The organism is Streptomyces sp. NBC_00878, assembly GCF_026341515.1.
Classification (GTDB): Bacteria; Actinomycetota; Actinomycetes; order Streptomycetales; family Streptomycetaceae; genus Streptomyces.
In genome coordinates, this window is the sequence record NZ_JAPEOK010000001.1 from 632351 (window position 1) to 690021 (window position 57671).

Consider the following 57671-nt stretch of genomic DNA (forward strand, 5'->3'; position numbering starts at 1 on the left):
GGGCGTTCGGGAAGTGAACGCGGCGCCCTTGCGCATCTCCCTCCGGGAAGGGACGCCAGACGTTATGCGCAGAACCCGAGCCGCGGCCGCGAGCGCGGTCACCGTCTCCCTGCTGGCCGCCGTGACCGCCTGCGGCGGTGGCTCGTCGACGGAAGGCGGGTCCAACGACTCGCCGAAGACGCTCACCTACTGGGCCTCCAACCAGGGCCCGAGCATCGAGGCCGACAAGAAGATCCTCACGCCCGAGCTGAAGAAGTTCGAGCAGGAGACCGGCATCAAGGTCAAGTTGGAGGTCATCCCCTGGTCCGACCTCCTCAACCGCATTCTCGCCGCGACCACTTCGGGTCAGGGCCCGGACGTCCTCAACATCGGCAACACCTGGTCGGCCTCGCTCCAGGCGACGGGGGCTCTGCTGCCCTGGGACACCAAGAACTTCGACAAGATCGGCGGCAAGGACCGGTTCGTCGAGTCGGCGCTCGGCTCGGCGGGGGCGAGCAGTTCGGATCCGGCGGCGGTGCCGCTGTACTCGATGGCGTACGCGCTCTACTACAACAAGAAGATGTTCGCGGACGCGGGGATATCCGGACCGCCCGCCACCTGGGACGACCTGGTCGCCGACGGGAAGAAGATCTCCAAGGACGGCAAGTGGGCGCTGGCCGCCGAGGGTTCGAACCCGTCGGAGAACATCCACCACGTCTTCGTCCTCGGCAAGCAGCACGGCGCCGACTTCTTCGACGCCGACGGGAAGCCCGACTTCACCTCCGACGGAGCCGTCGCGGCGGTCAAGCAGTACGTCGATCTGATGGCCAAGGACAAGGTCGTCGCGCCCGGCAACGCCGAGTACGCGCAGAACCAGTCGCTGCAGGACTTCGCCAAGGACAAGACGGCGATGGTGCTGTGGCAGACCGCCGCGACCACGCTCAAGGCGCACGGCATGAGCGACGACGAGTGGGGGGTCGCGCCGGTGCCGGTCCAGTCCGGCAGCCCGGGGGCGGAGACCGCCGTGAACTCGATGGTGGCGGGCATCAACCTGGCCGTCTTCAAGAACACCGACAACATCGACGGCGCCACGAAGTTCGTGAAGTTCATGACGAGCGACGCCGAGCAGAAGACGCTCAACGAGACATACGGGTCCATCCCGCCGGTCAAGGCGGCCCAGGAGGACCCGGCGTTCAACACACCCGCGCTGAAGGTGATCAGGGACACGCTCGCCAAGAGCGCGGCCCCGCTGCCCCAGGTGCCCAACGAGTCGCAGTTCGAGACGGCGGTCGGCACGGCCGTGAAGGAGCTGTTCGCGGACGCCGCGGCCGGACGGCCGGTGACGACCGCCTCGGTCAAGGAGAAGCTCTCCGAGGCTCAGCAGCAGATGCCGAAGAAGTGAGCGTTCGATGACCGTGACCGCTGAACCCGCGGTCGGGGAGGAGGCGTTGCCCGGTGCGACGGGGCCGACCCCGCGCCGCCGCACCGGGCGCGTACGCCGTATCGCCCTGCCGTATCTGCTCCTGCTGCCCGCCCTGCTGCTCGAACTCCTCGTCCATCTGGTGCCGATGGTGATCGGCATCGTGATGAGCTTCAAGGAGCTCACGCAGTTCTACATCCGCGACTGGGGCGCCGCACCCTGGGCGGGGTTCGACAACTACAGCCTGTCCGTGGACTTCGACGCGCCCGTCGGCGCTGCGCTGCTCGACTCCTTCTTCGTCACCTGCGCCTTCACCGTGCTGTCCGTCGGCCTGTGCTGGCTGCTCGGCACGACGGCCGCGGTCTACATGCAGGAGACGTTCCGCGGCCGCGGCTTCCTGCGCGCGGTCTTCCTCATCCCGTACGCGCTTCCGGTGTACGCGGCCGTCATCACCTGGGCGTTCATGTTCCAGCACGACAACGGCCTGGTGAACCACGTGCTGCACGACCAACTGGGCCTCACCGACAGCCCGTCCTTCTGGCTGATCGGCGACAACAGTTTCATCGCGCTGCTCGTCGTGTCGGTGTGGAAGGGCTGGCCGTTCGCCTTCCTCATCGTGATGGCGGGCCTGCAGAACATCCCCAGGGACCTGTACGAGGCGGCGGCGATCGACGGGGCCGGGATGCTCCAGCAGCTCCGCCGCATCACGCTGCCTTCGCTGCGCCCGGTCAACCAGGTGCTGGTCCTGGTGCTCTTCCTGTGGACGTTCAACGACTTCAACACGCCGTACGTGCTGTTCGGCAAGGCGGCGCCGGAGGCCGCCGACCTGATCTCGATCCACATCTACCAGTCGTCGTTCGTGACATGGAACTTCGGGACGGGGTCGGCGATGTCCGTGCTGCTGTTGCTGTTCCTGCTGGTCGTGACGGGCGTCTACCTCGTCCTGACCTCGCGCGGACGGAGGTCCGCCGATGTCTAGCCAGTCACTGTCCAAGCAATCACTGTCCAAGCGGTCCCGGTCCCAACCGTCGCTGTCCGGGCAGTCGTTGTCGGCGCGGCGGTCGCCGATGGCCGCACCGCGCTCCTTCCTCTGGTCGCGCCGGATTTTCCTCACCCTGCTGACCGGCTTCGTCCTGCTGCCGGTGTACGTGATGCTGTCCAGCTCGCTGAAACCGCTGCAGGACGTGTCGGGGAAGTTCCGCTGGGTGCCCAGCGGGCTGACGGTCCGCCCGTACATCGACATCTGGTCGACCGTTCCGCTGGCGAAGTACTTCGTCAACTCGCTGATCGTGGCGGGCGCGGCGACGGTCTGCTCGGTGGTGATCGCGATCTTCGCCGCGTACGGGGTGAGCCGGTACCGCTTCCGCGGGAAGCGGCTGTTCACCGTGACCGTGCTGTCCACGCAGATGTTCCCCGGGATCCTCTTCCTGCTCCCGCTGTTCCTGATCTACGTGAACATCGGCAACGCCACCGGCATCGCGCTCTTCGGCTCGCGGATCGGCCTGATCCTCACGTATCTGACGTTCTCGCTGCCGTTCTCGATCTGGATGTTGATCGGTTACTTCGAGTCGGTGCCGCGGGATCTGGACGAGGCGGCGATGGTGGACGGCTGCGGGCCGCTCGGCGCGCTCTTCCGGGTCGTCGTGCCCGCCGCGATCCCCGGGATCGTCGCGGTCGCGGTGTACGCGTTCATGACCGCGTGGGGCGAGGTGCTGTTCGCGTCGGTGATGACCAACGACACCACCCGCACGCTCGCCGTCGGCCTCAAGGGTTATGCCACACAGAGCGACGTGTACTGGAACCAGGTCATGGCCGCCTCGCTCGTGGTGAGCGTCCCCGTGGTCGCCGGGTTCCTGCTGCTCCAGCGCTATCTGGTCGCCGGGCTCACCGCCGGGGCAGTGAAGTGACCGACTCCTCTCCGCTCTCCGACTCCGCCTCCAACTCCCCCTTCTCCGAAAGGACTTCTGTGACCATCGACCTCGCCGCACTCCCCCAGGACTTCGTGTGGGGGACGGCCACGTCGGCGTACCAGATCGAGGGTGCCGTCGCCGAGGACGGCCGCTCGCCCTCCATCTGGGACACGTTCTCGCACACGCCGGGGCAGGTGGACGGCGACGACCACGGGGATGTCGCCTGCGACCACTACCACCGGTGGCGCGAGGACATCGCCCTGATGAAGGAGCTGGGCACCAACGCGTACCGGCTGTCGGTCGCCTGGCCGCGCGTCGTGCCGGGCGGCGACGGCCCGGTGAACGCCAAGGGGCTCGACTTCTACGACGCGTTGGTCGACGGCCTGCTGGAGGCGGGGATCACGCCGTCGGTGACGCTCTACCACTGGGACCTGCCGCAGGTGCTCCAGGACCGGGGCGGCTGGCCCGAGCGCGACACGGCGTACCACCTGGCGGCGTACGCGACGGCCGTCGCCGAGCGGCTCGGTGACCGGGTCCGGCACTGGACGACCCTCAACGAGCCACTGTGCTCCGCGTGGATCGGCCATCTGGAGGGGAAAATGGCTCCGGGCTTCACGGACCTCACGGCAGCCGTCCGAGCCTCCTACCACCTTCTCCTCGGCCACGGCCTCGCCACGCAGGCGATCCGGGCCGCGGCCCCGGCCGCCCAGGTCGGCATCGTCAACAACCTCTCCAGCATCGAGCCCGCCACCGACCGCCCCGAGGACGTCGCGGCGGCCCGGCGCTTGGACGGCCACACCAACCGCTGGTGGCTCGACCCGGTCCACGGCCGCGGTTTCCCGGCGGACATGCGCGAGGTGTACGGAGTCGAACTCCCCGAGCGGGCGGGCGACTTGGCGACCATGGCCCAGCCCCTGGACTGGCTCGGCCTCAACTACTACTTCCCGTCCGTCGTCGCCGACGACCCCGGCGGCCCCGCCCCCTTCGCCCAGGCGGTCCGCCGGCCCGGCATCCCCCGCACGGCCATGGACTGGGAGATCGACGCGTCCGGCATCGAGAACCTGCTGCTGCGCCTCACCGACGACTACGGCGCCCGGCGGCTCTACGTCACCGAGAACGGCTCCGCCTACCCGGACGTCGTCCGCGCCGACGGCACGGTCGACGACCCCGAGCGCACCCTGTACCTGGAACAGCATCTGGCGGCCTGTGCGTCGGCCGCCCGCAAGGGGGCTCCCCTGGCGGGCTACTTCGCCTGGTCCCTGCTGGACAACTTCGAGTGGGCGTACGGCTACGACAAGCGTTTCGGTCTCGTGCACGTCGACTACCGGACGCAGCGGCGCACGGTGAAAGGCAGCGGGCGGCGGTACGCGGAAATCATCCGGGAGCACGGCGGGAGGGAGCGGAAGGCGGCCTGAGGCCTGAGAACTGGGGTCTTTGGACTTTGCTCTCCGGTCTCCGGTCTTCGGTCTTCGGTCTTCGGTCCGATGCTCACTGACCCAGCTCGTCCAGGGCCGCGGTGAGTTCGGGGGCGACGCGCTCCCTGACCCAGGCGACCTGCTCGTCCCCCGCGCCACGCGGGACGGTCTCGATGAGCATGATCAGGTAGAGATAGCTGCGGTAGAGGGCGAGGCGCTGACGGGCCGGGTGAGTGAACTCGGCCCGTCCGCCGGACTCCTGATAGCCCATCAGGAAGTCGGGGTCCTTCCTGATGTCACCGAGGAGCGCGAGGGAGACGAAGTCCGCGAGCGGGTCTCCCCAGAACATGCGCTCGCCGTCGGCCAGTCCGCCGATCCTGGGCTCGCCGCCGCCTTCCGGACGGTCGATCAGGATGTTCCCCGGCCACAGATCGAAGTGCACCAGGAGCGGGACCGTGACCTCGTCCAAGGCGTCGTACGCCGACTTGGCCGCGCGCGCCACCTCGTCCACCGGGCGGGGCAGCCACGCCTCGTACCGGCGGGCGTCCTCCAGGACGGCGTCGTACATGGCGGTGAAGGCCGTACGCCAGTCGGCGGACAGAGGGCCGAGGGCGCCGGACGGGTAGCCGAAGCCGGGCCCCTCCACCTGATGGAGGCGAGCCACCTGACGCCCCAACTCCCTGCGCAGTGCCGCCTGTTCGGTATCCGGGTAGGTGCCCCAGGCATCGCCCGGACAGGCCGTCATCAGGAGGTGACAGCCTTCGGACGCGTCCAGGGAGACGCTCACGACTCGCGGCGCGGGCACGTCGACCGTGGCGGCGGCACGGTAGAACTCGGCCTCCGCGGCGAGGAGTTCACGCTCGTGGCTCATGCCGGGGACGGTCGGCGGGGGCGGGACCTTCAGTACGTACCGGCTGCCGTCGGTGAGGCGGAGTTCTTCGACGGTGTTGTACGTGCCGCCGCTCAGCGGCCGGCAGTGGTCGAGGCTGCCGGGCGGAAACCCGGCCGCCTCCAGGACCCGCACGGCCCGCTCCCGCGACGTCCCGCCCTCCGACATCCCGCCCACCCCGTTTCGTCGTAGTCGTAAGTCGTACGGTCCCAGTAAAGGATCAGGGTACGGATGGACGTGGAAACCGGAGGTCAGCGAGTCGCCCGAGGTACAACGCCCCGTCCCCTTCCCCTCCGAACAAGCGGAGCGCATAGGCTCCGTCGCATGGAACAGAGCGAGATCATCCTGCGAGCCATCGGCGTCCTGACCGAGACCCAGGAGATGGTGCGCAGGCTCAACGAGGAAGTCGAGGTCGACATCGATGCCGGAGAGGCGCAGCTCGGCAGGCTGGTGACCGAGGTGTTCCCGTCGGTCGAGGTGCCCGGCGACGCGACTCCGGCGGAGGCGGGCCAGGCCGTCATCGACGCTCTGATGCCCGCGGCGATCTCCCTGGTGGGCGCCTTCGCCTTCCTGTTCTCGGAACTCGCCGAGGTCCACGACACGGGCCGGTCCGAGATCAAGAGCACCGATCTCCTTCGCACCCTCGCGCTCCGTCTGTCCAACTCGGACGCGCACGGGGACGACGACGCGGGCGACGACGCCTGACCATGCCCGGCGGTGTGCATCCCGAGTCCGCGGCGGTCCGGCGCGACCAGACCCTGCGTCAACGAGTCGACCGGCGGGCCGACTCGTCGGCCGCCGCGAGTCGTCCGGCGGGTGCCCCGAATCTGGCCAGGCAGTGCCACACCTTCTTCAGGTCCTGGGGGTCGTGACGGCCCGTGCGGGCGGCGTCGCCGATGATCCGCGGGTCGAGGTGCCCGTCCTCGGCGATCCGCGCCCCCAGTGCGACGTACCGGGGACCACGGAAGTCCGGATGGCGGCGCAACTCCTCGACGGAGAGCCGGTATCCGGGGTGCCACTCGACCGGGCAGGGCAGCCGTCGGGCCGCGGTCTCGACGGGGGTGCCGCGGTAGCAGGGGTCCAGGACCAGCGCCTCCATGTGCCTGTCCAGGGCGACCCGTCCGTGCACCTGTGCCTCGATGTAGTCGTCGAGGGCGTCCCGGTCGTCCGCCTCGGCCAGGCCGATGAGGGACATCCCGTCGGCGACCCCGAACGCCGTCGGGTCGACGGAGCTGTCCGGGTAGCAGAACGTGGTGCGCCGCAGCGCGTCCGGGGTCAGCCGGAAGTGGGCGGAGCCGAATCTCGGCGCGGCGCCGACCACTTGGTGCCGGAAGTTCAGCGCGCCGTACACCGGCCGCTCGTGCGGAGCCGCCGCATCGTACGCCCGGCCGAACATCCGGCTCTCCCAGCGCCAGCGGTCTCCGCCCGGATGGGCCGTCAGCCCACCATTGCTGGTGCCGGTGACGAACTGCGAGCAGTACGTGCCGTCCTCGGCCAGCGCCTCCAGGATCGGGCGCCCGCGCAGTAGCCGGTCCGGATGCAGATTCAGGGTCACCCGCAGCCCCGGGTCGACGGCGGGCCCTGACGACAGCGCCGCGACATGGCGCAGGGCCCGCCACCGCGGTGAGTGGATGTCCCCGAAATCCACTGGATCTCCCTCCACAAGACTTCGTACCCTAGGCCAAAACCTAGTATCCCTAGGTTTCGTCGGAGCCGGCCGGCGATCGGCGCCGGCCCACGACTCGCCAGGAGAACCCCTCACCATGAGACCACTCACCGAGCAGGACATCCGAACGTCTTTCATCAACTGCTCCAAGGGCGAGGCCAAGCGGCTGGCGATACCGCGCGACCTGGCGGAACGACCGTGGGACGACCTGGATTTCCTGGGCTGGCGAGATCCCGGCGCACCCGACCGCTCCTATCTGGTGACCGAGTGGGCCGGGCGGCTCGCGGGTGTGACCCTGCGCCTCCCCTCCCAGCAGCGGGGCTTCCTGCACCGCAGCATGTGCTCGGTGTGTCTGACGACCCACCCCGGCAACGGCGTCTCCCTGATGACGGCCCGCAAGGCGGGCGCGGCCGGCCGCGAGGGCAACTCGGTCGGCATCTACCTGTGCGCCGACCTCGCCTGTTCCCTGTACGTACGCGGCAAGAGGCTGCCCGATTCCGGGTCCCGCATCGAGGAGAGCCTCACCGTGGAGCAGCAGATCGCCCGTATGACCGGCCAGCTGTCGGCCTTCTTGGACAGGTTGTAGACATGCCATGGGTCCTGGCCCTCCCGGAGCCGAACAGCCATGGTCAACTCATTCTCGGCCATGTCAAACTGGCCACTCGGCCTGTGCCTCCTTGCCGTCGTCCCCGGTGAGCCGCGCCGTCCGGACGAGTTCGTTGCGGCTGTGAAACGGGAAGTGCCCAAGCATGCGAGATGTAAGTGAGGCGTGGGCCGCGGGCACTGCCCAGGTCGCGAAGTGGCGTCAGGAGCCCGTGGCCGTGCAGACGGTCCGCTCGGCCGCGGCCGCGACCATCGCGTACGTGGTCGCGCTGCGCTTCAGCCCGGAGGCCGCCCCTCTCACCGCTCCCCTGACCGCGCTCCTCGTCGTCCAGGTCACGCTCTACGCCACCCTCACCACCGGCATTCGCCGGGTGAACTCCGTGGTGGCGGGCGTGCTCATCGCCATCGGCTTCAGCGCGCTCGTGGGGCTGACCTGGTGGAGCCTGGGGCTGCTCATCCTCGCCTCACTGGCCGTCGGGCACCTCGTGCGGGTGAGCGAGTTCGTGCCCGAGGTGGCCATCAGCGCCATGCTGGTCCTCGGCGTCACCCGGGTCGGCGACACGGCCTGGGCGCGGATCCTGGAGACGGTGATCGGGGCCGTGGTCGGGTTCGGCTGCAATCTGCTGTTCGCTCCCCCGGTGTGGGTCGTCGCGGCCGGCGAGTCCATCGAGGATCTGGCCCGCCGGATGCGGCGGTTGCTGCTGCGCGTCGGCGAGGAGGCCGCCGGCCGCACCCCGGTGGCGGTCGCGGCGGCGCGGCTCCTCGAGGCGCGGGAGCTCGACCACGACATCGTCGACGTGGACGGGGCTCTCAAACAGGCCGAGGACAGCCTGCGGCTCAATCCGCGCGTACGGGAGGGTCTGCTGCACCGCGTCGTTCTGCGCACCGGGCTCGACACGTTGGAGATCTGCACGGTGGTACTGCGGGTTCTCGCGCGCACCCTCACGGACCTGGCCAAGGAGCGGGCGCCCGAGCCGTTGTTCGAGCCGGAGATCGGAGCGACCCTGGAGCAGTTGCTGGCCGAGGTCGGTGACGCCGTGGTCAGCTTCGCCGTGCTGGTCACCACCGACGTCAGCCGCAGCGCCGAGTCTGCGGAGTCCCGGCTCGCCTCCGAGCTCGCCGCCGCGACCGCCACCCGCGACAAGCTGGCCCAGCTCCTCCTGGAGGAGGTCCAGCGAGACGCCCGGCAGTGGCAGTTGCACGGCGCCGTCCTCACCGAGGTCACGCGGATGCTCGACGAACTCGACATGGAGCACCGCTCGCGCCGGCTCCTGGAGGAGCTGGACCGCTGCACGCGCGAGCAGCGCGAGCGCATGCCCCGTCTGGACCGCCTGCGCCGACGGCTGCGCTCCGCACGGCGGAACCGCCGCGCCCCCTCACGTCGTACTACGTGACGTAAGGACGACAAGGGAGTGCGGATGGCCGACGGAACCGTGCGGATCGACGGGAACTCACTGCTGTTGGCGGGCGGTGTGCGGGTTCGGTTCATCCGTACCCTGCGCCTGCCCGAGACGGGCACGCATCCGTTGCCCCCGGGGCTCGGCGAGTTCCCACTGCGGCGCGTGGAGGATTACCCGGACACGGTTCCCGCCGAGTGGCTGACGCGCGGCGGGGTGATGCTGCCGGTGTATCTGCGCGAGGCGATGTGGCTGAGTTTCGGCACTTCGGAACCGGCCGCTCTCCAGGTGGGCGTGGGCAAGGTGTGCGCGGTCTCCGGCAAACCGTGGACTCCCCGGCCGGCACGGGACCCGCAGAACTATGTGGTGCTGCCCCGTCAGCCGTGGCTCGACGGCATCAACTCCGGGAAGGGCACGGTCCGTCAGTTCGTGGCGGTCCCGCTCGGCCTTGGTGCCACGGTCGAGGGCCAGGTCACCGGCGAGGAGGTGTGGGGCGGCGTACAGCTGCAGTCGTTCCCGCTGAACGGCACCGCGCTGCAGACCTGGCGTCAGGAGCAGCGCCGGCTGGCGGAGGCGGCGGAGCGTCGCCGCAGGAGCGCCGAGGCGGGCGGTTACGGCGCGGCGATGCCCATGGCGCCCGGTTCCGCGCCCCAGTGGGGCGCTCCACCGCCGGCGAGCGCCGCACCGCGCGCCGCGGCGGCGATGGGTCTCGGCGTCGGCGGTTCGATGCGGCAGGAGGTCTACGCGGACGACCGCCCGTTGTCGGACTGGGCGACCACGGCGGCCGGCCGTGTCTTCGTCCACCTCGTGACGCCGCCCGAGTGGCGGCGCATCACGGGCGAGGCGCCCCCGCCGTCGCCCGTCGACCGCGCGGCCTACACCCGGGCCGGACTGCCCTGGTTCGACTACTACGACCAGGACGCCGCGGACCTCGACCCCACGGACGCGCTCGGCGCGGTCAAGCCGGTCGGCGACTGGCTCGGCGACGACCACACCCCCTGGCAGCCGCCGTCACACCAGCAGGTCAAGCCGCTGGGAGACGCGCCGGGCAAACCCGTCGCGGACGGCGACTGGTGACGAACCCGACTCCGGCCCGCGGACGGGGTGTTCGCGTCAGCCGTCGCTCTCCGTGCGCTGCCGCTGCAAGGTGCGCGGGCAGCTCGCGGTGCTCGCGGCCGTGAGCAGGACGTGCATGCGCTCGGTCAGCTGGCCGACGTTGTCGGCGGGCCGGTGGAAGGGCAGCCGTACGTCGCCGTGGCCGCGCGCACGCTCGATGCGCAGTGTCAGTCCGTGCCGGTCGACGGCGAGCGGCTGTACGCGCACGGCGCCGTGCAGGCTGTCCGGTTCGACGAGGCGGGTGAGCCGCTCGACCGCGTCCGGGTGGGCGTCGGCGAGGTGGGTCAGCAGCTGCGCCTCCGCGAGGGCCAGCGGGTCGGGCTCGGCGACGGCGAACTCGTCGAGGTCGACGACGACCGCCCCGCCGGGCTCACGCAGCACGGCGCGCGTGGTGTGGAACGCCAGGTATCCGTCCGCGGGCGCGAACCAGCCGGCCATCCAGAGCCGGGCGCGGATACGGTTCCGTACGGGAACGGGCGCGACGTCGGCGAACTCGAGGACGGCGGACGGCTCTCCGCGGGGCGCGCAGATCGCGGCCGTGGTGAGCGTGCTGTCGTCCGGCAGTGACAGCAGCACCCGGCCGTCCTCGGCGACGGTGTGCACGCCGATGAACTCCTCACGACCGCCCTCCGCGGTCACCGCGCAGGACCATGCCGCGGCGAGCACCGACCGGGCACGTTGTGCTGTGGCCGGCGCGGCCGTCCAGCTATGACGGTCACCCATCCCGAAACCTCCCTTAGGTAAGCCTTGCCTAACCTACCGAAGATCGGGGTGTACGCCAACCAGGCCGCGCCGGTCGTCACACCTTGGTGACGGGGAATTCACGCGGTGATGGCTCCCAACAGCGCCCGCGCGCACAGGTCCCGCACCTGCTCCCGGGACAAACCCGGTTCCTTGAGCCACTCCAGACAGGCCGCCGCCATGAAGGCCAGCCAGCCCCGCACGGCGATCCGCAGCGCCGGCAGGTCCTCCTCGGTCCACGCGGTCTCCGGGTCCGCCGCGAGCGCTTCCAGTATCTGCCGCTGCTGCGCGGCGAGCGTCTCGCGGTACACCTTGCGTACGGCCTGGTCCCCCGCCGCCTCCGCGCGGTGGAAGGCGCGGAAGCCGTGCGCGTGCTCCTGGACGTACTCCAGGAAGGTGTCGAGTCCGGCGTCGATCTGCTCGCGCACCGGCACCCCGGGCACGGCGGCGGTGACCCGCAGCATCCGCTTGCTCTCGCGCTCCACGACGGCCGCGAAGAAGTCCCGCTTGGTCGGGAAGTAGTGGTACAGCAACCCGCGTGAGACACCGGCGAGTTCGGCGACCTGCTCTATCCACACGTCGTCGTACGGGCTCTCCGAGAACAGCCGCGCCCCGACGCAGAGCAGTTGCTCACGGCGCTCGCCGGTGCTGAGCCGACGGCGCGTGCGCTCCCCCTCGTTGGCAGCCATGTCCGCACCTTACTTGACGTCGGTTCAACAGCGGGATCACACTGGCAGTCGTTGTTGAATCCGCGTACAACAAGCCCAACCGGCGCTCGGCACAAGGGAGATGGCGTGATGGCGGAGCCGACGAGGAGCGCGTTGCCGAAGGGGTTCCGAAGCGCCGAGCTGGGCTGGCCCGAACTGCGCCGCATCCCGCACCCGCCGCACCGCGTGCCGCTGCTGGGTGACGTCGTCGGCGTCAACCTCCGCACCCCGTTGCAGGATTCGCTGCGCGTCGGGCGGGAGCTCGGACCGATCTTCCGGCGCAGGGGGTTCGGCAAGGAGATCGTCTTCGTGTGGGGTGCGAAGCTCGCGGGCGAGCTGTCCGACGAGTCGCGGTTCGCCAAGCACGTGGGGCTCGGGGTGGCCAACCTCCGGCCGGTCGCCGGGGACGGCCTCTTCACCGCGTACAACCACGAGCCCAACTGGCAGCTGGCGCACGACGTGCTCGCGCCCGGCTTCAGCCGCGAGGCGATGGAGAGCTACCACGCGATGATGCTGGAGGTGACGGGTCGGCTGACGGACCGCTGGGACGGCGAGCGGGCGGCGGGCCGGGCCGTCGACGTGCCCGGCGACATGACCAAGCTGACGCTGGAGACGATCGCCCGCACCGGCTTCGGCCATGACTTCGGCTCCTTCGAGCGACCCCGGCCGCACCCCTTCGTCACGGCCATGGTGGGCACCCTGCTGTACGCACAGCGCCTCAATGTCGTCCCCGTGCCGCTGGCCCCGGTGCTCCTGCGTTCCGCCACGCGTCGCAACGAGGCCGACATGGCGTTCCTCAACCGCACGGTCGACGACGTGGTCGAGGCCCGTCTCCACGGGCCTGCCGGGGAAGGGGACCTGCTGGACCGGATGCTGGACACGGCCCACCCGGAGACGGGTGAGCGCCTCACCCCGGAGAACATCCGCCGCCAGGTCATCACCTTCCTGATCGCGGGGCACGAGACGACGTCCGGCGCGCTCTCCTTCGCGCTGCACTACCTCGCCCGCCACCCCGACATCGCCGCCCGCGCCCGCGCGGAGGTGGACCGTGTCTGGGGCGACGCGCCCGAACCGGCCTACGACCAGGTCGCCCGGCTCCGGTACGTACGGCGGGTGCTCGACGAATCGCTGCGCCTGTGGCCGACGGCGCCCGCGTACGCCCGCGAGGCCAGGGAGGACACGGTCCTCGGCGGTGTCCATCCGATGCGCCGGGGCGCGTGGGCACTGGTCCTGACCTCACTGCTGCACCGCGACGCCGAGGTATGGGGCCCGGACGCGGAGAGGTTCGACCCCGACCGCTTCGAGCCGGGAGCCGTACGGGCCCGGCCCGCGCACACGTTCAAGCCCTTCGGCACCGGTGCGCGGGCGTGCATCGGGCGGCAGTTCGCGCTGCACGAGGCGACCTTGGTCCTGGGGCTGCTGCTGCGCCGCTACGAACTGCGGCCGGATCCGGCGTACCGGCTGCGGGTGGCCGAACGGCTCACGCTGATGCCGGAGGGACTGACACTGCGTCTCGACCGCCGCTCCCCCGCGACGCCTGCGCATTCAGAGCGGTCGGAGCGGTCGGAGCGGTCGGAGCGGTCGGAGAACCCGGGGGCGTCGGGAGCGCCGGGGGTGGCCGAGACGTCCTCGGCTTCACGGTGTCCAGTGACCGGGGCGGGTGACTGACGCGGGAAGCCTGGTGCCGGGGCTGCCCTTCGCGGCGTTGAGCTGCGGCTGGGTGAGGAAGAGCGCGCCGGTCAGGTCGGCGTCCGTGAGATCGGTGTCCCGCAGGTCGGCGCCTATCAGATCCGCGCTCCGCAGATCGGCTCCCGTGAGATCGGCGGCGATGAGGTAGGCGCCGCGGAGGTTGGCGCCTCTCAGATCGGCGCCCTTGAGCCGGGCGCCCATGAGGTCGGCTCCCCGGCGCTCCTTCTTCCTGCCCCCGCCGAGGCCCGCACGCGCCAGCTCACTGGCGCGCAGCAGCAGGACGTTGACGTCCTGGCGGACCGACGGCACATCCAACTCGACTAGTTCTTCCGGGGTTTGGCGGGTGAGCGCCTCGGTCCGGTCGAGGGCGCGGCCCAGTTCGGGGTGGAGCGGGCGGGCCGCGGGCAGGTCCAACGCCTCGGTGAGGTACCGGAGAAGCTCGTGCAGCTGTCGTACGACCGGGAACACGTCGAACATGAGCCGGGCCCGCTCCTGGGAGCCCGAGCGCCAGTCCGCGCCCCCGAAGGTGAGCTGCGAGACCTTCTGGCCCGCGCCGAGGCAGTCGTAGACCGTGCAGCCGTTGAAGCCCCGCTGCCGCAGTTCCGCGTGGATGCCACAGCGGTTGTCCGTCCGGAGGTTGCGGCAGGGGCTACCGGCGGCCTTGTCCACCGCGAAGTCCGCCGAGGCGGCGAACGGCAGGGCGACACAGCACAGTCCGAAGCACTGGGCGCAGTCCGCCTTCAGTTCGGTAGGGGCGGGTGCTTCGGTGCCGGTTTCGTCTTGCATGTCCCCACCCTACGCAGCGCGCGATCGGACCGATCACCGGCGGCCGGGAGGACGGATCGTGAGCCCTCGTCGGACTCCTCGGGTTCGTCGGACTCATGGACTCATCGGGCTCATCGGACTCATCGGCTGAAGAGCTCGAAGGAGACCGCCGGTTTCCCGCCGAAGCGTTCGCCCGTGGTCTGCGCGTAACCGGTGAGGAAGGAGCGTACGTACGTCTCGGGGTCCTCGTGCGTCAACACCTCGATGTAGCTGCGGTGTTCGAGCAGGGAGAGCACCGCGCGTTCCATGCCCGGCGTCGCGTCCACGGCGTGGGTGGGGGTGCTTGAGCCCGCCACGGCGACCCAGCGCACGCCGTCCCAGGGTTCCAGGTCCAGCTCCGGGAAGATCCAGCGGTTGCCGGCGTCCGCGGCCGCGTCCAGCGTGGCCCGGCCCACGGCGACGTGGTCGGGGGTGTTCCAGGCGACCCCACCCCAGGTGTCGCGGTGGTTGAGGGTGATCACCAGTTCGGGCCGATGCCTGCGGATCGCCGCGGCGATGTCCCGCCTCAGGGCGGTGCCGTACTCGACCACGCCGTCCTTGTGGTCGAGGAACTCCACCTCGGTGACGCCGACGACCGCCGCACTGGCCCGCTGCTCGCGTTCGCGCAGCGGGGCGCACTCCTCCGGTGCCAGGGTGTCGATGCCGGCCTCACCGCGGGTCGCCAGGACGTACGCGACCTCCCGGCCGCCGTCCGTCCACGCGGCGATCGCGGCGGAGCAGCCGTATTCGAGATCGTCGGGGTGGGCGACGACGGCAAGACCACGTTTCCAGTCGTCGGGCATGGGGTGCAGCCGGGTCTGCTCGGTCATGGTCGCAGGATAGGCGACCCACCCGCGGCACGGCCCGAAAACGCGCTCTGTCCGCGGCCGGTCCCACTCGTGAACGCCCGGCACCCAGCTGAACCGAAACATGAACGTTCGATCGAGAAAATCGTGCACGTTCGGTCGATGGGAATGTGCACGTTCGCTTGACCGGAGCGTGCACGTTCGCCCGATAGATCTGCCGATAACAGAAGTCGTAACGTGACAGGAGAGCCGACGATCACCGCTCATCCACGGCAGATCGAACGGCACCGAACGCCCACCCCCACGAAACCAAAGGACGTTTTCGGTATGACAACACCAGATGGCACGATCGAGGTTTTCATCGAATGGCTCGCGGAAAACAAGGAGAAGCTGGCCGACGACATCCTCGCGGCGGTTTGGCGTGACGGTCTCCCGGACAGCCCCCTCAGTACGGATCCCGCGCTGGTGACGGTGGTGCGATCGGAGACGGCGCGACTTCTCACGCGTTTCGTGAAAGGGCTTCGGAGCGGACCGGCAGAGCCGGTCTGGTCGCCCGAGGCACGGCACGTCACCCGGCTCGCGGTACTGCACGAGACACCGTTGGACGCCCTCGTCGCCAGCTATCGGATCGCGCATGTGGTCATTCAGGATGCCTTCTTCAAAGCCGCGCAGGAGGTCGCGATCCCGACGCCCCGTTTACTGGACGCCTTACAGTTATGTTGCCGTCGGCTGTCCCATCAAATAACGTCGATCATCGATCTCGTGACGGACGAGTACGTGGACGCGGTGCAAGCAGGCTGCACGGACGAGAACACCACACGTCTTCAGCTGGTCCGGTCCATCCTGAACCAAACGAGCCCCTCCGCCGAATCGCCTTTCTACGATCTGCACACCGAACACGTCGCCGCCGTGGCCGGGGGCGCGGCGGCAAGGAAACTCACGGAATTCGCGCACGAACACGGGTCTGCCGCCATCTCCCTCTTCGCCGACCGCAGCATCGTGTGGGCGTGGTTCAACTCGGTGGACCCCGACCAGGTGCGTGAGGCCGTCCTGATAGGCACCCCGCGCGGCCAGTTGGGAACCGGTGGACCGGGCAAGGGAGTTCCGGGCTTCCGGCAGTCCCACCACGAGGCCCAGTCCGCGTACCGCGTGTGCGGGCGGACCGGGCGCCGCAGCGCGCATTTCACCGAGATCGCCCCCGAGGCGATAGGGCTGGCGGACCTGGACGTCGCACGCGGACTCGTCCACCGGCACCTCGGTCAACTGGTCGGCGGCGACGGCCGGCAGAGCACGCTGCGCAAGACCCTTGAGGTCTATCTCTCGTCGGGGCAGTCCGCCCGCTCCACCGCCCTCAAGCTGGGGCTCACGGAACGTACCGTCGCGAACAGGCTGCAGGCCGTGCGGGCGCTGCTCCCGGCGGCCACGGAACTGTCCTCGCTCGAACTCGCGCTCTCGCTGCGGCTGCGGCCCCTGGTGACGGACCGGTCGGCGTCGCCGTAGCCCACACTGCCGCCTTCCTGGAACGGGAAGATCGCGAGCGGATATTTCCCATTGCTGTCATTGTCCGCGCACGTCGCGTGATGGCAGGCTGGTCGATATCGGAGACCCGAATCAGGCGACAAGTATTCCGACCGTCATGCCCAGGATGTGAAACGGCGTACATGACCACTGCCTTGAGCTCGACGTTGTTCACCGGACCTGGAATTCCTCCTTTCGCCCACTGTCGGGTATTCGCCGCTCTCCGCGTGAGGTGAAGCCGCTTCCGCGGCGTGGATCGGCCACCGGGCACCGGCCACCGGGCACCCACCGCGTTCCCACGGGCTGGAACCGGTCGTCTCGAACGAGGCCGAGGAGGCCCACGAGGCCCACGAGGCCCACGAGGCCCACGGGCACATGAGCCGGTCTCCGGTCCCCCGTCGCCCCGTCCTGGCTTCCGTCATCCCCTGAGCGGCTGCCGCGCGCGGTCCCCGCTCGGACCAGAGGAGGATCATGACCACACGTCCCGCCCACGTGGCCGCCGTGCCCGGGCCCGCGACGTCTTCCCCCGACAGTCTGGCGCCGTTCGCACCCGGCGCCTCGCTCGCCTGGTCCGACGGGGCGGTCAGCGTCGTCGACCAGCGGGCGCTGCCGCACGAGACCCGGTGGCTGCGGCTGGAGACGGTGGACGAACTCGTGGACGCCATCCGCTCGCTCGCCGTGCGCGGCGCGCCCGCGATCGGACTGGCGGGAGCCCTGGGCGTGGCCCTGTCCGCGCACCGGCACACCACGCCCGACGGCTCCACCGACGAGGCCGCGGTCCGCGCCGACGCCGAGCGGATCGCCAAGGCACGGCCCACCGCGGTCAACCTGGCCTGGGCCGTCGCCCGGGTGGCCGAGCACATCCCCGAGGGACCCGACGCGGTGCTCCACGCGGCGCTGGCGGCGATCGACGAGGACATCGCCACCAACCGCGTGTGCGCCGTCGGCGCCGCCGACCTCGTCGAGGGGCTGCTGCCCGGCCGGCCGCTGCGCGTGCTCACGCACTGCAACACCGGCCGCCTGGCCACCGCGGCGGGCGGCACCGCCCTCGGCGCCATCATCGAACTCGCTGCCCGCGGCCGGATCGCCGAGGTGCTGGTGGACGAGACGCGCCCCCTGCTGCAGGGCGCCCGGCTCACCGCCTGGGAACTCCAGGAGGCAGGTGTGCCGTACCGGCTGTGCCCCGACTCGGCGGCCGCCGCCGCGATGTCACGCTCCCTGGTGGACTGTGTCCTGGTGGGCGCCGACCGCATCGCGGCGAACGGCGACACGGCCAACAAGATCGGCACCTACGCCCTGGCGGTGGCGGCCGCGCGCCACGGCATCCCGTTCGTCGTCGTGGCGCCGGAGTCCTCGTGGGACCCCGAACTGCCGGACGGCTCCGGGATCGTGGTCGAGGAGCGCGCGGCCGGCGAGGTCACCACGCTGGCCGGGGTCCGGATCGCCCCCGAGGGCGCGGGGGTGTTCAACCCGGCCTTCGACGTGACGCCGCACGAGCTGATCACCGCGGTCGTGTCCGAGGAGCGGGTGCTGCGCCCGACCGCCGCCGCACCGAAGGTTCCCACCCCTGACGGAGCGGTGCGGGAACTCCGGAAGCCCCCGTCCGAGGTCCTCGCCGGTCAGTCCCGCGACCTCTACCTCCGCGGTTGGATGCCCGGGACGTCCGGCAACCTCTCGGTCCGGCTGCCCGGCGCGGCGCCCCGCGCGCTCATCACCGGCAGCGGCCTGGACAAGGGGGACCTCGGCCCCGGGGACATGGTGCTGGTCGACGCCTTCACCGGGCAGGCCGCCGGACCGGCCGGTGACGGGCCGCGGCCCTCCGCGGAGACCGCCATCCACGCCGCCGTGTACCGGTCCGTCGCGGAGGCGGGCGCCGTCGTGCACGCGCACTCCCCGTACGCCACCGCCCTCGCCCGGCGTATCGGTGCCGAGGACCATCTCTCCTGGCTGCCGCTGCGGGACCTCGAACTCCTCAAGGGCCTGGGCCTCGCCGACCCCAGCCGCACCGATCTGCCCGTTTTCCCGAACTGGCCCGACGTCGCCCGCATCGCCGACGACGTGGCGGGTCATCTGGCCGGGTTCACCACGGCGCCGCCCGCGCTCCTCATAACGGACCACGGGATCACGGTCTGGGGCCGCGACCTGGCGCAGGCCCGCAACCGCCTGGAGTGCGTCGAGGCCATGTGTCATCTGCTCCTGCTCACCGGCGAGTCGGACCCGGTCCGCCTGGCCGTATGACGTCCCCCGGAAAGGAATGACCGCTGTGACCCTGCTCCAGATCATGCCCGAGGACGCGCCCGACAAGGTGCTGGTGCGGACCCGCGACGAGAAGGACATCATCCGCGAACTCGCCCCCCACCGCGTCACGTTACGGCGCTGGCCGCTGCGCACCGACGACACCCCGGCCCTGGACGACCAGGCACTGCTGGACCTCTACCGCGAGGAGATCGAGGAGGTGTGCGCCCAGGACTCGATGAAACTCGTCGATGTCGCCCGGCTGCACCCGGCCGACACCGAGGAGTGGCGTGAGCTGGCCGCGAAGGCCAGGGTGAAATTCCTGGAGGAGCACCGGCACAGCGAGGACGAGGTCCGCTTCTTCGCCCACGGACGCGGCCTGTTCACCCTGCATCTCGACGACCGCGTCTACGCCGTGCTGTGCGAGGCGGGCGATCTCCTGTCGGTGCCGGCCGGTGTCCGCCACTGGTTCGACATGGGCGCGCGCCCTGACTTCGCGGCCATCCGCTTCTTTCAGGAGGACGACGGCTGGGTGGGCGACTTCACCGGCACGGAGATCGCCGGCGGCTTCCCCGGGCTGGACGACCTCACGGGGCCCGGCCTGTGACCAGCGCCAGCCTGCGCACCGATACGGTGATCCTCGACATCGAGGGCACCACCGGATCCCTGACGCACGTACGGGAGGTGCTCTTCCCCTACGCCCGCGAACGCCTGGCGGACTGGTTCGACCACCACCGCGACGATCCACGGCTGGACGCCCTGGTGGCTGCCGTGCGGGAGGAGACGGAACGTCCGGAGCTGGACGCGGCGGGCGCGCTGACGGCGCTGGCCGCCTGGTCGGACGCGGATGTCAAGGCGGCCCCGCTCAAGACGGTCCAGGGATGGATCTGGGCCGAGGCCTACGCGAAGGGCGATCTGCGGGGACACGTGTACCCGGAGGTGCCCGCCGTGCTGCGCGGGTGGCGGGCGGACGGAATCCGTGTCTTCACCTATTCGTCGGGCTCGGCCGGGGCCCAGCTGGACTGGTTCCGTCACACGGCGTACGGCGACCTGACGGGACTGCTGGACGACCGGTTCGACCTGGAGAACGCGGGCCCCAAGAACGACCCCGGCTCCTACCGGCGGATCAGCCGCGTGATCGGCGACCCCGTGCCCGTCTTCCTCAGCGACACCGCGTACGAACTCGACGCGGCGACGGTCGCGGGCTGGACCGGCGTCGGCGTACGCAGGGACGGCGACCCCCGCGGGGCCGAGGTGCCCGGACACCTCACCGTGCCGTCCCTCGACCGGCTCCACCTGCGGGCGGCCCGCGCCACCGACCGCGCCCACGACGGGACCGTCAGAAAGGTGTTCCTCTCATGAACGCAGCACAGCGGTCCGCCGCCCCGGCCGAGATCGGGGTGATCGGCGGCACCGGCTTCTACGAACTGCTGTCGGACGCCACCGAGATCACCGTGGACACCCCCTTCGGCGCCCCGGCGGACACGCTGACCGTGGGCACGGTGGAGGGACGCCGGGTCGCCTTTCTGCCCCGGCACGGCCGCGGCCATGACCTGCCCCCGCACCGCATCAACTACCGGGCGAATCTCTGGGCGTTGCGCTCGGTCGGCGTCCGGCGGATTCTCGCCCCGTGCGCCGTCGGCTCGCTCCGCCGCGACCTCCCGCCCGGCAGTGTCGTCGTCCCCGACCAGGTGGTGGACCGTACGAGCGGCCGGGCAGGAACGTTCTTCGACGACACGGTCACGCATGTGTCCTTCGCGGACCCGTACTGCGACGCGGGCCGGTCGGCCGTCCTGAAGGCGGCCACCGACTGCCGGCTCGAATCGATCACCGACGGCGGAACGATGGTCGTCATCGAGGGCCCGCGCTTCTCCAGCCGCGCCGAGTCCCAGTGGTATGCGGCGGCGGGCTGGTCGCTGGTGAACATGACGGGCATGCCCGAGGCGGCCCTGGCCCGTGAACTCGGCCTGTGCTACACGTCGGTGGCCCTGGTCACCGATCTGGACGCGGGCATCGACGCCGAGGAGAGCGTGGCCGAGGAGGACGTCTACGCGGTCTTCGCCCAGAACGTCGAGCGGCTTCGTGGTCTCGTGCTGAGCACCGTGTCCCGGCTCCCCGAGGACCGCGACTGCCACTGTGCGCGGGAACTCGACGCGGTGGACGCGCTGTTCGCCCCGCCTTCCGCGTAACGCCGTGGATCCCGGGCCCTCGTCGTCTCGACGAGGACCCGGGATCCGTCGTGTCGCCGTAGGCGGACGCGGCCCGGACGGCGGGGTCAGACGAGCTGGCCGTGCGTATCCGGTGTGCGGTGCGTCGGCAGGGCCGAGGGCCGGTGCCAGTCGCGCCGGTAGTGGATCAACGGGGAGTCGCCGGTGAGCGTCACGTTCTCGAGCCGGCCGACGAGGATGCTGTGGTCACCGCCCGGCAGCAGCTGCTCGCGCGTGCAGAGGAACCGGGCCGACGCGCCGGGCACCCCGGGTACGCCTCTCTCCAGGGGGACGAGGCCGGCCTCCGCCTCGGCCCGCCCGTGGCGCGCGAAGGCGGTCGCCACGTCGGTCTGTTCGTCGGTGAGGACGTTGACCAGGAAGTGGCAGGCCGTGGCGAACACGTCGTGGGTGCTCCCGGTCCGGTTCATGCAGACGAGGAGCAGGGGCGGGTCCGCGGACAGGCTGCAGACCGCGCTCGCGGTGAATCCACGCGGTTCTCCGTTGTCCCCCATCGCGGTGACCACGGTGACCGGCGAGGCGAGATGGGCCATCGCCTCGCGGAACACCTCGGCGGACACGGCCGTCGCGGACGGCACGGACGGCACGGACGGCACGGACGGCACGTCGTCGTCGCCGCCGAGCAGAACGGTACGCATCCGTCCCGCGATGCCGCCCGCACCGCTGTCCGCCGGGGCGTGTGGTCCGCCCGTCACCGGCAGGCCGGTGACGGGGCCGCTGGTGAGCCCGGCCCACAGGCCCGCGTCCGGTTCCGGGTCGCCTGCCGCCCCGTCACCGGTGAACACCGTGACCGGGCAGCCGAGCAGCGGGGCCCGGCCCGCCTCGCGGTACCGGCTGTACCGCTCCCGGTCCGGGCCAATCCCCAGGGCCGCCAGGAACATGAGGTCGTGACGCGTGTGCTCCCCCGCGTTCCCGTCCTGACCGCGGTGGCCCCGCGACCGGGTTCCGGCGGAGACGAAGAGGTGCCGCGGGGACGGGTGCCCTCCCGCCACGAGGCGGCGCACCGCCTCGTACCCGATCAGAGCTCCCGTGCAACAGCCGTGGACGGCGTAGGAAGCGCCATCGAGGTGCCGCGCGATACGGGCGGCGACGTCGTCGACGGCCTCGTCGGACATCTCGTACGGCCTGTCGTGGTCCCGGTCGCCGGGGCCGGCCGGTTCGATCGTGACGACCTCGACCGCTGGGCCCAACGCGGTCGCCAGGGAGCGTAGGGAAGAGGCGGGCGCATCCCCGCAGGGAATGCAGAGGAGCTTCATAGGCACGTCCGAAGTGAGGTCGGGGACGACGGGCGATCACGCGCCCGTGGCCACGGGCGCGTGACCCGTCACGGCATCACGAGGGGCTCGCCGGAGATGAACCGGTCGAGCGGCTCGGCCATGGCGCTCCTGGCCGGCGGGTGGAATGCCAGGGCCCGGGCGGACGTGAAGAACGTCGTGCTCAGGCCACTGATCATGTAGGCCGTACCGCCGAGCAGTTCGGTGGCGTGGGCGGCCACCCGCTCGACGGTCCGCTGCGCGGAGTACCGCACGTACAACGCCCGGGCCACGCCCAGCGGATCGTCGCCGCCTGGTGTCGCCGCCCGGGCAACGGCCTCCAGGGAGGCCATGGTGGTCTCCAGGTCGCCGACGAGCTCCATCCGCTCGGCGGCGGTCCCCCGGCGCTGCCGGAGAACCGCCTCGACCAGACCGCTGGCCGCGCCGACGTAACTCGCCGACACCAGCAGCTCGAAGACGTGGAACACCGTCGCGAGCGCCGCGTTCAGCGACTGCGGGTCGCCCAGGGACGATATGTAGTCGTCCGGTACGTCGACGTCGGCCAGCACCACCTCGCACGTCTCGGAGCCGAGCAGCACCGGCGAGTCCCCGAGCGGCCGCACCTCGATGCCCTCGGTGTCGGCCGGGATGATCGCGAGAGCCATCTCCGTGGCGCCGGTGTCCGGGAACGTCAGCATGACGCTCGCGGTGAGGTAGTCCATCGACTTCGAGAGGCTGCACGGCTTCTTGGTGCCGTTGAGGCGCCACCCGTCGCCGTGCCGTTCCCCCTTCATCAGGGGTTCCAGGATGCTGGCGGCGGGCTTGCCCTCGCCGAACCCGGACGCGAGGTACAGGTTGTCCTTCGCGACCGCGCCGAGCAGCTCCTCGGTCGCGGGACACGGCGGCATGGCGATCACCGTGCACAGGTGCATGTTCGCCGCGAGCGACAACGACGGTGACCGTGCGCCCAGCACGCGCTGGACGTGCAGGGCGTCCACGAGGGTGGCGTCCAGACCGCCGAGTTCCTTGGGGACCATGAGCGCCGGTCCGCCGAACTCACGGAAGATGCCCAGTCCGGGAGACTTGTCGGACTCCAGCTCGGCCACCGGGACCTCGCGAAGCCTCTGGTCAAGACCGGGTAACAGCCTTTCGACCGTGGCCAGTTCGTCGACCATGAAGTTGATGGACACGTTTCGACCTCTCATTTCACATGGCATCGCCCGACGGTTCGTCGTCGATGAACTCCGTGATGCGCTCGACGAGCCAGTCGGGTTCGTCGAGCGAGACGAAGGCGCGTGAGTGCTCGGCGATCACGACCGAGCTGTGCGGGAAGCACGCGGCCAGCTTCTGGGCGTGGTCGAACGGGAAGAGGGGGTCCTTCCTCGACCACACGACGAGTACGCGTCCCCGGAAGCGGTGCAGCTCCTTGGCCACCGCTCTGGTGACCGAGGGCCGCAGACCTCGCAGCAGCTTGCCGAAGTCCCTCTGCACGCCTCGGTCGCCGGGCAGCGCGCCGATCAGTTCCGTGATGGCCGGGGTCGGTACCGAGCTGCGTGAGACGAGCAGCATCATCGCCCGCTTGACGAGGTCCAGGCGCAGGCTGAAGGACACGGCCTGGACGACGCCGGGCACGGCGGCCAGGAAGGGCAGCGGGGCCAGCAGTTTCGGGGGGCAGTTGTCGAAGGCGTCCGAGGGGAGGAGCACCAGGCGGTCGAACAGTTCGGGTTCACGCGCCACGGCGATCTGGGAGATCGCCCCGCCGGTGTCGCTGCCGACGAGCACGACGGGCGCCGACAGTGTCCGCGCGATCTCGATCACGCGTCCCGCCTGTGCCTCCAGGCTGCAGTCCGCGTCGGGTTCGAGCGGTGTGCGGTGCCCGCCGAGCGGCAGGTCCGGCATCACCATGCGGAACCGGTCGCGCAGACCCGCGACCAGCGGGTCCCACACATGCCCGTTGACCATCAGGCCGTGCACTAACAGCATGGTCGGACCCTGGCCGGCGTACCGTAACTCGATCGTTCCGCCGGAGGTCTTCACCCGAGCCGTCTCGTCCTGCATGTCGGACTCCTCTTCTTTCGTTCAGCCGTTCAACGTGAGCACCTCGATGTCGTAGACGAACGCCTTGTCGTCATGGGTGAGCGACGAACTGAGCGTGTCGTCACGGACCAGCCTGGTCCGTGCGCCTTCCGGCACCTGGTGCTTGGCCAGGAAGTTGCGGTAACACACGCGCCCGTCGGGCCGGCCGACGCGCGCGATGTGACGCATGATCTGGTCGAACCCCTCCTGGTCGATGCAGCTTGTCACATCGGACAACGAGAACTTGTCGAGTGATCCTTCAGGAGCGCGGGCCATGTAGTCGATGAGGTTCTCGGTGACGATCTCGACCTTCGTGTTCGCGGCGCGGATCGCCTCGTAGTTCTCCCGCAGCAGGTAGTGCGGCAGCGTCTCCCGGTCCGGATAGCGCCCGAGGAAGGTGAACGCGAGCCAGTGGTTGTCCTTCGCGAGGTGGTTCATGAAGGAGTGATGGACGCGTTCGAGGACATAGCCGCCCACGGAGTCCACGTCGATCGTGATGCGGTAGCCGGGGTCGTTCAGCACGATCTTCAGCACCCGCTCGGAGAACCCGTACCGGACGAGTGACCGCCACAGGAACCCGTCGATCCTCTTCAGGTAGACGGCCCGCTGCTCCTCCAGTGTCCGGGCCGAGAACAGGTCGCGCATGGCACGGCCGAACAGGATGCGCATCGACGGCGCGACGACTCGCCGGTAGAACTTCTCGTGCCGTCCCGCCATCACCAGGCCGCTCTCGACCTCGCCGCGATGCCGGGAGAAGTAGCGGAACGCGTTGTGGCTGATCTTCCCTTCGAGCTCCTCGAACAGCTGCCACCGGTCCGGGCACGGGTCGATGCCGAGGAAGGCGAGCAGCGCGTCGTACTCGAAGTGTCTGATCGCCGCCAGTTTCACTTCGAGGAGATAGTTCTGGCCGGGGGCGGTGTCCACCGACACGACCGAGCGCGGGCCGCCCGCGACCAGGCTCAGGGTGCGGCAGCCGCTGCCCGTGACGCTCAGCACGTCCTCGCCGGCCGAGACGCCCAGGGCCCGCATCTCCGAGTCCGAGTCCTCGTCGCACGTGCTGTACAGGATCCACTTCTCCGAACCGTTCGAGCTCATCGTCACCATTCCCCATTCGGGCTGATAGGACCGTTCGCCGACTCCTGGCACCTGACGCCCGGGCTGGTCATGTCACGAAGAACCCGTCGCCCGCCATGTCCGCCACGCTGAGGTCGAACGCCTTGCCGGTGACGGCCAGGTCGTCGTCGGTGTGGGCGGTGCTGAGCAGGAAGCTGTGCAACTCCGGCATGTACACCCCGTGTTGGCGCATGTAGTAGGCGAGCGCGATGGTGGCCTTGAAGTTGCTCCCCGCCATCCGGTCCCGGTAGATGCCCGCCGACCGGTGGCTGAAGTTGAGCGAGAAGATGGACCCGCGGGCGTTGACGCGGCAGGAGACGTCGCGTTTACGGGCGCTCTCCACGAACTCGGTGCGCAGCCACTGCGTCTTGGCCTCCAGCTCCTCGTACAGGTGCTGGTTGGCCCGCAGATGGGTGAGGACCGCGGTGCCCGCGCGGCAGGTCAGCGAGTTCCCGCTGAGCGTGCCGCCCGCGAACGCCTTCTGCTCGTAGTCCAGGAACGGGTCCTCGGAACTGCGGCACACCTCGACGAGTTCGGCTCGTCCCACCACCGCGCCGCAGGGCAGGCCGCCGCCGATGATCTTGCCCAGGCAGGTGAGGTCCGGTTCGACCCCGGCCATGTTCTGGGCGCCGCCGTACGCCACGCGGAAGCCCGTGACGACCTCGTCGAAGACCAGCGGGACGCCCGACTCGGTGCACACCTTCCGCAGGGCGGTCAGGAACTCCACGTCGAAGGTGGTCGTCGAGGACGGCATCGGCTCGACGATGACGCAGGCGAGCTCGTCGCTGCGCTCACGGAGTCGTTCGAGGCCGCCGATGTCCCCGTACTGGAGCACCAGGGTGTTCTGGACGACGTCCTCGTTCGAGCCGAGGGTGCCCGCGATCGGCTCGGGCGCGTGCTTGTCGCCGGTGAACCGGAACCACGAACTGACCATGCCCTGGTCCGAGAAGCCGTGGTAGTGGCCCTCGAACTTCACGACCGTCTTGCGCCTGCGGTACGCCCGGCACATCCGGACCGCCAGCATCACGGACTCGGTGCCGGAGTTGCACAGCAGCGCCCGCTGCGCGGAGGGGAACGCCTCGACGAGTATCTCGGCCAGTTCGACCTCGGGTTCGTTGCCGATGCCGTTGACCACGCCGGCCGCGATGCCCGAGCTGATCGCCTCGTTCACCACCGGGTGGGAGTAGCCGAGGATGTGCGGTCCGTACCCGCCGGAGAGGTCCACGTACTCGTTGCCGTCGAGGTCGCGGACCCGTCCGCCCTTCGCCTCCTTGACGAAGATGGGGTACGTGCTGGGGAAGAAGTAGCGGTGGATGTGGGTGGGCGCGACGAGCGAGGCGTTCGCCCGGTCCCGCATCTCCAGCGAGCTGGGGATCTGGTTCTTGAACTGTGCGTCGAACCGCTCCCGGACCTCCCTGCTCATGTAGGGGGAGTAACGGTCCGTGAACTTGCGGGCGTTGTCCCAGATGTCGATGTCCGGGTCGAGCTGGGTGGCGAATCCCTCGCAGGACAGGAAGACGAGTTCCACCTTGGTGAAGCTGGTGGTGTACCGGGCACCGTACTTCCGCAGGATGGCGCTGACGTCCTTGAAGTAGCTGATCGTCGACCAGCGGTTCGAGGCGGTGTCGAAGTGGTGCTCCAGGGCCGCCACCAGCTCCGCGTGGTACTCGTCCCAGTGCTCGCGGACCTTCTCGGTGCCGGTGACGAAGTGGGCGGTGAAACGCTCCACCGCGATGTCCCACTCCTTGCGGGTACACGCGTAGTAGAAGGAGGAGAGGCCCCACTTCTCGTCCTCGCTGAGCTCGACCGTGATCCCGTAGTCGAGCAGGATCAGCTCACCCTCTTCGGAGAAGAGGATGTTGCCCGGGTGCGGGTCGCCGTGGGACATGCCGTGCATGTACAGCATGGTGTAGATCGTGTCCTGGAGGCGCCGGGCCAGTTGCGCGGCCGGCAGGCGCACCTTGTGCGGTTCGTTCCCCCGGATACCCTCCATGAACTCCATGGTGAGCATGCGGGGTGTGACGAGGTCCGGTATCACCTGCGGCACCCGCACATAGGGGTGGCCCTTGAAGTTGCGGTGGACCGTCTTCTGCCGGGCGGCTTCCTGGAGCATGTCGGCCTGGGCACGGAACAGGTTCGCGACCTCGGTGAAGCGGCGGACGCCGTCGGACTCGGCGATGACCGGCACCATCTTCTCGGCCAGGCGGACTCCCCTGGCCATCAGGCGCAGGTTCTGTTCGATGTGCTCGGGCACGCCGTTCTTCACCAGCTTCACGGCGACCTTGCGGCCGTCCAGCAGCCGGGCCCGGTGGACCTGGGCGACCGAGCCGGTGGCCACCGGTTCGAGGTCGAACTCGCGGAAGACGCTGTTCATCGGGGCACGCAGCTCCCGCTCGACGACGGCACGCGTGGTGGCCGCGTCCATGTGGGGAGCGTCGTCCTGGAGCGTGCGCAGGGTGTCCACCCACTCGGCGGGCACCAGATCTGACCTGGTGGCGAGGAGTTGGCCCATCTTCATGTAGATCGGGCCGGCCTGGACGAGACAGTCCAGCAGCCGCTCGGCCTCCTCGGCCCTGTGGTCCTCGCGCGGGTTCCGCAGCCGTGAGGCGGAGTATCCGAAGAGGTGGCCCAGCATGTTGGTGACGGGCTTCATCGGGAAATTGGCCATGGTGTTTGAGTCCTCCCGGTCAGTACACGAACGAGAAGGCACTGAAGGACATGCCTGCGCTGCCGACCCAGCCGAGCGCGCGGTCGCCGCGCTTGAGACGTCCTTCGCCCACCGCGGTCGCGATCGCCGTCGGTACCGAGGCCGAGACGATGTTTCCGGTGTTCTGGAAGACGTGGAAGATCTTGTCGCCCAGGCCCACGCCGTCGGCCATCTCCTGCCAGAACCGCTTCGCGGAGGCGTGGGTGAACACCGCGGCCGTCTCCTCCTTCGGGGCGTCGAGCCGCTTGAAGACCTCGACGGCCTCGACCCGGGCGGTCTCGTGCAGTTCGAAACCGAACGAGGTGAAGCGGTGCACGCCGTTCTTGGCGATCTTCTCCGAGGGTCGGCTGAAGTCCGCGTAGCCGTCCAGGGGGATGTTGCACAGGTCGGCGAGGTCGGCCCGTGAGGAGAACTCGAAGGACCACGGTTCGGCCCCGTCCGCGGTCAGGATGGTCGCGGAGGCGGCCTCGCCGAGGGTGTACGCGGGGAAGCTCCAGTCGACCGCGTCCACGCTGGGCAGCGCGAACACTCCCGGGTAGACCGGCCCCGTCGGACGCATGTTGAACTCGGCGTTGACGAGCATCGCGGTACGGCAGGCGCCCGACGCGAGCAGGCCCTCGGCGATCTGCAGCGCCCTGGTCCAGCTCATGCACGCGTCGAGGACGTCGAAGCACTGGGCGCGCTTGATGCCGAGCGCGGCGGCGGCGTGGTACGACCCGCCGGGTTCGAGGAAGCCCCTGCCGATGCCGGTGTAGATGACGACGTCGATACTCTCCCGTGTCACCCCGGCCTCGTCGATCGCCTCCTCGGCGGCCCGGACCAGCAGGTCGATGGGGCGCTCCCCCTCGCCGGCCCAGAGGCGGCTGTCGGATCCGGAGTACGCGAGCCAGAAGCTGATCTTCCGCAGGGCCTCGTCGATGTCGCCCTCGAAGACGCCGGCGCTGTGCTCGCGGACGAGGTCGAGGATGTCGTCGTTGGTGACGCGGCGCGACGGCAGCGCGGCGGATACGGCGGCGATCCTCATCGGCCCGCTCCGGAGGTGAGGTCGGCGGCGGAGGTGGTCAGCCGTTCCACGACGAGCGTCGCCAGTTCCTCGATCGACCCGGCCTCCCAGATCCATTCGGGGGGCAGCCGCACGCCCGCCCAGTCCTCCAGGGTCTGGTGCAGTTCCAGCATGTGCACCGAGGAGAGCCCGTAGGCGGACAGCGGTTCCCGGGCGTCCACGGTCCCCGTTCCTTCCAGCACGCGTCCGGCGATCCAGCCCTCGATGTGCGCACGGCAGCTCTGGTGGAGGACCTGGGCCGCGGAGGTGAGAACCGGCCGCTCGGCCGGGGTTGACGTCTCGTCGGACGTCCTGTCGGACGTCCTGTCGGACGTCTTGTCGGACGTCTTGGCGCCGGAACGGACCGGAGCGGCCTCCACCCGGGCCCGGACATCGAGATGCCCCTCGATGAAGCCGGCCTTGCAACGGGTCCGCTGGATCTTGCCGCTGGTCGTCACGGGGACCGTTCCGGTCTCGGCGACCACGACGGTGACGGCGAGTTCGTGGCTCCGCCAGACGGCGTCGCGGATGGCGAGGGCGACGGCCTCGGGGGAACTCTCGTCACGCCGGGCGCATTCGGCGACCACGACGACACTCTCCTGAGCCCCTTCGGAGACGCCGAAGGCCGCACTGTGGCCGCGCCGGACGGCGGGGTGGCTGTCCTCGACGGTCCGTTCGATGTCCTGGGGGTAGTGATTGACCCCGTTGATGATCACGACGTCCTTGATGCGTCCGCAGATGTAGAGCTGCCCGTCGTGGAAGAACCCCAGATCTCCCGTCCTGAGGTGGGAGTCGGCGCCGTCGCCCCTGAGGCGTGCGCGGAAGGTCTCCGTGCTCTCCGCGGGGCGGCCCCAGTAGCCACGGGCGATGATGGGGCCGCTCACCCAGATCTCTCCGGCGTGGCCGTCGGGAAGGCGGTGCCCCGTCTTCGGGTCGACGATGGCGACGCGGGTGTCGGCCACGGTCGTGCCGCACGCGACGAGCGGGCGCACGGCCTTGTCGGCGGTCAGTTCCACCACCGGGCTCCCGGGAGTGACCGTGCCGAAGGTGCCCCAGGCCAGCGGCTCGCCCGGCGTCTTGTTCGTGACCTTCAGCGTGGCCTCCGCGAGACCGTACGAGGGACACAGCACGTCCGGCCGGAGGCCGTATTCCGCGAACATCCGCTCGAAGCGCTGCTGCGTGTCGAACTGCACCGGCTCCGCGCCGTTGCCCGCCGTGATCAGTGAACTCAGGTCGAGTCCGGCGCGTTCGTCCTCGGTGGTGCCCTCGACGCAGAGGTCGTAGGCGAAGTTCGGGGCCCCCGTGTGGGTACCGCGGTACCGCGAGATGGCCCGCAGCCATCGGATGGGCCTGCGGACGAAGGTGGTCGGTGCCAGCAGTACGCACTGGGCGCCGGCGAAGACCGGCAGCAGGACCGACCCGATCTGACCGTAGTCGTGGAAGTGGGGCAGCCACGAGACCCACCGGCTGTCGCCGTCGACCTGCCAGGAGAGCGCCGCCTCGGCGCACTGCCGTACCGCGTTGGTGTGGTCGACGATCACGCCCTTGGGGACGGACGTGGAGCCGGAGGTGTACTGGAGATAGGCGATCGTGTCCGCGGCGATGCCGTCGGTGTCCAGCGGGGTGACGCCGTCCAGCGGTGCGTCGGCGGCCGGCTGTGCGTCCGTGGGCAGCGGGGCGTCCGTGACCGGCGCTGCGTCCGTGGCCAGCCAGGGCAGGTTCGCCGACCGCGAGTCCGCGCCGAACAGCGACTTCCGCCTCGTCCCCCGCTCCGTGGTCAGCACGGCGGCTGCCGCGCAGTCCCGCGCGATCGCCTCGACCGTCGAAACGGTCCGGTGCTGCGGGACGTACAGGGGAACGGCGATGACCCGGGCGTACAGGCAGGCGTAGAACGCGACGACGTAGTCGAGGCCTGCCGGGTGGAGGAGCAGAACACGGTCGCCGGGGGAGACGGTCCGCAGCAGCCTGGCGGCCAGCGCGCGGGACCGGTCACGCAACTCCCCGTATGTCAGCGTGCCCACCACATCGAGATCGCCCTCGAGGAATGTGAACGCCAGTGCATTGGGGTCGTCGTCGGCACGCTTCTGCAGAATATGAACGAAATGTGTTTCCAGCGGGGGCTCCACTTGGTGTGACCTCATTCTGACGGTGACGAGCGGACATGCCTGTCGGCTGCAACCGGTGGAATCTCCAGGGCATTTGATGCCCGACCGGTGGGGGGAAGAAGAAAATCGGGCGGGAGTGGGGATGCTCCCGCGGCGGCGACGCGGTGGGCCCTTGTCCTCCAAGCGATAAAGGCCCTCAACAGGGTCGGCGCTTCGATCAACGAGCCTGCCATCGCCCGGCGTGTACGGGCAATGACAACATTCCGAAAGATCTCCGTGCGATCTTCACAATCAAGGAAAGCGCCCTGCTGAAACGCTGTTGGTGGCCGTTTTGAGAAGAACAGTTTCAAGCGCCGGCCTTCCTGTACCTGGAAAACGCACATCGGGTGTTTTCCGATTCCTGACCTTGTTCGCCCGTGCCTGCCGGTGTCAGGCTGCTTGTGCCTCGGGACGGTTCGTTTCCCCCCGGACCCGGCTTTCAGGAGCTGCCGTGGCTTCCACCGGCGACCCGGCCGGTGCGGTCCACGCGGTGAGCCCGTCCCCCGATCCCCAGGACCACGGAGTCAACTCGTATGACGTACCGATCCCCTCGTGCCGCGGTGCTCACCGGTCTCGGGTCCTGGCTTCCGCCCGACACGGTGACCAACGCGGACCTGGAAGCCACCCTCGACACGAACGACGCATGGATCCGCAGCCGTACCGGTATCGCGAACCGTCACCGCGTCTCGCCGGGTATGTCGACCTCGGACCTCGCCGTGGAGGCCGGCCTGCGGGCACTGAAGTCCGCACGCTCGGACCAGGCCGACGCCGTGGTGCTGGCCACCAGCACCCCCGACGAGCTGTGCCCCGCCACGGCGCCGGACGTCGCCTCCCGGATCGGTCTGCCGGGCGTGGCCGCCTTCGACGTCTCCGCGGTCTGCGCGGGCTTCGTCTACGGGCTGGCCACCGCCGCCGGCCTCATCGCCACGGGCGTCGCCGAACGGGTCCTGCTCATCGGGGCCGAGGCGTTCACCACCCTCGTCGACCCGGCCGACCGCACCACCGCCGCCATCTTCGGCGACGGCGCCGGAGCCGTCGTCCTACGGGCCGGCGACCCCGACGAGCCCGGTGCGCTCATCTCCCTCGTGCTCGGCAGCGACGGCGGCGGGAGCGAGCTCCTGACCGTCCCGGCGGGCGGTGCGCGCCGCCGCGAGCCGACCGAGCACCACTCCCGGTACCTCACCATGCAGGGGCGGGAGATCTTCCGCTTCGCCGTCCGGCACATGACGTCCGCCTGCCGTACGGCCGCCGAGCAGACCGGCTGGCCGCTCTCCGACATCGACCGTCTGGTGGCCCACCAGGCCAACGCGCGGATCAGCAACGCGCTCGGCGACGCGCTGGGCGTCCCGCCCGAGAGCCGCGCCTCGAACATCGAGCACGTGGGCAACACGGCCTCGGCCTCGATCCCCCTGCTGCTGGACGAGGACAACGCGTCCGGCGCCCTGACCGAGGGCCAGCGGGTGCTGATCACCGCGTTCGGCGGCGGTCTCGCCTGGGGTGCGGCCACCCTCGTGTGGCCGTCGCTCACCAGCGTCGCCTGACCCGGCGGCATCCCACCCGACACCCATCCGGCATCCCGCCCGGTTTCCCCCACACCGCGTTCAAGGAGCTGACATGAACGGGTACGACACGCTCAAGAAGATCATGATCGAGGACCTGAAGGTCTCCCCCGATCTCGTGAGTCCGGAAGCCTCCCTGGAGGATGTGGAGTTCGACTCCCTCACTCTGGTGGAGCTGACGGTCATCCTGGAGCGGGACCTCGGCGTGGACATCCAGGATCACGAGTTGAGCGACGCGGCCACCCTGGCCGACATGGGCCGCATCGTGGAGGACCGGGTCGCCCAGGTCCAGGCATGACGATCCGCACCGACACGGCCGTCACCGGTCTCGGGCTCGTCTCTCCGGCCGGAGTCGGAGTGCGGCGCAACTGGTCCGAGGTGTGCGAGGCCCGGGGCACCGCGGCGGCCGTCGATCCCGAACTGGAGGGCATGCCGGTTCCCCTGGCGTGCCGCGTGCCGGACTTCGACGCCGACGAGTTGCTGGGCGGACGGCGGGCCCACCGCCTGGACCGCTTCGTCCAGTTCGCCCTCGTCGCGGCACGCGAGGCCGTGGCCGACTCCGGCCTGGACCCGGCCACTTGGGACGGCGCACGGGTGGGGGTCGTGCTGGGCAACGCCGGAGCCGGCATCCACACCTATGAGGCGCAGCACCGGGTGATGCTCGACGAGAAGCCCCAGCGGGTGACGCCCCTGCTGCTCGCCATGTATCTGCCCAACATGCTGGCGGGGCAGGTGGCGATCGAGTTCGGGGCCACGGGTCCGAACCTCGTGGTGGCCACGGCGTGCGCCTCCGGGAGCACGGCCATAGCCACCGCGTGCGACCTGCTGGCCCTCGGGCGCTGTGACGTCGTCATCGCCGGTGGCAGCGAGGCGATGGTCACCCCGCTGGCGATGTCCGGATTCGCGAACATGGGGGCCCTCTCACGACGGATCGAGGACCCCGGGGGCGCTTCCCGGCCCTTCGACGCCGACCGCGACGGCTTCGTCGCGGGCGAGGGGGCGGGACTGCTCGTCCTGGAGCGCGCCGCGGACGCCCGTGCCCGCGGTGCGCGGGTCCGGGCCCGGATCGTCGGGCACGGCTCGACCGCGGACGCCCACCACATCACCGCGCCGCACCCGGACGGCCGGGGTCTGGAACAGGCGTTGCGGCTGGCGCTCGCCGACGCCGGAGCGAGCGCGCGAGACGTTTCGTACGTCAACGCGCACGGCACCTCGACTCCGCTGAACGACCTGGTGGAAGCCAGGACGCTGGGCCGGGTCCTGCCCGGCGGCCCGCTCGTCAGTTCCACGAAAGGAGTCACCGGTCATCTCCTGGGAGCGGCCGGGGCGATCGAGGCCGCCTACACCGTGCTCGCCATCGAGCACGGTCTGGTCCCGCCCACCGCCAACCTCCGCACACAGGACCCGGAGATCGACATCAACGTGGTGGGGACCCCGACCCCGCACGACATGGATCTGGCGCTCAGCAACTCCATGGGCTTCGGCGGCCAGAACGCGGTCCTGGCGCTGAGCCGGGCGTGACCGCGTCCGCACGTCGTCCCCGAACGGCGGCTGCCTCCCACCACCCACGTACGTCTCACAACCCTGCCCCGGCGGGGTTCGCGAACCCTTCATCAGTGAGGTCAGCCCATGACACAACCGGTCGCCTTCCCGCAGGACCGCACCTGTCCCTACCACCCGCCCGCCTACGAATCGCTGTCCCGCCCGCTGTCCCGTGTCACGCTCTACGACGGCCTTGAGGCATGGCTCGTCACCGGTCACGCGGCGGCCCGTGAACTCTTCGTCGACCGGCGGCTTTCGTCGCGCAGCGACCGGCCGGGCTTCCCGATTCCCAGCGCCCGCCTCGCCGGATTCCGCGAGGCCGTGCCGGCGCTGATCGGCGTCGACGACCCCGAGCACGGCACCCAGCGGCGGATGCTGATCCCGGGCTTCACCGCCAAGCGCACCGCGGCCCTGCGGCCACGGATCCAGGAGACGGTCGACCAACTCCTCGACGCCATGGAGGCGGAGGGCTCGCCCGCCGACCTGGTGAGTGCCTTCACGCTGCCCCTGCCGTCCATCGTGATCTCCGCGATGCTCGGTGTCCCGTACGCCGATCACGAGTTCTTCGAGGTCCAGTCGCGTCGGCTGCTGCGCAGTACCGAGGTCGCGGACGCGATGGACGCGCGCTTCCAACTGGAGGAGTACTTCGGCAAGTTGATCGACCGAAAGCAGCACGAACGCGGCCACGGCGGCGACGGCATTCTCGACGAGCTGGTCCACAACCAGCTGCGCGAGGGCAAGACGGACCGGGCCGAACTGATCGCGCTGGCGCTGGTCAACCTGGCCGGCGGGCACGAGACGACGGCGAACATGATCTCGCTCGCCACGTTCACGCTGCTCCAGCACCCCGAGCGACTGGCCGAGTTGCGTGCCGATCCCGCTCTGATGCCCACCGCGGTGGAGGAACTGCTGCGGTTCCTGTCCGTCTCCGACTGGCTGCTGCGGGTGGCGACCGAGGACATCGAGATCGCCGGTACGACGATCCGGGCGGGCGACGGTGTCGTCTTCTCGACCTCCGTCATCAACCGGGACGCCGACTCGTTCCCGAACCCGGACGTACTCGACTGGCACCGTTCGGCCCGCCACCATGTGGCGTTCGGATTCGGTATCCACCAGTGCATCGGCTCGAACCTGGCCCGCGCCGAGATGGAGATCGCCCTGCGGAGCCTCTTCTCCCGCTTCCCCGACCTGCGGCTGGCCCTGCCCGCCGACGAGATCGTCCTCAACCCCGGTGACACGGTCCAGGGAATGCTCGAACTCCCCGTCGCCTGGGAGCGCACAAGGAGCGAAGGAGACTCGGCAACGTGACACAGAGCGACATCGCCCGGCGGAGCTACGTCCATGGCCACGCTCCCGCGGAGCAGCAGCGTCTGATCGACCAGGCCGAACTGTGGCGGGACGGACTGATTCTGGAGGGTACGACGCTCAGGCCCGGCACTCGTCTGCTGGAGGTGGGGTGCGGGGCCGGCGCGGTCCTCGCGACTTTGGGGAACGCGTTTCCCGAGGTGCGGCTCTCCGGTGTGGACATCGAACCCGCCCAGATCGATTTCGCCCGCGGCTATCTCGCCGATCGCCAAGTGGCCGCCGATCTTCAGGTGGCCGACGCCCGGACCCTGCCGTACGAGGACGCGTCCTTCGACCATGTGTGGATGATGTGGGTCCTGGAGCACATGACCGAGGACGACGCGAAAGCGGCGTTGCGCGAGGTACGGCGCGTGCTCGCCCCGGGCGGAACGATCACCTCCATCGAACTCGACTACGCGACGATCAAGGTGGGTCCGTCGACCGCGGGCCTGGACGCGCTGATGCCGACGCTGGTGCGGGCGATGCGGGCGTTCGGCCAGAGCGACGCAGGCACGCAGCTGTGGGGCTGGCTGGACGAGACGGGCTTCTCCCGTATCGACCCCGGCGAGCGGCTGTTCTCGTTCCGGGGTACGGAGGCGGCGCCGATGGCCCGCTATCTCGCCGATTCCGTGGAAGGCGCGCTCCCCGCCATCGCTTCCCTGGCTGGCATCCCTGACGAGGAAACCCTCCGAGAGGGGCTGAGCGAACTGCGCGCCTTCGGCGCCGATTCCTGGCTGCGCTGCGTCATCCACAAGGCCCGGGCGCTGGCCTGACACCTCGCGGCCACGCGCCCTCAGGCCTGAGACACAGACATGGGCCTCAGACCTCAGACCTCGTCCCTCGCAAGGGCGATCAGCCGGTCCAGGACCCGCGGGCCGCCCGCCCGTACCCCGTCGTGCTCGAACTCGTCGGTCACGTACGTGCGCAGGCCTCGGATGGTGCGGGCGGTGCGCAGGGCGTGGTCGGCGTCGACGTACATGTCGTCGTGGTAGACGGCCGCGGCGACGGGGACCTCGTTGGCGGCGAGGCGGTCGGGGTCGTACAGCGGGGCCCAGTCGGTGCGTTCGGCGAGGAGGTCGGCGGTCTCGCGGAGGGGGCGCAGGGCGGGGTCGCAGTCGAAGGTCCAGGGGTGGACGGACTCGCCCGTGAAGATCACCGGGCCGTCGCCGGCGAGGCTCTTGGCCGCGTCGAACTGCGGGAAGTCGGCGCGGACCCGCTCGGCCGACCAGGCGGTGGGGCGGTCACCCTGGGCGTAGCAGGCCTCGTGGACCAGTGCGTACAGCGGGTGGCCTGCGTACGAGAGGACGGACTGGACGTCCTCCTGGAAGGCGTCGGAGAGGACCGGGCCCTGGGCCGTGCGGACGAAGGCGTTCTCCAGGAGGTAGTGCAGTCGGTGGCTGCCCTCGCTGCCGCCGAGGACGATGCCGAGGGACTGGAAGGCCTCGACGGTGAGGCGGTAGCCGCCGTTCAGGACGGGCTCGTGCCGCAGGAGGTGTTCGGCGATGCGCCGGGCCCGCTCGACGTCCTGGGGGTAGCGCGCGTAGTGGGCGACGACCTTGCGCTCGATGCGCGGGTACGCGGCCCGGTACACGTCGTCGGCGTGCCCGTCGAGGGTGGGCAGGCCGCCGGTGATCAGGGCGGTGCTGAGGCCCTCGGGCGCGCTGGAGAGGTAGTGGGTCGCGCAGAAGCCGCCGAAGCTCTGGCCGAGGACGGCCCAGGGGGCGCCGCCGGTGACGGCCGGCCGGATGGCCTCGCAGTCGCGGACGATGGAGTCGGCGCGGAACAGCGCGAGATAGTCGGCCTGTTCGCGGGGGCCGCCGCGCAGCGGGAGGGTCTGCCGGTTGGCGGGCGTGGAGTTGCCGGTGCCGCGCTGGTCGAGCAGCAGGACGCGGTAGTCCTTGAGGGCGCGGCCGAGCCAGGCCTGTTTGCCGACGAAACGGCTGGCGCCGAAGCCGGGGCCGCCCTGGAGGAACACCAGCCAGGGCAGATCCTGGTCCGCCTTGTCGCTGCCGACCACTTCACGGGCGTACAGCTCGATCGTCTCCCCGGAGGGGTTGTCGTGATCGAGGGGCACGGTGAAACGGCGGTCGCTGAGGACGACACCGGGCTGACGGTAGCTGGCACTCAAGAGGGCTCCCGAGACGGACGGATTCCTGACCGCGAACCAGTTCAGCACAAGTTCTCCGGCGAGCCGAGAGCGGGGATCAAGAAAACCGTACTGACCGGCCGATCAGGCCGGAATTCTCGTACGTACTGAACGACCGCTCAGCGCGGCGGGAGGCTGGAGCGGCGCACCACCAGCTCCGGCTGGAGCACGACGCGCTGGTGCTCGTGCGGGGTGGGCGCGGTCTCGGCCTCGGTCTCCTCCAGGAGGAGCGAGGCGGCGAGCGCGCCCATCGTCACGGCGGGCTGTCGTACGGAGGTCAGCGGGACGGCCGCGGCGGCCGCGAACTCGATGTCGTCGTAGCCGACGATGGCGAGGTCGTCCGGGACGCTCACACCGGCCGCGAACATGGCCTGCAGGACGCCGAGGGCGAGCAGGTCGTTGGCGCAGAAGACGGCGGTCGGGCGGTCGGCGAGGCCGAGGAGGCGGGCGCCGGCGTCGCGGCCCGCGGCCACGTCGAGCCGCTCGGTGGGCAGCTCGCGCAGGTGTTCCGGGCCGAGTCCCGCCTCGCCCAGCGCGTTCAGGGAGCCCGTGCGGCGGTCCCGGACCTGGTTCAGGCCGGGCGGCCCGCTCACGTACGCGATGGAGCGGTGGCCCGCGTCGATCAGGTGCCGTACGGCGAGTGCGCCGCCCGCCACGTCATCGACGGACACCGAGCACTCGGTGGTGCCCTCGGCGACGCGGTCGACGAGCACGAAGGGGATGCCGTGGCGGCGGAACGTCTCGATGTTGCGCCCGGTCGCGTCGGCGGGGGTCAGCAGGACGCCGCGGACGCGCTGTTCGGCGAAGAGCGAGAGGTAGTCGGCCTCTTCGCCGGGGCTCTGCGCGCTGTTGCAGACCATCACGCCGAGCCCGGCCTCGCGGGCGGCGCGCTCGGCGCCTCGTGCCACGTCCACGAAGAAGGGGTTGCCCATGTCGAGGACGAGCAGGCCCATGATCCGGCTGCGTCCGGCACGCAGCTGGCGTGCGGACTCGCTGCGGACGTAGCCGAGCCGGTCGATGGCGGAGAGCACGCGGGCCCGGGTCTCGGAGGCGACCGTGTCCGGGCGGTTGATGACGTTCGAGACCGTGCCGACGGAGACTCCGGCGACTCGTGCGACGTCCTTGATACCCACCGACTGGGCCATCAGGCGGTTACCTCCGGGGGAACGGGGAGTGGTGGGCACGCAGTCACATTACCCGCGTGACCACCCGGAACGGACTCCGTCATGCGGGCAGCGCGAAGTCGACGACATGGAGCGCCGAGGGCGTCGTACCGCTGGACTTCTCCTGGTACAGGATCGACAGCACGCCGTCCTGGGCGATCCGGGTCTCGTCGACCACGACCTCGCCGAAGGCGTTGAGGCCGGCGCCGTCGAAGAGTGTCGTCCAGTCCGTGTGCCCGGAGGCGGCGGACGCGGCGACGATCCGTCCGAAGGGCAGGACGGCATACGCGTTGTCGTACTTGTCGAGGACCAGTCTGGTGCGCTGGCTGGAGTTCAGGGCGACCGGGATCTCGGTCTTGCGCCAGGTCCCGGTGGACGTCTTGCGGACGTGGAAGGCGCGGCCGTTGGCTGTCCGGTCGGCGACGTAGTTGGTGGTGCACTGGCCGAAGCGGCCCGGTACGTAGCTGATGATCGCGTGCGGACGGCCCGCGGAGTCGGTGAACTGGCTCTCCTGGTTCATCAGGGAGTGGTCCGGGTTGAGCGCGTCGATCACCAGTCCGGCGTCGGTGACGGCGACCTTGTCGGAGCCGCCGGTGGTGCCGACGACCGTCCCCGCGTTGTTGCGCCAGGTGCGTCCGCGGTCGTCGGAGTAGACGTAGCCCGTGTCGTGGTTGGTGATGCCGCCGCCGTTGCACATCACGGCGCCGTTCTGCTCGCGCCAGGTGAAGAAGGAGTGCAGCCGGCCGTTCCTGTCGTAGTCGATGCCGTGCAGGTACATGTTCCGGACGGTGCTGGTCCCGTGCTCGCTGGTGTACGTGCCGGTGGAGCTGGTCCACTCCCCGAGGCTGGTCCAGGAGGTGCCGTTGTACTCGGCGAGGGCGTTGCGGCCGTTGCCGGAGACCGCGACCCGGTAGCTCAGTTGGAGCTTTCCGTCGGGTGTGGAGATGAACTGCGGGTACGTGAACTGCGAGGTGAGCGCGAGCCCGTCGAGGGTGGACTGCGGCGCGCCGAAGCGGCTCGCGGTCCAGGTCAGCCCGGCCGGGTTGTCCATGAGCCCGGCCACCGACTTCACGTAGGTGAAGCCGTCGCTGTGGGAGTCCATGTTGAGGTGGAGGCGGCCGTCGACCTTGGAGACACCCATCGAGATGACGTTGTGCGAGTCGTTGTACCGCAGGGTGTGCCCGACCTTGACGGTGGACCAGGTGCCGGCGCCGAGGACGCGGCGGCCGATGACGGCGTTGCGGTCGGCGGCGTACCAGGCGGCGTACTGGTAGCCCTTGTAGGTCAACAGGCCGTTCTTCTGGAACGAGTTGTTGTTGACGAGGCCGTCGTAGGAGACGAAGAAGATGGCCTGGCCGTCGAGCGTGGTGGTGCCGGTCCGGGTGACCGAGGGACCGGGGTCGGCGGCCCGGGCGGTACCGGCGATGCCGGGGGCCGCCACGGTGCTGAGCAGTGCGGTTGCCAGCAGGGTGCGTCTCTTCATGTCGGGACTCCTGTGCGGGGAGGAGGAGAACGAGCGAGGGGAAGAGCGGGAGGAGCGGAGAGTGAGGAGCGGAGAGTAGGGGTGGGCGAGGAGCGCGGTGGATCAGGCGAGGTGGAACACCTCGGTGAGGGGTTTCATGGCTTCGTCGGGCCTGGCGCCGTCCAGCGATTCGAAGAACGGCGCCATCTCGGCCTGCCAACGGGCGTTGACCTCCGCGGCCGCCATGCCTGCCTGCGCGGCCGCGAAGTCCTCGGTCTCCAAGTATCCGACCAGCAGGCCGTCTTCGCGGAGGAAGAGCGAGTAGTTGTGCCAGCCAGTGGCCGAGAGTGCGTCGAGCATGTCGGGCCACACGGCGGCGTGCCGTTCGCGGTACTCGTCGAGCCGGTCCTCGCGGACCTTGAGCAGGAAACAGACGCGCTGCATGAAGGGCCGCTCCCTGGCTTGAGGGGGGATCAGAAGTCGAACTCGTCGATGTTCTTCGCGTCGAAGACGGTCGGCTTGCCGAGGTCGATCACACCGTCCTTGCCGATGGTGAAGCTGCCCATGGCGCCGGCCTTGAAGGTCTCGCCCTCCTTGCCGGTGATCTGGCCGGACGACAGCGCGACGGCGGTACGCGCGGCCAGCTCGCCGAGCTTCGCCGGGTCCCACAGCTCGAAGGCCTCGACGGTGCCGTTCTTCACGTACTTGCGCATGTCGTTCGGGGTGCCGAGGCCGGTGAGCTTGACCTTGCCCTTGTACTTCGAGCCGGACAGGTACTGGGCCGCCGCCTTGATGCCGACGGTGGTCGGGGAGATGATCCCCTTCAGGTTCGGGTTCTCCTGGAGCAGGCCCTGGGTCTGCTGGAAGGACTGCTGGGCGTCGTCGTTGCCGTACGCGACCTTGACCAGCTTCATGTCCTTGTACTTGGGGTCGGTGAGCTCGTCCTTCATGAAGTCGATCCAGGTGTTCTGGTTCGTCGCGGTCTGCGCGGCGGACAGGATCGCGATCTCGCCCTTGTAGCCGATCTGTTCGGCGAGGAGCTGGACCTCGGTGCGGCCGAGGGCCTCGGCGCTGGCCTGCGAGACGAAGGCGTTGCGGCAGTCGGGCTTGGTGTCGGAGTCGTAGGTGACGACCTTGACGCCGTTCTTCATGGCCTGCTTGAGCGCGGTGCACAGGGCGCCCGGGTCCTGCGCGGAGACGGCCATCGCGTCGACCTGCTGCTGGGTGAGCGTGTTGACGTAGCTCACCTGGCCCGCGGTGTCGGTGGCGCTGCTGGTGCCTACCTCCTTGTACTTCGAACCCAGCTCGGTGAGGGCCTTCTCGCCGCCCTTGTCCGCGGAGGTGAAGTACGGGTTGTTGACCGCCTTCGGCAGGAAGCCGACGGTCAGCCCCTTCTTGGTGGCCGCGTTCGGGTCGGCCTTGCCGGCGGCGGCCTTCGAGGCGCCCTCTTCCTTGACGTCGTCCTTGGTGGTTCCGCCACCGCAGGCGGTGAGAGCCAGGGCCAGGGAGGTGGTGGCGGCGAGGGCCGCACAGGCCCGACGGAGGGATGACTTGCGCATGGCTAGGTCCTTTACTGAGGGTGAGTACGGTGCGCCCCTTTCAGGGGCGCGGGGCTGTATTTGATTTGCGGCTCCGCCGCGGGGCGCCACCAGCCACATGCGGCCCGCAGCTTACGAACGGCGCTACAACGTCAGCCTTTGCGCCCTCGCGATGGAGATCTGCCGTGCAACCCGCGGGCCGAGCACGGACAGCACCAGCAGCACACCGGTGACGACGATCTGCGACTGCGCCGAGACGTCCTGCAGACTCATCACGTTCTGCAGCGCCCCGAGCAAAAACACCCCGGCGATCGCGCCGCCCAACGTGCCTTTGCCGCCGTCGAAGTCGATCCCGCCGAGCAGAACGGCCGCCACGACGGAGAGTTCGAGCCCCGTGGCGTTGTCGAAGCGGGCGCTGGCGTAGTGCAGCGCCCAGAAGATGCCGGTCAGCGAGGCCATGAGACCGGTCAGGGTGAACAGGATCAGCTTCTGCCGCTTGACGCGGATTCCGGCGAACCGCGCGGCCTCCTCATTGGCCCCGATCGCGAACAGCGAGCGCCCGAACGGCGTCGCGTGGAGCGCGACCACCGCGATGGCGAGCAGCACGAGGAAGGGCAGCAGCGCGTACGGGATGAAGGTGTCGCCGATGCGTCCGGACGCGAAGTCCAGGTACTGGGCGGGGAAGTCGGTCACCGCGTCGGAACCGAGCACGATCTGCGCGATACCCCGGTAGGCGGCGAGCGTACCGATGGTGACGGCGAGGGACGGCAGGCCGAGCCGCGTCACCAGCAGGCCGTTGATCAGCCCGCACACCACGCCGAGGAGCAGGCAGATCGGGATGATCGTCTCGATGGTCATGCCCTGGTTCCACAGGCCGCCCATCACCGCGCCGGACAGGCCGGCCGTGGAGGCGACCGACAGGTCGATCTCGCCTGCCACCACGAGCAGGGTCATCGGCAGGGCGATCAGCGCGATGGGCAGCGTGTTGCCGATGAGGAACGACAGGTTGAGGGCGTTGCCGAAGCCGTCCACCGTGGAGAAGGACAGCAACAGGACGACGATGAGGAGGGCGCCGACGGCTGAATCCCACCTTTTCAAGGCGGACCAGCGGACAGCGCGCGCGAGAGCGGAGTCAGCCATGGCGGGCGTTCCTCTTCTTCAGTGCGGTCGCCACCCGCAGGGCGACGATCCGGTCGACCGCGATGGCGAGGATGAGCAGGATGCCGTTGATGGCGAGCACCCAGACCGAGCTGACGCCGAGGGCGGGCAGCACGCTGTTGATGGAGGTCAGGAGGAGTGCGCCGAGTGCCGCTCCGTAGACGCTGCCGGAGCCGCCGGTGAAGACGACGCCGCCGACCACGACCGCGCTGACGACGGTGAGTTCGTAGCCGTTGCCGGTGCCGGAGTCGACGTTCCCGAACCGGGCGAGGTACAGCGCGCCCGCGAGTCCCGCGAGGGCGCCGCAGAAGGTGTAGGCGGCGAGGATCCGTTTGCGTACGGGGATGCCTGCGAGGCGGGCGGCCTCCGGGTTGGAGCCGAGCGCGTACAGCTCGCGTCCGCTGCCGAAGTGTTTGAGGTAGTACGCCGTCGCGATCAGCACCGCCAGCGCGATCATCGCCAGCCATGGCACGGCGGAGAGGCCGCCGGATCCGAAGTCGATGAATCCGTCGGGCAGGCCCGCCGCGGTGATCTGCCGGGAGCCGACCCAGATGGAGTCGATGCCCCGGATGATGTAGAGCGTGCCGAGGGTGACGACGAGCGCGGGCACTTGGCCGAGGCTGACGAGCAGTCCGTTGACCAGTCCGCAGCCGATGCCGAGCAGGACCGCGAGGGCCACGGCGACGACGGAGTTGCCGCCGCCCTGGAGGTAAGTGCCCGCGGCGAAGGCGCTGATGCCGAGCGTGGAGCCGACCGACAGGTCGACGTTGCGGGTGATGACGACCAGCGACTGGCCGGTGGCGACCAGCACGAGGATGGTCGCGTTCAGCAGGAGGTCCTTGATGCCCTGCTCGGACAGGAAGTCGCTGTTGCCGATCTGGGTGATGACGATCATCACCAGGAAGACGACCAGGATGGCGAGTTCGCGCATCTTGAAGACGCGGTCCACCAGCCGGGTGCCGCTGGACTTGGGCACCTCGGCGGCGGGGGCGGGGTTGGGAGCGGTGACCGTCACGCCATCCTCCTTTTGTTCGCTTCTCCGCCCGCGCGGCGCAGAGGTGCGGCCATCGTGTTCGTCTGCGGCCCGGCGGCCGCGCGTGCGTCGCTCACGCCGCCCTCCCGGTGGCTGCGGCCATCACGGTTTCCTCGGTGGCGTCGGAGCGTGGGATCTCGGCGGTGAGCCGGCCCTCGTGCATCACGAGGACCCGGTCGGCCATGCCGAGAATCTCGGGCAGGTCGGAGGAGATCATCAGGACGGCGACCCCGTCGGCGGCCAACTGGCTGAGCAGCCGGTGTACTTCAGCTTTCGTACCGACGTCGATGCCTCGGGTCGGCTCGTCGACGATCAGTACCTTCGGGCCGGTGGCGAGCCACTTGGCGAGGACGACCTTCTGCTGGTTGCCGCCGGACAGGGTGTTGACGGTGTCGGCGATCCGGGCGTACTTGACCTGGAGCTTGACGGCCCAGTCGAGGGAGCGGCTGCGCTCGGCGCCGCGGTCCATCAGCCCTGCCCTGACCGTCGTACGCAGGCCGGTCAGACCGATGTTGCGCTCGATGGACATGTCCATCACCAGGCCCTGCGCGCGGCGGTCCTCGGGGACGAGGGCGAGCCCGGCGGCCATGGCCGTGGAGGGCGCTCCGTTCGTCAGCTTCGTGCCGTCGATCTCGACCTCTCCGGCGTCCCAGCGGTCGACGCCGAAGACGGCCCGGGCGACCTCGGTGCGTCCGGCGCCGACGAGTCCGGCGAGGCCGACGATCTCGCCGCGGCGGACGTCGAAGGAGACATCGGTGAAGACGCCCTCGCGGGTCAGCCGCCGTACGCTCAGGGCGACTTCGCCCGCGTCGACGTCCTGCTTGGGATAGAGCTCGTCGAGGTCGCGGCCGACCATCCGGCGCACGAGGTCGTCCTCGGTCATGCCGTCGATCGGTTCGCTGGAGATCAGGGCGCCGTCGCGCAGGGTCGTGACGCGTTGGCAGATCTGGAAGATCTCCTCCAGTCGGTGCGAGATGAACAGCACGGCCGAGCCCTGCTCACGCAGGGTGCGGACGACTCCGAAGAGGCGCGCCACCTCGCTGCCGGTGAGGGCGGCGGTCGGCTCGTCCATGATCAGGACGCGGGCATCGAAGGAGAGCGCCTTGGCGATCTCGACGATCTGCTGGTCGGCGATGGACAGGCCGCGCGCCGGACGGTCGGGGTCGAGTTCGACGCCGAGGCGCTTCATCAGGGCCAGGGTCGACGCGTGTGTGGCCTTGTGGTCGATCCGGCCCAGCGCGCGCCGCGGCTGGCGGCCCATAAAGATGTTCTCGGCGATCGACAGGTCGGGGAAGAGCGTGGGTTCCTGGTAGATGACCGCGATGCCCGCGTCGCGGGCATCGGCGGGACCGTGGAAGACCGTGGGCTCGCCGTCCAGGAAGACCTGACCGGCGTCCGGCCGGTGCACGCCGGCGAGCGCCTTGATGAGGGTCGACTTGCCCGCGCCGTTCTCTCCGGCGAGTGCGTGGACTTCGCCGGGGAAGAGTTCAAGGGACACGTCCCGCAGGGCGCGTACGGCACCGAAGGACTTGGAGATGTCCTTGAGTGCCAGCACGGGGGCCGGACCCGCGTCGGACCGGTGGGTCATGAGGGCTCCTCAACGACGCGGGCGATGCGGCCTCACGACGCCGTGAAAGGTTTCAACTAGGTTGCCGGGACGTTAGACAGGTAGCCCAGGTCACGTCAATGGGTCTAGGCCGAAATTTTCGATAGCCAAAGGTCACAACCGAGTCACGGAGAGCAGTAGCCGTCGGAGGGGTTGACAGCGTTTCGAGCGGCTCATAGCTTCAGCTTCTGAATCGTTTCAGACTGAACCGCGCCCTGACGTCGCACTGAAGCCGTTCGGACCCGATGCCACAACCGAAGTCACAGGAGCCCTGAAGTGACCGAGCTTGCCGCGGTGAAGGCCGCCCTCAAGACCCAGGCTGTAGAGACGCCGTCATGGGCGTACGGGAACTCGGGAACCCGCTTCAAGGTGTTCGCGCAGCCCGGAGTCCCGCGCGATCCTTTCGAAAAGCTGGACGATGCCGCGAAGGTGCACGAGTTCACGGGCGCCGCGCCGACCGTGGCGCTGCACATTCCGTGGGACAGGGTCGAGGGCTCCAACGCATACGCAGAGCTCGCCAAGCACGCCGAGGAGCGCGGCCTCAAGCTCGGCGCGATCAACTCCAACACGTTCCAGGACGACGACTACCGGCTGGGCAGCATCTGCCACCCGGACGCGGCGGTGCGCCGCAAGGCCCTCGACCACTTGTTCGAGTGCGTCGACATCATGGATGCCACGGGTTCGAAGGACCTGAAGCTGTGGTTCGCGGACGGGACGAACTATCCCGGCCAGGACGACATCCGTGAGCGGCAGGACCGGCTCGCCGAGGGTCTTGCCCGGGTGTACGAGCGGATCGGCGACGACCAGCGGCTGCTGCTGGAGTACAAGCTCTTCGAGCCCGCCTTCTATACGACGGACGTGCCGGACTGGGGCACGGCGTACGCCCACTGCCTCAAGCTCGGGCCCAAGGCGCAGGTCGTGGTCGACACCGGGCATCACGCGCCGGGCACCAACATCGAGTTCATCGTCGCGACGCTGCTGCGCGAGGGGAAGCTCGGGGCGTTCGACTTCAATTCGCGTTTCTACGCGGATGACGACCTGATGGTCGGAGCCGCCGATCCCTTCCAGCTGTTCCGGATCATGTACGAGGTGATCCGTGGGGGCGGGTTCACCGCGGATGTGGCGTTCATGCTCGACCAGTGCCACAACATCGAGGCGAAGATCCCGGCGATCATCCGGTCGGTGATGAACGTGCAGGAGGCGACGGCGAAGGCGCTCCTGGTGGACCGCGACGCTCTTGTCGCCGCCCAGCGGTCGGGGGATGTGCTGGCGGCGAACGCGGTGCTCATGGACGCGTACAACACGGATGTGCGGCCGGTGGTGGCTGAGGTTCGTGAGGAGCTGGGGTTGGACGCGGACCCGATGGCGGCGTATCGCCGCTCCGGGTGGGCGGAGAAGATCGCTGCGGAGCGGGTAGGTGGGCAGCAGGCGGGGTGGGGGGCGTAGCCGCTGCGCTGGGCTTGACCGGTCCAGTCGCCGTAGGACTACAGGTCAGTGGCGGACCGCGGGTTGAGTTCGGCTGATCGCGCCCACGCGGCAGAGCCGCATATGTCGCAGCCCCGCGCCCCTGCGGGGCACGAGCACACGTACGCACACTCTTCGAATAAGGACTAGGAACATGGCACCCCATCCCGAAGCCGTCGCTCTGCTTGCTCGGTCCAATCGGCTTGGCGCTGATCCGCGGAACACCAACTACGCGGGCGGGAACACGTCCGCGAAGGGCACCGACACCGATCCCGTGACCGGGGGTGACGTGGAGCTGATGTGGGTCAAGGGGTCGGGGGGCGATCTGGGGACCCTCACCGAATCCGGTCTCGCCGTGTTGCGGATCGACCGGCTGCTGGCGCTCAAGGACGTGTATCCGGGGGTCGAGCGCGAGGACGAGATGGTCGCCGCGTTCGACTACTGCCTGCACGGGAAGGGCGGGGCGGCCCCGTCGATCGACACGGCCATGCACGGGTTGGTGGACGCAGCCCATGTGGACCATCTGCATCCCGACTCCGGGATCGCGCTCGCCTGTGCCGCCGACGGGGAGAAGCTCACCGCCGAGTGTTTCGGGGACAGTGTGGTGTGGGTGCCGTGGCGGCGGCCCGGGTTCCAGCTGGGACTGGACATCGCCGCCGTCAAGGAGGCGAACCCCGAGGCCATCGGCTGCGTCCTGGGCGGGCACGGCATCACCGCCTGGGGCGACACGGCCGAGGAGTGCGAGCGGAACTCGCTGCACATCATCCGGACCGCCGAGGAGTTCCTCGCCGAGCGCGGAAAGGCGGAGCCGTTCGGTCCGGTCGTCGAGGGGTACGCGGCTCTCGGCGCCGTCCAGCGCCGGGAGCGGGCCGCCGCCCTCGCGCCCGTGATCCGGTCGCTGGCCTCGCAGGACCGTCCGCAGGTCGGTCACTTCACCGACTCCGAGGTCGTCCTCGACTTCCTCGCGAGCGCCGAGCACCCGCGGCTCGCCGCGCTCGGCACCTCCTGCCCGGACCACTTCCTGCGGACGAAGGTCAGGCCGCTCGTCCTCGATCTGCCGCCGACCGTCGAACCGGACGAGGCGATCGCCCGGCTGAAGGAACTGCACGCCGAATACCGCGAGGAGTACGCCGCCTACTACCAGCGGCATGCCCTGCCCGACTCCCCCGCGATGCGTGGCGCCGATCCGGCGATCGTGCTGATCCCCGGGGTCGGCATGTTCAGCTTCGGCAAGGACAAGCAGACCGCGCGCGTGGCCGGTGAGTTCTACGTCAACGCGATCAACGTGATGCGCGGGGCCGAGGCCGTCTCGACGTACGCGCCGATCGAGGAGTCGGAGAAGTTCCGCATCGAGTACTGGGCTCTTGAGGAGGCCAAGCTCCAGCGGATGCCGAAGCCCAAGCCGCTCGCCACACGCGTGGCGCTGGTGACGGGCGCGGGCAGCGGTATCGGCAAGGCGATCGCCGAGCGGCTGGTGTCCGAGGGCGCGTGCGTGGTGATCGCGGACCTGAACGCGGAGAACGCCGCCGACGTCGCCACCGCGCTCGGCGGTCCCGACAAGGCCGTCGCCGTCACCGTCGACGTGACCTCCGAGGAGCAGATCACGGAGGCCTTCAAGACCGCGGTGCTCGCCTTCGGCGGCGTCGACCTGGTCGTGAACAACGCCGGCATCTCCATCTCCAAGCCGCTCCTGGAGACCACGGCGAAGGACTGGGACCTCCAGCACGACATCATGGCCCGCGGTTCCTTCCTCGTCTCGCGCGAGGCGGCCCGGGTGATGATCGCGCAGGGCCTGGGCGGGGACGTCATCTACATCGCGTCCAAGAACGCGGTCTTCGCCGGTCCGAACAACATCGCCTACTCCGCCACCAAGGCCGACCAGGCCCATCAAGTGCGGCTGCTGGCCGCCGAGTTGGGCGGGCATGGGATCCGGGTCAACGGCATCAATCCCGACGGGGTCGTCCGCGGCTCCGGGATCTTCGCGGGCGGCTGGGGTGCGCAGCGCGCGGCCACGTACGGCATCGAGGAGGAGAAGCTCGGCGAGTTCTACGCCCAGCGGACCATCCTCAAGCGCGAGGTGCTGCCCGAGCACGTGGCGAATGCCGTCTTCGCCCTGACGGGCGGCGACCTCACGCACACCACCGGTCTGCACATCCCGGTCGACGCGGGCGTCGCCGCCGCGTTCCTCCGGTGACGAACGTGACTCAGGAGGCGACAGTGAACCTCAGGAGGCGGCTGTGAAGTCGTATGCCGCGGTCGACCTCGGCGCGTCCAGCGGGCGCGTCATGGTCGGCCGCGTGGGCCCCGACTCGCTGGAACTGACGGAGGCGCACCGCTTCCCGAACCGGCCGGTACGGACGCCCGAAGGGCTGCGCTGGGACATCCTCGCGCTGTACGCGGGGGTCCTCGACGGGCTGCGCGCGGCAGGGCAGGTCGACTCGGTCGGCATCGACAGCTGGGCCGTGGACTACGGCCTGCTCGACGCCGACGGGGCGCTGCTCGGCAACCCGGTGCACTACCGCGACACCCGCACCCAGGGCGTCGCGGAGAAGGTGCGGGCCACCCTGCCCGCCGCCGAGCTGTACGCGGCGACCGGGCTCCAGGACGCGCCCTTCAACACGCTGTACCAGCTGGTGGCCGCCCGTTCCACGTCCCAACTGGCGTACGCGCACCGCCTGTTGCTCATCCCCGACCTGCTGACGTACTGGCTCACGGGCGAGCCGGGCACGGAGCTCACCAACGCCTCCACCACGCAACTGATCGACCCGCGCACCCGCGACTGGTCGTACGACGTAGCGGAGCGCCTCGGTATCGACCTGGCGCTCTTCGCGCCCCTGCGGCGGCCCGGGGATCCGGCGGGCCTGCTCCAGCATGCCGTGCTGGACGAGACCGGGCTGACCGGTCCGGTCCCGGTCACGACGGTCGGCTCGCACGACACCGCCTCCGCGGTGGCCGCGGTCCCGGCGGTGGGCGGCGAGCGCTTCGCGTACATCTGCACCGGCACCTGGTCCCTGGCGGGCCTGGAGCTGGCGGCGCCGGTCCTCACCGAGGCAAGCCGCGAGGCCAACTTCACCAACGAGCTGGGCCTGGACGGCACGGTCCGCTATCTCCGGAACATCATGGGGCTCTGGCTGCTCCAGGAGTGCGTACGGGACTGGGGGCACCCCGATCTCGGGGAGCTCCTGGCAGCCGCCGCCGAGGTGCCGTCGCTGCGGTCCGTCGTGGACGCGGGCGACGCCGCCTTCCTGGCTCCCGGCCGGATGCCGTCCCGGATCGCCGACGCGTGCCGGGAGTCGGGGCAGCCCGTGCCCGAGTCGCCCGCCGAGTTCACACGCTGCATCCTCGACTCGCTCGCCCTCGCCCACCGCCGCGCGATCACCCAGGCGCAGCGGCTGGCCGACCACCCGGTCGACGTCGTCCACATCGTCGGCGGCGGCACCCGCAACGCCCTGCTGTGCCAACTGACCGCCGACGCCTGTGGCCTCCCGGTGGTGGCGGGCCCGACGGAGGCCGCGGCCCTGGGCAACGTACTCGTCCAGGCCCGAACCCACGGCCTGGTCGGCGACCGCACATCGATGCGCGAACTGCTGGCGCGCACGCAGCAGTTGACCCGCTACGAGCCGCGGGACTCCACCGCGGCATGGGAAGCGGCCGAGGCCCGGCTCGCGGCCAGATGACGCGCCCCAAAGGGGCGCGGGGAACTGCGCGACCAGCCACATGCGGCCCGCAGACCCGAACGGCGCTTCCAGGAATCGGCGGACCGGAAACGGCACCCCGCGCGGAGGGCAACCTCATTCCCCGCGAAGCCAGCGCCGCGTACTGTGCACTCATCCGATGATCGACCCCAAGGAGCCGCGATGCGTGTCGCTCTGTTCCTGACCTGTGTCAACGACACGCTCTATCCGGACACCGGCCGAGCCGTGGTGAAACTGCTGACCAGGCTGGGCGTGGATGTCGACTTCCCGATGGCGCAGACCTGCTGCGGACAGGCGCACTACAACACCGGGTACCGTCACCAGGCCGAGCCGATGGCCCGGCATTTCTCCGATGTCTTCGGCGGATACGAGGCGATCGTGACCCCCTCCGGGTCGTGCGGCGCGATGGTGCGGGAGCTCTATCCACGGATGGGCGAACGGGCACGCGCCGAGGGCCGCGGGAACACCCTCGCGGCCACGCTCGCGCCGGTCGTGCCGAAGACGTACGAGCTCACCGAGTTCCTGGTGGACGTGCTCGGGGTGACTGACGTGGGCGCGTACTACCCGCACACCGTCACGTACCACCCCACCTGTCACGGGCTGCGGAGCCTCGGGCTCGGCGACCGGCCGCGCCGACTGCTCCAGTCCGTCAAGGGACTTGAGCTGAAGGAGCTGCCCGGCGCGAGCGAGTGCTGTGGCTTCGGCGGCACCTTCGCCGTCAAGAACTCCGATGTCTCGGCGGCGATGGGGGCCGACAAGGTGCGCAACGCCGAGTCGACGGGCGCCGAGGTGCTGTGCGCCGCCGACAACTCCTGTCTCATGCACATCGGCGGCACCATGACCCGGCTCAGGACGGACATGCGTCCGGTGCACATCGCGGAGATCCTGGCGAGCACGGAAGAGGAGCCGTCGGCATGAACAGCCACAGCGGAGCGGAGACCGGCGCATGAACGGTGGGACTTTCGTCGGGATGCCGTCCTTTCCGAAGGCCGCGCACGAAGCCGTCCACAACCAGACCCTGCGCGGCAATCTGCGCCACGCCACCCACACCATCCGCGCCAAGCGCGCGAACGCGGTCGCCGAGGTCTCCGACTGGGCCGAGCTGCGCGAGGCCGGCAAGCAGATCAAGGACCACACACTCCGTCATCTCGACCAATATCTGATCCAGTTGGAGGAGTCGGTCGCGGCGGCCGGCGGCACCGTGCACTGGGCCGCCGACGCGGACGAGGCCAACCGGATCGTGACGTATCTCGTCAAGGCGACCGGCGAGCGCGAGGTCGTCAAGGTCAAGTCGATGGCCACGCAGGAGATCGGCCTCAACGAGGCGCTGGAAGCAGAGGGCATCAACGCCTACGAGACCGATCTCGCCGAACTCATCGTGCAGTTGGGCAAGGACCGGCCCTCCCACATCCTCGTCCCGGCCATCCACCGCAACCGCGGCGAGATCCGTGACATCTTCGCGCGCGAGATGAGCGAGTGGGGCCGCCCGGCGCCGGAGGGCCTGACCGACACGCCCGCCGAACTGGCCGAGGCCGCGCGCCTGCACCTCCGCGAGAAGTTCCTGCGCGCCAAGGTCGGCATCTCCGGCGCCAACTTCATGGTCGCCGAGACCGGCACACTGGTCGTCGTGGAGTCCGAGGGTAACGGCCGGATGTGTCTGACCCTGCCCGAGACGCTGATCTCGGTGGTCGGCATCGAGAAGATCGTGCCGACCTGGCAGGACCTGGAGGTCTTCCTCCAGACACTCCCCCGCTCCTCGACGGCCGAGCGCATGAACCCGTACACCTCCACCTGGACAGGCACGACGGACGAGGACGGTCCCCAGACCTTCCATCTGGTCCTCATCGACAACGGCCGCACCGACACGCTCGCCGACGAGGTCGGCCGCCAGGCTCTGCGCTGCATCCGCTGCTCGGCGTGTCTCAACGTCTGCCCGGTGTACGAGCGGGCGGGCGGACACGCGTACGGCTCGGTCTACCCGGGCCCGATCGGCGCGATCCTCAGCCCCCAACTCCGGGGCACGCAGAGCGAGATCGACGCCTCACTCCCGTACGCCTCCTCGCTGTGCGGCGCCTGCTACGACGTCTGCCCGGTGGCCATCGACATCCCGGAGGTGCTGGTGCATCTGCGGGAACGGGTCGTCGAGGGCGGCCCCGTGACCCGGGACGGCGCCAAGGTCGTGCTCAAGCCCGCGAAGGGGCATGCCGCCGAGCGGGCGGCGATGCGCGCGGCGAAGTGGGCCTTCGGCCACCCGGGCGCGCTGCGCACCGGCCAGCGGTTCGCGTCCCGGACCCGTCGTTTCCATCCGCGGACGCTGCCCGGTCCAGGCAAGGCGTGGAGCGAGACCCGGGCGCTGCCGACGGTTCCCGCGGAGCCGTTCCGCGACTGGTGGCAGCGGACGCACGGAGGAAAGGACGCGTCGAAGTGAGCAGCAGGGACCTGATCCTCGCCCGGGTGCGGCGCGCGCTCGCGGACGTGCCACAGGACGACACGCCGTACGACCAGGCCTTCGAGCGCGGGTATCTTCGCGAGCACGGGGACCGGCGTGTCGCGGAGACGGTGGATCTGCTCGCGGAGAATCTGGCGGACTACCGCGCGCTCGTGCACCGCTGCGCGGCCGACGGGCTGGCGGCGACGATCGCGGGGCTGCTGACCGCGCGGGGCTCGACGTCGGTCGTCGTACCGGCGGGGCTGGACCCTCGGTGGCTCGCGGCCACCGATGTCGCGCAGGTCCCGGACCGGCTCGACAGCACCCCGGCCGAACTGGACCGCGTCGCCAGCGTGGTCACCGCGTGCGCGGTCGCCATCGCCGAGACCGGCACCATCGTCCTGGACGGCGGCCCGGACCAGGGCCGCCGCCGGATCACCCTGGTCCCGGACCACCACATCTGTGTCGTACGCGTCCCCGATCAGGTCGTGTCCTCGGTCCCCCAGGGGCTGGAGCGCCTCGACCCGACACGCCCGCTGACCTGGATCTCCGGCCCGTCCGCGACCAGTGACATCGAGCTCGACCGGGTCGAGGGGGTGCACGGTCCACGCACCCTTGAGGTGGTGCTGGTGAGCGGGGAGTGACGGACGCGATTAGCGTGAAGTCATGATCCGGTTCGAGCAGGTCACCAAGCGCTATCCGGACGGTACGACAGCCGTGGACGACCTCTCCTTCGAGGTGTCCGAGGGTGAACTCGTCACGCTCGTGGGCCCGTCCGGCTGCGGCAAGACGACGACCATGATGATGGTCAACCGCCTCATCGAGCCGACGTCCGGCCGAATCCTCATGGACGGCGAGGACATCGCGGCAGTGGACCCCGTGAAGCTCAGGCGCCGGATCGGATACGTCATCCAGCAGGTCGGCCTCTTCCCGCACCGGACCGTCCTCGACAACACGGCGACCGTGCCGACGCTCGTGGGCGAGCAGCAGCAGATCGGCGGCGACGGCGATGACGACACACAGTACGGACGCGGTGAGGACCTGCGCCTTGAAGTAGGTGTTCATACCTGAGTAGATGAGGTTGCCGAGTCCCCCGAAGCCGACGATCGCGCCGACCGTCGCCAGCGACACCGCCGAGACGGTGGCGATCCGCAGCCCGGCCATGGCGGCGGGCAGGGCGAGCGGCAGCTCCACCGTGAGCAGGAGCCTGATGGGCCCGTATCCCATGCCGCGGGCCGCCTGCCGGGTCTCCTCGGGTACGGCGCGCAGCCCGGCCAGGATGTTCCGGACGAGCAGGGTCAGCGAGTACAGGACGAGCCCGGCGACGACGAGGGCCGGCGACAGCCCGTACGCGGGCAGGAGCAGCGAGAACATGGCCAGCGACGGGATCGTGTAGAGGACCGTCGTCACGGCTAGGGGGTGTTTCGAAAGTCCTGTGCGGTGCCCGCGGTGTCCGGTGCGTGCTCTCGGCGTGCCGGCCGAAAGCCCTCGTACTGGACGTACTTGGGCTTTCGGCCGGTGCGGCGAAGGGGGTCCCCCCGCCCGAGCCGGGCGAAGCCGGTTCGAGGGTGGGGGCGCGTGCCGGGCGCCGTGGGTGCTGTGCGGGACTTTCGAAACACCCCCTAGCACCGGGCCCGCCGCCCAGCCCCACCGGCGCGCCAGCACGGCCAGCGGCACGGCGAGAGCCAGACCGATGAGGACGGAGAGCGCCGTCAGCTGGAGGTGCTGGCCGACCGCGTCGAGGAGGATGTCGCGGCGGGAGCTGAGGTATTCGCCGCAGATCCACTCGTTGCGCGCGAGGCAGTCGTCCGGGGGCGCGGTCACGGGTCCATTCCAGCCGCGCGGGCGCCGGGTGGCGCGTATTGATCGCCCGTACGGGGGGTGTTGAACGGGTGTCGCGTGATCCCCGTACTTGTGGGGCAACGGGCCCGACCCGTTCGCCGTGCTAGGAGGACCCGACCCATGACCGCACACCGCACCGCCGCCCTCGTCGGGACGGCCCCGCTCCTGCTCGCGGTGTGGGCCGCCGGGCCCGCCGCCGCGCACGGGGCGCCGACGGACCCCGTGAGCCGGGTGGTGGCCTGCTCCCCCGACGGCGGGCAGCAGGCGGGGTCGGCGGTGTGTCAGGCCGCCGTCGCCTCCGGTATCGCGGCTTTCGACAATCTGCGTATCGCGGGCGTGAACGGCCGGGACCGCCAGGTCGTTCCCGACGGCAAGCTGTGCAGCGGTGGCCTGTCCGCCTACCGGGGCCTCGACCTGGCCCGCGCCGACTGGCCGGCGACGCGGATGACCGCCGGGGCGAACTTGACGCTCACGTACCGGTCGACGATTCCGCACACGGGCACGTTCAAGCTGTTCCTGACCAAGCAGGGCTACGACCCGACGAAGCCCCTCAAGTGGTCCGACCTGCCGTCGCAGCCGTTCGCCACGGCCACCGACCCGGCGCTCGTGAACGGCGCCTACCGGATCAAGGCCAAGCTGCCGTCCGACCGGACGGGCCGTCAGCTGCTCTACACGATCTGGCAGAACACGAGCACGCCGGACACGTACTACTCGTGCTCGGACGTGGTCTTCCCCGGGGCGACGGACAATGCCGGGGCCGGGGAGGGCGGGGCCGCCGGCTCCGCCACGAAGAAGCCCGCAGCGACGCCGACGAAGGCCGACCCCACGGAGGCCACGGCCGATCCCACTCCGTCGGCGTCCCCGGCCGATGCCACCACCGGCGCCCCCGTGGAACCGTCGGACACCGTGACCGACGCACCCGGCCAGGCAGTCTCCTCCCCCAATTCCGGCGACGACAGCCAAGCACTGGCCCTGCCTCTCGTCGCGGGCGGTGCGGCGGGCCTGTTGATCACGGCGGGCGCGGCGTTCACCCTACGTCGCCGCCGGTGAGTCGCTCGTCATCCGTGGCTGATAGCCTGCGCGTTCTTTAGTTATGAAAAGTGACCATCGCGTGGGAGATGTACGTGCGGACCTGGCGGAGTTGTCTGGAATCGGCAGGGGCGCACCAGGGCGCTCTGCGCGACGACTACATGAAGGTCGCGCGGTTCATGCGGCGGCGGGAGCCGGCCGGCTATCTGGCGGTGCGACTGCTGGTGCCCGCCTCCCATCAGCCTCATGTGCTGGCCGGTTACGCGTTCGCGTCGTTCACCGACGACGTCTGCGACCAGGGGACGGTCGAGGAACGCACGCGGCGCTATGACGCGTGGGCCGAGCAGGTGGATACGGCGCTCAGTACGGGAAACGCCGAACATCCCCTGCTGCGGGCGTTCCTGCACACCGCGGCGGAGCGTGAACTGCCGCGCCGCTGGGTCGACTCGTACCTGGAGGGTGCGCGGATCGACCTCGACTTCGCCGGGTTCGCGACCGAGGCCGACTACCAGCGGTATGTGGAGCAGCTCACCTGGCCGTTCCTGATGATCACGTCGGGGCTGGCCCATCTCGGGGGCGGGAGCGCCGAGTTCGCCGCGTCCTGCCGTCTCTTCGCCGACGCCGCCCAGCGCACGGACATCCTCACCGACCTGTCGGAGGACCTGCGCGGCGGGCGCCTGTACCTGCCCGTGAGCGATCTCGACCGGCACGGCATCACGCGCTCCGACCTCGAAACGGGCCGCGACCTGCCCGGAGTCCGCGCGTTGGTCGCGGCCACGGTCGAGGCGGCGCGCGCCTCCCTCCGCGAGGCCACCGTGATCCTGGAGCACTGCTCCGAGGAGCACCGGCGGCTGACGCGTTTCATCCTGGACCTGCACCACCAGCGCCTGGAGTCGGTGACGGCCCGCGGCGCCTCGGTCGCCCAACGCCCGGTACGCGACCGTCCGGTGGCATGCCTTCGGCTGCTGGCCGGGCGCCCTGCACGGCGCCCGGCCCACGTCACCGGCTGACGACGACGGCGGCCATCACCACGCACCGCGTCGACGTCAGGACGCGGTCACCGTCCGGACGCTGTCGGCCGTCAGGACGCGGTCGCCGCTGCCGCCGCCCGCCCCGCCGTGCGGCCGGAGAACAGGCAGCCGCCGAGGAACGTGCCCTCCAGGGAGCGGTATCCGTGGACGCCGCCTCCGCCGAAACCGGAGACCTC

49 protein-coding genes and 3 pseudogenes (1 of these 52 cut by a window edge) are annotated in these 57671 nt (G+C 70.0%); 28 read left to right on the top strand and 24 right to left on the bottom strand.

Annotated features, from left to right (window positions below):
* The first annotated feature begins 64 nt into the window (after positions 1-64).
* The 4 genes from OHA11_RS02425 to OHA11_RS02440 all read left to right on the top strand — a co-directional run bounded on the left by OHA11_RS02425 (position 65) and on the right by OHA11_RS02440 (position 4724).
* The gene (locus OHA11_RS02425) at positions 65-1381 is read left to right on the top strand and encodes a sugar ABC transporter substrate-binding protein (protein WP_266491490.1); all 1317 of its coding nucleotides are present in this window, start codon (positions 65-67) and stop codon (positions 1379-1381) included.
* Between the two features lie 7 nt (positions 1382-1388).
* On the top strand, positions 1389-2378 hold the full coding sequence (locus tag OHA11_RS02430) for a carbohydrate ABC transporter permease (RefSeq protein ID WP_266491491.1): 990 nt from the start codon (positions 1389-1391) through the stop codon (positions 2376-2378).
* Between the two features lie 88 nt (positions 2379-2466).
* Positions 2467-3306 (top strand): carbohydrate ABC transporter permease, encoded by an 840-nt coding sequence (locus OHA11_RS02435; RefSeq protein ID WP_266506893.1) that lies wholly within the window; start codon positions 2467-2469, stop codon positions 3304-3306.
* Positions 3307-3365: 59 nt separating this feature from the next.
* Positions 3366-4724: a GH1 family beta-glucosidase gene (locus OHA11_RS02440; protein WP_266491492.1), complete on the top strand. Its 1359-nt coding sequence runs from the start codon at positions 3366-3368 to the stop codon at positions 4722-4724.
* Between the two features lie 73 nt (positions 4725-4797).
* Here OHA11_RS02440 and OHA11_RS02445 read toward each other — a convergent pair whose 3' ends face one another.
* A complete protein-coding gene (locus OHA11_RS02445) occupies positions 4798-5781 on the bottom strand; it encodes a phosphotransferase family protein (protein WP_266491493.1) in 984 nt (327 codons plus the stop codon).
* Between the two features lie 156 nt (positions 5782-5937).
* Here OHA11_RS02445 and OHA11_RS02450 point away from each other — a divergent pair, with 156 nt between their 5' ends.
* A complete protein-coding gene (locus OHA11_RS02450; RefSeq protein ID WP_266491494.1) occupies positions 5938-6318 on the top strand; it encodes a hypothetical protein in 381 nt (126 codons plus the stop codon).
* Between the two features lie 58 nt (positions 6319-6376).
* Here OHA11_RS02450 and OHA11_RS02455 read toward each other — a convergent pair whose 3' ends face one another.
* The gene (locus OHA11_RS02455; RefSeq protein WP_266491495.1) at positions 6377-7261 is read right to left on the bottom strand and encodes a DUF3626 domain-containing protein; all 885 of its coding nucleotides are present in this window, start codon (positions 7259-7261) and stop codon (positions 6377-6379) included.
* A 115-nt stretch (positions 7262-7376) separates the two neighbouring features.
* On the opposite strand from OHA11_RS02455, the gene OHA11_RS02460 reads away from it, so the two are divergent.
* The 3 genes from OHA11_RS02460 to OHA11_RS02470 all read left to right on the top strand — a co-directional run bounded on the left by OHA11_RS02460 (position 7377) and on the right by OHA11_RS02470 (position 10356).
* Positions 7377-7865, top strand: coding sequence for an FBP domain-containing protein (locus OHA11_RS02460; RefSeq protein ID WP_266491496.1), 489 nt, complete (start codon positions 7377-7379; stop codon positions 7863-7865).
* A gap of 163 nt (positions 7866-8028) precedes the next feature.
* A complete protein-coding gene (locus tag OHA11_RS02465) occupies positions 8029-9276 on the top strand; it encodes an aromatic acid exporter family protein (RefSeq protein ID WP_266491499.1) in 1248 nt (415 codons plus the stop codon).
* 24 nt (positions 9277-9300) lie between these two features.
* The gene (locus OHA11_RS02470; RefSeq protein ID WP_266491501.1) at positions 9301-10356 is read left to right on the top strand and encodes a hypothetical protein; all 1056 of its coding nucleotides are present in this window, start codon (positions 9301-9303) and stop codon (positions 10354-10356) included.
* Positions 10357-10392: 36 nt separating this feature from the next.
* Here OHA11_RS02470 and OHA11_RS02475 read toward each other — a convergent pair whose 3' ends face one another.
* Together OHA11_RS02475 and OHA11_RS02480 are read right to left on the bottom strand one after the other, a co-directional pair.
* Positions 10393-11118 (bottom strand): DUF2470 domain-containing protein, encoded by a 726-nt coding sequence (locus OHA11_RS02475; protein ID WP_266491503.1) that lies wholly within the window; start codon positions 11116-11118, stop codon positions 10393-10395.
* Between the two features lie 98 nt (positions 11119-11216).
* Positions 11217-11825, bottom strand: a complete 609-nt coding sequence (locus OHA11_RS02480) for a TetR/AcrR family transcriptional regulator (protein ID WP_266491505.1) — start codon at positions 11823-11825, stop codon at positions 11217-11219.
* A gap of 108 nt (positions 11826-11933) precedes the next feature.
* Here OHA11_RS02480 and OHA11_RS02485 point away from each other — a divergent pair, with 108 nt between their 5' ends.
* Positions 11934-13511 (top strand): cytochrome P450, encoded by a 1578-nt coding sequence (locus OHA11_RS02485; protein WP_266491506.1) that lies wholly within the window; start codon positions 11934-11936, stop codon positions 13509-13511.
* Here the strand turns inward: OHA11_RS02485 and OHA11_RS02490 are convergent.
* Both OHA11_RS02490 and OHA11_RS02495 read right to left on the bottom strand, forming a co-directional pair.
* Positions 13479-14318: a pentapeptide repeat-containing protein gene (locus tag OHA11_RS02490; RefSeq protein WP_266491508.1), complete on the bottom strand. Its 840-nt coding sequence runs from the start codon at positions 14316-14318 to the stop codon at positions 13479-13481. The genes OHA11_RS02485 and OHA11_RS02490 overlap by 33 nt on opposite strands.
* A 119-nt stretch (positions 14319-14437) precedes the next feature.
* The gene (locus tag OHA11_RS02495) at positions 14438-15166 is read right to left on the bottom strand and encodes a PIG-L deacetylase family protein (protein ID WP_266491509.1); all 729 of its coding nucleotides are present in this window, start codon (positions 15164-15166) and stop codon (positions 14438-14440) included.
* Between the two features lie 303 nt (positions 15167-15469).
* Between OHA11_RS02495 and OHA11_RS02500 the strand changes: the two genes are divergently transcribed.
* The 5 genes from OHA11_RS02500 (at position 15470) to OHA11_RS02520 (ending at position 21084) form a co-directional block, all read left to right on the top strand.
* Positions 15470-16642 carry a hypothetical protein gene (locus OHA11_RS02500; RefSeq protein WP_266491511.1) on the top strand — a complete coding sequence of 391 codons (1173 nt, stop codon included), beginning with the start codon at positions 15470-15472 and terminating at the stop codon, positions 16640-16642.
* A gap of 489 nt (positions 16643-17131) precedes the next feature.
* A complete protein-coding gene (gene mtnA, locus OHA11_RS02505; RefSeq protein WP_266491513.1) occupies positions 17132-18898 on the top strand; it encodes an S-methyl-5-thioribose-1-phosphate isomerase in 1767 nt (588 codons plus the stop codon).
* A gap of 16 nt (positions 18899-18914) precedes the next feature.
* Complete coding sequence (locus OHA11_RS02510; RefSeq protein ID WP_323186508.1) at positions 18915-19502, top strand: cupin; 588 nt, start codon at positions 18915-18917, stop codon at positions 19500-19502.
* Positions 19499-20257 carry an acireductone synthase gene (gene mtnC / locus OHA11_RS02515; protein ID WP_266491518.1) on the top strand — a complete coding sequence of 253 codons (759 nt, stop codon included), beginning with the start codon at positions 19499-19501 and terminating at the stop codon, positions 20255-20257. The genes OHA11_RS02510 and mtnC overlap by 4 nt, the downstream gene beginning before the upstream one ends.
* The gene (locus OHA11_RS02520) at positions 20254-21084 is read left to right on the top strand and encodes an S-methyl-5'-thioadenosine phosphorylase (protein WP_266491519.1); all 831 of its coding nucleotides are present in this window, start codon (positions 20254-20256) and stop codon (positions 21082-21084) included. The genes mtnC and OHA11_RS02520 overlap by 4 nt, the downstream gene beginning before the upstream one ends.
* A gap of 86 nt (positions 21085-21170) precedes the next feature.
* Here OHA11_RS02520 and OHA11_RS02525 read toward each other — a convergent pair whose 3' ends face one another.
* From OHA11_RS02525 to OHA11_RS02555, 7 genes are all read right to left on the bottom strand, one after another.
* Positions 21171-22376, bottom strand: coding sequence for a flavin reductase (locus OHA11_RS02525; RefSeq protein WP_266506894.1), 1206 nt, complete (start codon positions 22374-22376; stop codon positions 21171-21173).
* A 68-nt stretch (positions 22377-22444) separates the two neighbouring features.
* The gene (locus OHA11_RS02530; RefSeq protein ID WP_266491520.1) at positions 22445-23563 is read right to left on the bottom strand and encodes an acyl-CoA dehydrogenase family protein; all 1119 of its coding nucleotides are present in this window, start codon (positions 23561-23563) and stop codon (positions 22445-22447) included.
* Positions 23564-23579: 16 nt separating this feature from the next.
* The gene (locus OHA11_RS02535; protein WP_266491522.1) at positions 23580-24431 is read right to left on the bottom strand and encodes an alpha/beta fold hydrolase; all 852 of its coding nucleotides are present in this window, start codon (positions 24429-24431) and stop codon (positions 23580-23582) included.
* Positions 24432-24452: 21 nt separating this feature from the next.
* Positions 24453-25544 (bottom strand): DUF3419 family protein, encoded by a 1092-nt coding sequence (locus tag OHA11_RS02540; RefSeq protein WP_266491524.1) that lies wholly within the window; start codon positions 25542-25544, stop codon positions 24453-24455.
* A 67-nt stretch (positions 25545-25611) separates the two neighbouring features.
* On the bottom strand, positions 25612-28230 hold the full coding sequence (locus tag OHA11_RS02545; RefSeq protein WP_266491526.1) for an aminotransferase class III-fold pyridoxal phosphate-dependent enzyme: 2619 nt from the start codon (positions 28228-28230) through the stop codon (positions 25612-25614).
* Positions 28231-28249: 19 nt separating this feature from the next.
* On the bottom strand, positions 28250-29293 hold the full coding sequence (locus OHA11_RS02550; protein WP_266491528.1) for a 3-oxoacyl-[acyl-carrier-protein] synthase III C-terminal domain-containing protein: 1044 nt from the start codon (positions 29291-29293) through the stop codon (positions 28250-28252).
* A complete protein-coding gene (locus tag OHA11_RS02555; protein WP_266491530.1) occupies positions 29290-31452 on the bottom strand; it encodes an AMP-binding protein in 2163 nt (720 codons plus the stop codon). Before OHA11_RS02555 ends, OHA11_RS02550 begins: the two co-directional genes overlap by 4 nt.
* Before the next feature lie 536 nt (positions 31453-31988).
* On the opposite strand from OHA11_RS02555, the gene OHA11_RS02560 reads away from it, so the two are divergent.
* From OHA11_RS02560 to OHA11_RS02580, 5 genes are all read left to right on the top strand, one after another.
* Positions 31989-32996, top strand: a complete 1008-nt coding sequence (locus OHA11_RS02560; RefSeq protein WP_266491532.1) for a beta-ketoacyl-ACP synthase III — start codon at positions 31989-31991, stop codon at positions 32994-32996.
* A gap of 73 nt (positions 32997-33069) precedes the next feature.
* Positions 33070-33312 (top strand): acyl carrier protein, encoded by a 243-nt coding sequence (locus OHA11_RS02565; protein ID WP_266491534.1) that lies wholly within the window; start codon positions 33070-33072, stop codon positions 33310-33312.
* Entirely contained in the window at positions 33309-34535 is a 1227-nt protein-coding gene (locus OHA11_RS02570) for a beta-ketoacyl synthase (protein WP_266491536.1), read from the top strand. The genes OHA11_RS02565 and OHA11_RS02570 overlap by 4 nt, the downstream gene beginning before the upstream one ends.
* A 108-nt stretch (positions 34536-34643) precedes the next feature.
* Entirely contained in the window at positions 34644-35864 is a 1221-nt protein-coding gene (locus OHA11_RS02575; RefSeq protein ID WP_266491538.1) for a cytochrome P450, read from the top strand.
* Complete coding sequence (locus tag OHA11_RS02580) at positions 35861-36673, top strand: class I SAM-dependent methyltransferase (protein WP_266491540.1); 813 nt, start codon at positions 35861-35863, stop codon at positions 36671-36673. Before OHA11_RS02575 ends, OHA11_RS02580 begins: the two co-directional genes overlap by 4 nt.
* A 53-nt stretch (positions 36674-36726) precedes the next feature.
* On the opposite strand, the gene OHA11_RS02585 is transcribed toward OHA11_RS02580, so the two are convergent.
* The 8 genes from OHA11_RS02585 to OHA11_RS02620 form a co-directional block, all read right to left on the bottom strand.
* On the bottom strand, positions 36727-38028 hold the full coding sequence (locus OHA11_RS02585; protein WP_266491542.1) for an alpha/beta fold hydrolase: 1302 nt from the start codon (positions 38026-38028) through the stop codon (positions 36727-36729).
* A gap of 137 nt (positions 38029-38165) precedes the next feature.
* Positions 38166-39191: a LacI family DNA-binding transcriptional regulator gene (locus tag OHA11_RS02590; RefSeq protein WP_266491543.1), complete on the bottom strand. Its 1026-nt coding sequence runs from the start codon at positions 39189-39191 to the stop codon at positions 38166-38168.
* A gap of 79 nt (positions 39192-39270) precedes the next feature.
* A complete protein-coding gene (locus OHA11_RS02595) occupies positions 39271-40692 on the bottom strand; it encodes a BNR repeat-containing protein (RefSeq protein WP_266491544.1) in 1422 nt (473 codons plus the stop codon).
* A gap of 102 nt (positions 40693-40794) precedes the next feature.
* The gene (locus OHA11_RS02600) at positions 40795-41115 is read right to left on the bottom strand and encodes an L-rhamnose mutarotase (RefSeq protein ID WP_266491545.1); all 321 of its coding nucleotides are present in this window, start codon (positions 41113-41115) and stop codon (positions 40795-40797) included.
* A 29-nt stretch (positions 41116-41144) separates the two neighbouring features.
* A complete protein-coding gene (gene rhaS, locus OHA11_RS02605) occupies positions 41145-42230 on the bottom strand; it encodes a rhamnose ABC transporter substrate-binding protein (RefSeq protein WP_266491547.1) in 1086 nt (361 codons plus the stop codon).
* Between the two features lie 123 nt (positions 42231-42353).
* A complete protein-coding gene (locus tag OHA11_RS02610; RefSeq protein ID WP_266491549.1) occupies positions 42354-43349 on the bottom strand; it encodes an ABC transporter permease in 996 nt (331 codons plus the stop codon).
* Positions 43342-44382, bottom strand: coding sequence for an ABC transporter permease (locus OHA11_RS02615; RefSeq protein WP_266491551.1), 1041 nt, complete (start codon positions 44380-44382; stop codon positions 43342-43344). The genes OHA11_RS02610 and OHA11_RS02615 overlap by 8 nt, the downstream gene beginning before the upstream one ends.
* Positions 44383-44473: 91 nt before the next feature.
* On the bottom strand, positions 44474-45988 hold the full coding sequence (locus OHA11_RS02620; RefSeq protein WP_266491553.1) for a sugar ABC transporter ATP-binding protein: 1515 nt from the start codon (positions 45986-45988) through the stop codon (positions 44474-44476).
* Between the two features lie 294 nt (positions 45989-46282).
* On the opposite strand from OHA11_RS02620, the gene rhaI reads away from it, so the two are divergent.
* From rhaI to OHA11_RS02655, 7 genes and pseudogenes are all read left to right on the top strand, one after another.
* Positions 46283-47452 carry an L-rhamnose isomerase gene (gene rhaI / locus OHA11_RS02625; RefSeq protein ID WP_266491555.1) on the top strand — a complete coding sequence of 390 codons (1170 nt, stop codon included), beginning with the start codon at positions 46283-46285 and terminating at the stop codon, positions 47450-47452.
* 172 nt (positions 47453-47624) lie between these two features.
* The gene (locus OHA11_RS02630) at positions 47625-49664 is read left to right on the top strand and encodes a bifunctional aldolase/short-chain dehydrogenase (protein WP_266491557.1); all 2040 of its coding nucleotides are present in this window, start codon (positions 47625-47627) and stop codon (positions 49662-49664) included.
* Between the two features lie 43 nt (positions 49665-49707).
* Positions 49708-51147: a rhamnulokinase family protein gene (locus OHA11_RS02635; RefSeq protein ID WP_266491563.1), complete on the top strand. Its 1440-nt coding sequence runs from the start codon at positions 49708-49710 to the stop codon at positions 51145-51147.
* 180 nt (positions 51148-51327) lie between these two features.
* Entirely contained in the window at positions 51328-52083 is a 756-nt protein-coding gene (locus OHA11_RS02640) for a (Fe-S)-binding protein (protein WP_266491565.1), read from the top strand.
* A gap of 52 nt (positions 52084-52135) precedes the next feature.
* Positions 52136-53593, top strand: coding sequence for a LutB/LldF family L-lactate oxidation iron-sulfur protein (locus tag OHA11_RS02645; protein WP_266506895.1), 1458 nt, complete (start codon positions 52136-52138; stop codon positions 53591-53593).
* On the top strand, positions 53590-54237 hold the full coding sequence (locus tag OHA11_RS02650; RefSeq protein WP_266491567.1) for an LUD domain-containing protein: 648 nt from the start codon (positions 53590-53592) through the stop codon (positions 54235-54237). Before OHA11_RS02645 ends, OHA11_RS02650 begins: the two co-directional genes overlap by 4 nt.
* Before the next feature lie 22 nt (positions 54238-54259).
* A pseudogene (locus OHA11_RS02655) lies at positions 54260-54574 on the top strand (ATP-binding cassette domain-containing protein); the annotation flags it as partial.
* Here the strand turns inward: OHA11_RS02655 and OHA11_RS02660 are convergent.
* Positions 54575-55009: pseudogene (locus OHA11_RS02660) on the bottom strand (ABC transporter permease); the annotation flags it as partial.
* A 204-nt stretch (positions 55010-55213) separates the two neighbouring features.
* Positions 55214-55417 (bottom strand): annotated as a pseudogene (locus tag OHA11_RS02665) (ABC transporter permease); the annotation flags it as partial.
* A 138-nt stretch (positions 55418-55555) separates the two neighbouring features.
* Between OHA11_RS02665 and OHA11_RS02670 the strand changes: the two are divergent.
* Complete coding sequence (locus tag OHA11_RS02670; protein ID WP_266491568.1) at positions 55556-56485, top strand: lytic polysaccharide monooxygenase; 930 nt, start codon at positions 55556-55558, stop codon at positions 56483-56485.
* Between the two features lie 50 nt (positions 56486-56535).
* Positions 56536-57474, top strand: coding sequence for a squalene/phytoene synthase family protein (locus tag OHA11_RS02675; protein WP_266491569.1), 939 nt, complete (start codon positions 56536-56538; stop codon positions 57472-57474).
* Between the two features lie 71 nt (positions 57475-57545).
* Here the strand turns inward: OHA11_RS02675 and OHA11_RS02680 are convergent, their stop codons facing one another.
* Positions 57546-57671, bottom strand: the end of a protein-coding gene (locus OHA11_RS02680) for an FAD-binding dehydrogenase (RefSeq protein WP_266491571.1). The gene runs 1662 nt beyond the window's last position; the window shows 126 of its 1788 coding nt (coding positions 1663-1788); the start codon falls outside the window, past its right edge; it ends in the stop codon at positions 57546-57548.

Excerpts from the sequence above, each read along its gene's own strand:
- OHA11_RS02425 (WP_266491490.1), top strand. The coding sequence starts at position 65 with ATGCGCAGAACCCGAGCCGCGGCCGCGAGCGCGGTCACCGTCTCCCTG.
- OHA11_RS02430 (WP_266491491.1), top strand. The coding sequence starts at position 1,389 with ATGACCGTGACCGCTGAACCCGCGGTCGGGGAGGAGGCGTTGCCCGGT.
- OHA11_RS02435 (WP_266506893.1), top strand. The coding sequence starts at position 2,467 with ATGGCCGCACCGCGCTCCTTCCTCTGGTCGCGCCGGATTTTCCTCACC.
- OHA11_RS02445 (WP_266491493.1), bottom strand. The coding sequence starts at position 5,781 with ATGTCGGAGGGCGGGACGTCGCGGGAGCGGGCCGTGCGGGTCCTGGAG.
- OHA11_RS02450 (WP_266491494.1), top strand. The coding sequence starts at position 5,938 with ATGGAACAGAGCGAGATCATCCTGCGAGCCATCGGCGTCCTGACCGAG.
- OHA11_RS02460 (WP_266491496.1), top strand. The coding sequence starts at position 7,377 with ATGAGACCACTCACCGAGCAGGACATCCGAACGTCTTTCATCAACTGC.
- OHA11_RS02465 (WP_266491499.1), top strand. The coding sequence starts at position 8,029 with ATGCGAGATGTAAGTGAGGCGTGGGCCGCGGGCACTGCCCAGGTCGCG.
- OHA11_RS02470 (WP_266491501.1), top strand. The coding sequence starts at position 9,301 with ATGGCCGACGGAACCGTGCGGATCGACGGGAACTCACTGCTGTTGGCG.
- OHA11_RS02475 (WP_266491503.1), bottom strand. The coding sequence starts at position 11,118 with ATGGGTGACCGTCATAGCTGGACGGCCGCGCCGGCCACAGCACAACGT.
- OHA11_RS02480 (WP_266491505.1), bottom strand. The coding sequence starts at position 11,825 with ATGGCTGCCAACGAGGGGGAGCGCACGCGCCGTCGGCTCAGCACCGGC.
- OHA11_RS02485 (WP_266491506.1), top strand. The coding sequence starts at position 11,934 with ATGGCGGAGCCGACGAGGAGCGCGTTGCCGAAGGGGTTCCGAAGCGCC.
- OHA11_RS02490 (WP_266491508.1), bottom strand. The coding sequence starts at position 14,318 with ATGCAAGACGAAACCGGCACCGAAGCACCCGCCCCTACCGAACTGAAG.
- OHA11_RS02495 (WP_266491509.1), bottom strand. The coding sequence starts at position 15,166 with ATGACCGAGCAGACCCGGCTGCACCCCATGCCCGACGACTGGAAACGT.
- OHA11_RS02500 (WP_266491511.1), top strand. The coding sequence starts at position 15,470 with ATGACAACACCAGATGGCACGATCGAGGTTTTCATCGAATGGCTCGCG.
- mtnA (WP_266491513.1), top strand. The coding sequence starts at position 17,132 with ATGACCACACGTCCCGCCCACGTGGCCGCCGTGCCCGGGCCCGCGACG.
- OHA11_RS02510 (WP_323186508.1), top strand. The coding sequence starts at position 18,915 with ATGACCGCTGTGACCCTGCTCCAGATCATGCCCGAGGACGCGCCCGAC.
- OHA11_RS02520 (WP_266491519.1), top strand. The coding sequence starts at position 20,254 with ATGAACGCAGCACAGCGGTCCGCCGCCCCGGCCGAGATCGGGGTGATC.
- OHA11_RS02525 (WP_266506894.1), bottom strand. The coding sequence starts at position 22,376 with ATGAAGCTCCTCTGCATTCCCTGCGGGGATGCGCCCGCCTCTTCCCTA.
- OHA11_RS02535 (WP_266491522.1), bottom strand. The coding sequence starts at position 24,431 with ATGCAGGACGAGACGGCTCGGGTGAAGACCTCCGGCGGAACGATCGAG.
- OHA11_RS02540 (WP_266491524.1), bottom strand. The coding sequence starts at position 25,544 with ATGAGCTCGAACGGTTCGGAGAAGTGGATCCTGTACAGCACGTGCGAC.
- OHA11_RS02545 (WP_266491526.1), bottom strand. The coding sequence starts at position 28,230 with ATGGCCAATTTCCCGATGAAGCCCGTCACCAACATGCTGGGCCACCTC.
- OHA11_RS02550 (WP_266491528.1), bottom strand. The coding sequence starts at position 29,293 with ATGAGGATCGCCGCCGTATCCGCCGCGCTGCCGTCGCGCCGCGTCACC.
- OHA11_RS02555 (WP_266491530.1), bottom strand. The coding sequence starts at position 31,452 with ATGAGGTCACACCAAGTGGAGCCCCCGCTGGAAACACATTTCGTTCAT.
- OHA11_RS02560 (WP_266491532.1), top strand. The coding sequence starts at position 31,989 with ATGACGTACCGATCCCCTCGTGCCGCGGTGCTCACCGGTCTCGGGTCC.
- OHA11_RS02565 (WP_266491534.1), top strand. The coding sequence starts at position 33,070 with ATGAACGGGTACGACACGCTCAAGAAGATCATGATCGAGGACCTGAAG.
- OHA11_RS02570 (WP_266491536.1), top strand. The coding sequence starts at position 33,309 with ATGACGATCCGCACCGACACGGCCGTCACCGGTCTCGGGCTCGTCTCT.
- OHA11_RS02575 (WP_266491538.1), top strand. The coding sequence starts at position 34,644 with ATGACACAACCGGTCGCCTTCCCGCAGGACCGCACCTGTCCCTACCAC.
- OHA11_RS02590 (WP_266491543.1), bottom strand. The coding sequence starts at position 39,191 with ATGGCCCAGTCGGTGGGTATCAAGGACGTCGCACGAGTCGCCGGAGTC.
- OHA11_RS02595 (WP_266491544.1), bottom strand. The coding sequence starts at position 40,692 with ATGAAGAGACGCACCCTGCTGGCAACCGCACTGCTCAGCACCGTGGCG.
- OHA11_RS02600 (WP_266491545.1), bottom strand. The coding sequence starts at position 41,115 with ATGCAGCGCGTCTGTTTCCTGCTCAAGGTCCGCGAGGACCGGCTCGAC.
- rhaS (WP_266491547.1), bottom strand. The coding sequence starts at position 42,230 with ATGCGCAAGTCATCCCTCCGTCGGGCCTGTGCGGCCCTCGCCGCCACC.
- OHA11_RS02610 (WP_266491549.1), bottom strand. The coding sequence starts at position 43,349 with ATGGCTGACTCCGCTCTCGCGCGCGCTGTCCGCTGGTCCGCCTTGAAA.
- OHA11_RS02620 (WP_266491553.1), bottom strand. The coding sequence starts at position 45,988 with ATGACCCACCGGTCCGACGCGGGTCCGGCCCCCGTGCTGGCACTCAAG.
- OHA11_RS02630 (WP_266491557.1), top strand. The coding sequence starts at position 47,625 with ATGGCACCCCATCCCGAAGCCGTCGCTCTGCTTGCTCGGTCCAATCGG.
- OHA11_RS02640 (WP_266491565.1), top strand. The coding sequence starts at position 51,328 with ATGCGTGTCGCTCTGTTCCTGACCTGTGTCAACGACACGCTCTATCCG.
- OHA11_RS02645 (WP_266506895.1), top strand. The coding sequence starts at position 52,136 with ATGCCGTCCTTTCCGAAGGCCGCGCACGAAGCCGTCCACAACCAGACC.
- OHA11_RS02670 (WP_266491568.1), top strand. The coding sequence starts at position 55,556 with ATGACCGCACACCGCACCGCCGCCCTCGTCGGGACGGCCCCGCTCCTG.